At 58.9% G+C, this 57,671-nt stretch carries 48 protein-coding genes and 3 pseudogenes (1 of these 51 running past the window's edge); 37 read left to right on the top strand and 14 right to left on the bottom strand.

What is annotated here, in order from left to right; all coding sequences use genetic code 11:
- The 3 genes in view from ASC96_RS11675 to ASC96_RS11665 are tightly spaced (at most 60 nt apart) and all read right to left on the bottom strand, a layout consistent with a single transcriptional unit that may run on beyond the window.
- Positions 1-135: the 5' portion of a PotD/PotF family extracellular solute-binding protein gene (locus ASC96_RS11675; RefSeq protein WP_348270800.1), read on the bottom strand. The gene continues 954 nt to the left of window position 1, outside the view; 135 of the gene's 1,089 nt are visible here — the first part of the coding sequence; it begins with the start codon at positions 133-135; its stop codon lies off the left edge, out of view.
- Between the two features lie 60 nt (positions 136-195).
- On the bottom strand, positions 196-1,245 hold the full coding sequence (locus ASC96_RS11670) for an ABC transporter ATP-binding protein (RefSeq protein WP_060503219.1): 1,050 nt from the start codon (positions 1,243-1,245) through the stop codon (positions 196-198).
- Between the two features lie 40 nt (positions 1,246-1,285).
- Positions 1,286-2,059, bottom strand: a complete 774-nt coding sequence (locus ASC96_RS11665; RefSeq protein ID WP_060503218.1) for a glucose 1-dehydrogenase — start codon at positions 2,057-2,059, stop codon at positions 1,286-1,288.
- A gap of 547 nt (positions 2,060-2,606) precedes the next feature.
- Between ASC96_RS11665 and ASC96_RS11660 the strand changes: the two genes are divergently transcribed.
- From ASC96_RS11660 to ASC96_RS11625, 8 genes are all read left to right on the top strand, one after another.
- Positions 2,607-4,217: an arylsulfatase gene (locus ASC96_RS11660; protein WP_060503217.1), complete on the top strand. Its 1,611-nt coding sequence runs from the start codon at positions 2,607-2,609 to the stop codon at positions 4,215-4,217.
- 78 nt (positions 4,218-4,295) lie between these two features.
- Complete coding sequence (locus tag ASC96_RS11655; protein ID WP_060503216.1) at positions 4,296-5,273, top strand: MoxR family ATPase; 978 nt, start codon at positions 4,296-4,298, stop codon at positions 5,271-5,273.
- A gap of 9 nt (positions 5,274-5,282) precedes the next feature.
- Positions 5,283-6,233 (top strand): DUF58 domain-containing protein, encoded by a 951-nt coding sequence (locus ASC96_RS11650; RefSeq protein ID WP_060503215.1) that lies wholly within the window; start codon positions 5,283-5,285, stop codon positions 6,231-6,233.
- Complete coding sequence (locus ASC96_RS11645; protein WP_060503214.1) at positions 6,233-6,760, top strand: DUF4381 domain-containing protein; 528 nt, start codon at positions 6,233-6,235, stop codon at positions 6,758-6,760. Before ASC96_RS11650 ends, ASC96_RS11645 begins: the two co-directional genes overlap by 1 nt.
- Positions 6,747-7,736 carry a VWA domain-containing protein gene (locus ASC96_RS11640; protein WP_060503213.1) on the top strand — a complete coding sequence of 330 codons (990 nt, stop codon included), beginning with the start codon at positions 6,747-6,749 and terminating at the stop codon, positions 7,734-7,736. The genes ASC96_RS11645 and ASC96_RS11640 overlap by 14 nt, the downstream gene beginning before the upstream one ends.
- Positions 7,733-9,289, top strand: a complete 1,557-nt coding sequence (locus tag ASC96_RS11635) for a VWA domain-containing protein (RefSeq protein ID WP_060503212.1) — start codon at positions 7,733-7,735, stop codon at positions 9,287-9,289. The genes ASC96_RS11640 and ASC96_RS11635 overlap by 4 nt, the downstream gene beginning before the upstream one ends.
- Positions 9,286-10,605, top strand: a complete 1,320-nt coding sequence (locus ASC96_RS11630; protein WP_082512019.1) for a BatD family protein — start codon at positions 9,286-9,288, stop codon at positions 10,603-10,605. Before ASC96_RS11635 ends, ASC96_RS11630 begins: the two co-directional genes overlap by 4 nt.
- Before the next feature lie 93 nt (positions 10,606-10,698).
- Positions 10,699-11,004, top strand: a complete 306-nt coding sequence (locus ASC96_RS11625; protein ID WP_060503211.1) for a hypothetical protein — start codon at positions 10,699-10,701, stop codon at positions 11,002-11,004.
- 337 nt (positions 11,005-11,341) lie between these two features.
- On the opposite strand, the gene ASC96_RS11620 is transcribed toward ASC96_RS11625, so the two are convergent.
- Together ASC96_RS11620 and ASC96_RS11615 are read right to left on the bottom strand one after the other, a co-directional pair.
- Positions 11,342-12,883, bottom strand: coding sequence for a multicopper oxidase family protein (locus tag ASC96_RS11620; protein WP_060503210.1), 1,542 nt, complete (start codon positions 12,881-12,883; stop codon positions 11,342-11,344).
- A 158-nt stretch (positions 12,884-13,041) separates the two neighbouring features.
- Positions 13,042-13,236, bottom strand: a complete 195-nt coding sequence (locus ASC96_RS11615; RefSeq protein ID WP_060503209.1) for a heavy-metal-associated domain-containing protein — start codon at positions 13,234-13,236, stop codon at positions 13,042-13,044.
- A gap of 520 nt (positions 13,237-13,756) precedes the next feature.
- On the opposite strand from ASC96_RS11615, the gene ASC96_RS11610 reads away from it, so the two are divergent.
- Entirely contained in the window at positions 13,757-14,437 is a 681-nt protein-coding gene (locus ASC96_RS11610; RefSeq protein WP_060503208.1) for a hydrolase, read from the top strand.
- Positions 14,438-14,528: 91 nt separating this feature from the next.
- Entirely contained in the window at positions 14,529-16,223 is a 1,695-nt protein-coding gene (locus tag ASC96_RS11605) for an amidohydrolase (RefSeq protein ID WP_060503207.1), read from the top strand.
- Positions 16,224-16,449: 226 nt separating this feature from the next.
- On the opposite strand, the gene ASC96_RS11600 is transcribed toward ASC96_RS11605, so the two are convergent.
- Complete coding sequence (locus ASC96_RS11600; protein WP_060503206.1) at positions 16,450-17,868, bottom strand: XRE family transcriptional regulator; 1,419 nt, start codon at positions 17,866-17,868, stop codon at positions 16,450-16,452.
- Positions 17,869-17,993: 125 nt separating this feature from the next.
- Here ASC96_RS11600 and ASC96_RS11595 point away from each other — a divergent pair, with 125 nt between their 5' ends.
- The 11 genes and pseudogenes from ASC96_RS11595 (at position 17,994) to ASC96_RS11550 (ending at position 32,505) form a co-directional block, all read left to right on the top strand.
- Positions 17,994-19,526, top strand: coding sequence for an acyl-CoA carboxylase subunit beta (locus ASC96_RS11595; protein WP_060503336.1), 1,533 nt, complete (start codon positions 17,994-17,996; stop codon positions 19,524-19,526).
- Positions 19,527-19,601: 75 nt separating this feature from the next.
- Positions 19,602-21,605 (top strand): acetyl/propionyl/methylcrotonyl-CoA carboxylase subunit alpha, encoded by a 2,004-nt coding sequence (locus ASC96_RS11590; protein WP_060503205.1) that lies wholly within the window; start codon positions 19,602-19,604, stop codon positions 21,603-21,605.
- A gap of 948 nt (positions 21,606-22,553) precedes the next feature.
- A complete protein-coding gene (gene scpA / locus ASC96_RS11585) occupies positions 22,554-24,695 on the top strand; it encodes a methylmalonyl-CoA mutase (RefSeq protein WP_060503204.1) in 2,142 nt (713 codons plus the stop codon).
- A 65-nt stretch (positions 24,696-24,760) separates the two neighbouring features.
- Positions 24,761-24,952, top strand: a pseudogene (locus ASC96_RS11580) (acyl-CoA thioesterase); the annotation flags it as partial.
- A 1,011-nt stretch (positions 24,953-25,963) separates the two neighbouring features.
- On the top strand, positions 25,964-26,095 hold the full coding sequence (locus ASC96_RS34255) for a hypothetical protein (protein ID WP_280140010.1): 132 nt from the start codon (positions 25,964-25,966) through the stop codon (positions 26,093-26,095).
- Positions 26,096-26,098: 3 nt separating this feature from the next.
- On the top strand, positions 26,099-26,521 hold the full coding sequence (gene rnk / locus ASC96_RS11575) for a nucleoside diphosphate kinase regulator (RefSeq protein WP_060503203.1): 423 nt from the start codon (positions 26,099-26,101) through the stop codon (positions 26,519-26,521).
- Between the two features lie 222 nt (positions 26,522-26,743).
- Entirely contained in the window at positions 26,744-27,283 is a 540-nt protein-coding gene (locus tag ASC96_RS11570; protein WP_060503202.1) for a hypothetical protein, read from the top strand.
- Between the two features lie 222 nt (positions 27,284-27,505).
- Complete coding sequence (gdhA, locus tag ASC96_RS11565; protein WP_060503201.1) at positions 27,506-28,855, top strand: NADP-specific glutamate dehydrogenase; 1,350 nt, start codon at positions 27,506-27,508, stop codon at positions 28,853-28,855.
- Between the two features lie 340 nt (positions 28,856-29,195).
- Entirely contained in the window at positions 29,196-30,038 is an 843-nt protein-coding gene (locus tag ASC96_RS11560) for a hypothetical protein (protein WP_156397432.1), read from the top strand.
- Positions 30,039-30,128: 90 nt separating this feature from the next.
- Complete coding sequence (gene nspC, locus ASC96_RS11555) at positions 30,129-31,226, top strand: carboxynorspermidine decarboxylase (RefSeq protein WP_060503335.1); 1,098 nt, start codon at positions 30,129-30,131, stop codon at positions 31,224-31,226.
- Between the two features lie 37 nt (positions 31,227-31,263).
- Entirely contained in the window at positions 31,264-32,505 is a 1,242-nt protein-coding gene (locus tag ASC96_RS11550) for a saccharopine dehydrogenase family protein (RefSeq protein ID WP_060503199.1), read from the top strand.
- 237 nt (positions 32,506-32,742) lie between these two features.
- Here the strand turns inward: ASC96_RS11550 and ASC96_RS11545 are convergent, their stop codons facing one another.
- The gene (locus ASC96_RS11545; protein ID WP_156397430.1) at positions 32,743-33,378 is read right to left on the bottom strand and encodes a hypothetical protein; all 636 of its coding nucleotides are present in this window, start codon (positions 33,376-33,378) and stop codon (positions 32,743-32,745) included.
- Between the two features lie 340 nt (positions 33,379-33,718).
- A complete protein-coding gene (locus ASC96_RS11540) occupies positions 33,719-34,213 on the bottom strand; it encodes a hypothetical protein (protein ID WP_060503197.1) in 495 nt (164 codons plus the stop codon).
- Positions 34,214-34,262: 49 nt separating this feature from the next.
- Between ASC96_RS11540 and ASC96_RS11535 the strand changes: the two are divergent.
- The 11 genes and pseudogenes from ASC96_RS11535 to ASC96_RS11485 form a co-directional block, all read left to right on the top strand.
- Positions 34,263-34,544 (top strand): annotated as a pseudogene (locus ASC96_RS11535) (iron ABC transporter ATP-binding protein); the annotation flags it as partial.
- Between the two features lie 249 nt (positions 34,545-34,793).
- Complete coding sequence (locus tag ASC96_RS11530) at positions 34,794-35,381, top strand: ANTAR domain-containing response regulator (protein ID WP_060503196.1); 588 nt, start codon at positions 34,794-34,796, stop codon at positions 35,379-35,381.
- 47 nt (positions 35,382-35,428) lie between these two features.
- Positions 35,429-36,715: a CmpA/NrtA family ABC transporter substrate-binding protein gene (locus ASC96_RS11525; RefSeq protein ID WP_060503195.1), complete on the top strand. Its 1,287-nt coding sequence runs from the start codon at positions 35,429-35,431 to the stop codon at positions 36,713-36,715.
- Positions 36,716-37,076: 361 nt separating this feature from the next.
- A complete protein-coding gene (locus ASC96_RS11520) occupies positions 37,077-38,375 on the top strand; it encodes a CmpA/NrtA family ABC transporter substrate-binding protein (RefSeq protein WP_060503194.1) in 1,299 nt (432 codons plus the stop codon).
- Between the two features lie 62 nt (positions 38,376-38,437).
- The gene (ntrB, locus tag ASC96_RS11515; RefSeq protein WP_060503193.1) at positions 38,438-39,331 is read left to right on the top strand and encodes a nitrate ABC transporter permease; all 894 of its coding nucleotides are present in this window, start codon (positions 38,438-38,440) and stop codon (positions 39,329-39,331) included.
- Between the two features lie 11 nt (positions 39,332-39,342).
- Complete coding sequence (locus ASC96_RS11510) at positions 39,343-40,140, top strand: ABC transporter ATP-binding protein (RefSeq protein ID WP_060503192.1); 798 nt, start codon at positions 39,343-39,345, stop codon at positions 40,138-40,140.
- Positions 40,141-40,145: 5 nt separating this feature from the next.
- A complete protein-coding gene (nirB, locus tag ASC96_RS11505) occupies positions 40,146-42,596 on the top strand; it encodes a nitrite reductase large subunit NirB (protein ID WP_060503191.1) in 2,451 nt (816 codons plus the stop codon).
- Positions 42,596-42,931, top strand: coding sequence for a nitrite reductase small subunit NirD (gene nirD, locus ASC96_RS11500; RefSeq protein ID WP_060503190.1), 336 nt, complete (start codon positions 42,596-42,598; stop codon positions 42,929-42,931). Before nirB ends, nirD begins: the two co-directional genes overlap by 1 nt.
- Before the next feature lie 233 nt (positions 42,932-43,164).
- Positions 43,165-45,822: a nitrate reductase gene (locus tag ASC96_RS11495; RefSeq protein ID WP_060503189.1), complete on the top strand. Its 2,658-nt coding sequence runs from the start codon at positions 43,165-43,167 to the stop codon at positions 45,820-45,822.
- Positions 45,794-47,308, top strand: a complete 1,515-nt coding sequence (gene cysG / locus ASC96_RS11490) for a siroheme synthase CysG (RefSeq protein ID WP_060503188.1) — start codon at positions 45,794-45,796, stop codon at positions 47,306-47,308. The genes ASC96_RS11495 and cysG overlap by 29 nt, the downstream gene beginning before the upstream one ends.
- Positions 47,305-47,700: a hypothetical protein gene (locus tag ASC96_RS11485; RefSeq protein WP_060503187.1), complete on the top strand. Its 396-nt coding sequence runs from the start codon at positions 47,305-47,307 to the stop codon at positions 47,698-47,700. The genes cysG and ASC96_RS11485 overlap by 4 nt, the downstream gene beginning before the upstream one ends.
- A 141-nt stretch (positions 47,701-47,841) precedes the next feature.
- Here the strand turns inward: ASC96_RS11485 and ASC96_RS11480 are convergent, their stop codons facing one another.
- Positions 47,842-49,269, bottom strand: coding sequence for a mannose-1-phosphate guanylyltransferase/mannose-6-phosphate isomerase (locus ASC96_RS11480; RefSeq protein ID WP_060503186.1), 1,428 nt, complete (start codon positions 49,267-49,269; stop codon positions 47,842-47,844).
- Between the two features lie 123 nt (positions 49,270-49,392).
- Positions 49,393-50,817 (bottom strand): phosphomannomutase, encoded by a 1,425-nt coding sequence (locus ASC96_RS11475; RefSeq protein ID WP_060503185.1) that lies wholly within the window; start codon positions 50,815-50,817, stop codon positions 49,393-49,395.
- Between the two features lie 297 nt (positions 50,818-51,114).
- On the opposite strand from ASC96_RS11475, the gene ASC96_RS11470 reads away from it, so the two are divergent.
- The 5 genes and pseudogenes from ASC96_RS11470 to ASC96_RS11450 all read left to right on the top strand — a co-directional run.
- On the top strand, positions 51,115-51,942 hold the full coding sequence (locus tag ASC96_RS11470; protein ID WP_060503184.1) for a hypothetical protein: 828 nt from the start codon (positions 51,115-51,117) through the stop codon (positions 51,940-51,942).
- Between the two features lie 15 nt (positions 51,943-51,957).
- Positions 51,958-52,911 (top strand): glycosyltransferase, encoded by a 954-nt coding sequence (locus ASC96_RS11465; RefSeq protein ID WP_060503183.1) that lies wholly within the window; start codon positions 51,958-51,960, stop codon positions 52,909-52,911.
- 3 nt (positions 52,912-52,914) lie between these two features.
- Positions 52,915-53,868 carry a hypothetical protein gene (locus ASC96_RS11460; protein WP_060503182.1) on the top strand — a complete coding sequence of 318 codons (954 nt, stop codon included), beginning with the start codon at positions 52,915-52,917 and terminating at the stop codon, positions 53,866-53,868.
- A gap of 53 nt (positions 53,869-53,921) precedes the next feature.
- A complete protein-coding gene (locus ASC96_RS11455; RefSeq protein ID WP_060503181.1) occupies positions 53,922-54,485 on the top strand; it encodes a UPF0149 family protein in 564 nt (187 codons plus the stop codon).
- A 60-nt stretch (positions 54,486-54,545) separates the two neighbouring features.
- Positions 54,546-54,740, top strand: a pseudogene (locus ASC96_RS11450) (transposase domain-containing protein); the annotation flags it as partial.
- 30 nt (positions 54,741-54,770) lie between these two features.
- On the opposite strand, the gene ASC96_RS11445 reads toward ASC96_RS11450, so the two are convergent.
- The 4 genes from ASC96_RS11445 to ASC96_RS11430 all read right to left on the bottom strand — a co-directional run bounded on the left by ASC96_RS11445 (position 54,771) and on the right by ASC96_RS11430 (position 57,465).
- Positions 54,771-55,067 carry a hypothetical protein gene (locus ASC96_RS11445; RefSeq protein WP_060503179.1) on the bottom strand — a complete coding sequence of 99 codons (297 nt, stop codon included), beginning with the start codon at positions 55,065-55,067 and terminating at the stop codon, positions 54,771-54,773.
- Positions 55,067-56,689 (bottom strand): IS66 family transposase, encoded by a 1,623-nt coding sequence (locus ASC96_RS11440; RefSeq protein ID WP_060503178.1) that lies wholly within the window; start codon positions 56,687-56,689, stop codon positions 55,067-55,069. Before ASC96_RS11440 ends, ASC96_RS11445 begins: the two co-directional genes overlap by 1 nt.
- 63 nt (positions 56,690-56,752) lie before the next feature.
- On the bottom strand, positions 56,753-57,100 hold the full coding sequence (gene tnpB, locus ASC96_RS11435; protein ID WP_056533973.1) for an IS66 family insertion sequence element accessory protein TnpB: 348 nt from the start codon (positions 57,098-57,100) through the stop codon (positions 56,753-56,755).
- On the bottom strand, positions 57,097-57,465 hold the full coding sequence (locus tag ASC96_RS11430) for a transposase (protein ID WP_060503334.1): 369 nt from the start codon (positions 57,463-57,465) through the stop codon (positions 57,097-57,099). The genes tnpB and ASC96_RS11430 overlap by 4 nt, the downstream gene beginning before the upstream one ends.
- Between the last annotated feature and the right edge of the window lie 206 nt (positions 57,466-57,671).

Genomic DNA, 57,671 nt, shown 5'->3' with positions numbered 1-57,671 from the left:
GCCCCAGGCGCGAACGATCAACTCCTTCGGTTTTTCTGGCTCCTGCGCAAAAGCGCTGGACAAGCCCAGCGACGACAGGCTCGCAGCGCCGCCGATTGTGGCTGCGCCTTGCAGGAACCGGCGGCGGCGAAGCATCAAGGATGTCAGCTTATCTTCCCTCATAATCATTCTCCTCTGGTTGACCGGTTTTCCGGCTTACGGTTTGAATTCCAGGACATCGCTGGCGGCCCAGCCGAGATAAACGGCAGATCCGGCCTCCAGTTGGCTATGCGCAGACGGATCGTGATCGAAAACCCGCAGCAGCGCATCGCCAAGCGATGCGACCCGGACCTCGTAGACGACCCTCTCGCCCTCGAAAATGGCGTCCACGACCACCCCTTCGACAATCGTGTCGGTCCCCGCCAACCCGTCGCGGGTGGCAGCAATGCGGATTTTTTCCGCCCGGATTGCCCGGCGTTCGCCGCCCTGCGCATCGAGGAAATTCGTAACGCCGATAAAATTGGCAACAAAAGCATTCGACGGGCTCCGATAGGTCTCGGTCGGCCGCGCCTTCTGCTGGATTTCCCCACCGTCCATGACAATGATCTCGTCCGACACAACCAAGGCCTCCCGCTGGTCGTGTGTCACATTGATCGTGGTCACGCCGAGCTCGCGCTGGATGCGGCGGAACTCAAGCTGCATTTCCTCACGCAATTTGCGGTCGAGAGCTGCAAGCGGTTCATCGAGCAAAAGCAGGTCCGGTTCGAACACCAATGCGCGGGCAATCGCGACACGCTGCTGCTGGCCGCCCGACAGTTCGTGCACCCGGCGCGCGCCATAGCCGCCAAGACGCACCATATCCAGGTAGCGTTCGACCCGTGCGGGGATCTCGCGCGCATCACTGCGCCGCATTTTCAGAGGAAAGGCGACATTTTCCGCTGCAGTCATATGCGGAAACAAGGCGAGCTTCTGGAATACCATGCCGATTGATCGCCGATGCGGCGGCACAGCGCTGACGGCTGCGCCGTTAATGAAGATTTCGCCGCTTGTCGGACGCTGGAAACCCGCGATCAATCGCAGCAGCGTGGTCTTTCCTGAGCCGGAAGGCCCCAGAATCGTCAGGAACTTACCCGCCTCCAGATCGAACGACGCCGACCGGACGGCATGGACCCCGTCATAGACCATGTTCACCGCCTTGACGGATACGGCAACACTGGCCTCCTCCGATTTGGCTTTGATCGACGATCCGTTGAGTACAGCCGGCATTATGCTTTCCTTCAGCGGCGCTCCAGCCGCATGTAAAATGTCAGATCGAGGCAAGATAGCCGCCGTCGATCGGTATGCAGTGCCCGGTCACATAGCGCGAAGCGTCACTCGCAAGGAAGACGACGGCGCCCGCCACGTCTTCCATTTCGCCGAAACGGCGCTGCGGGATCTTTTCCAGCATCGCCTCCTGCCACGCTCCGTCCTGATAAAAGACATCGGTCATCGCCGTGCGAAAATAGCCGGGTGCAATGGCGTTAACGCGTATGCCCTGCTGCGCCCATTCGGCGGCCAGCGCATGTGTCATACCCATCAGACCGGCCTTGGACGAGCCGTAAGGCACTGCTGTGGGGACACCCACATAGGAGGTCAGCGAGCAGAGATTGACGATAGCGCCCCTTTGCCCGAGCGCAACCATGTTGCGCGCAGCTGCTTGCGCGCAAAAGAAAGCACCCTTCAGGTTTGTTGACACAATCCGCTCCCACAACGCCTCGTCAACGTCGAGCGCCGGACGGATTTCTTCATAACCGGCATTGTTGATGAGGATATCAAGCCCGCCCAACGCGTGCGCGGCAGCATCGATGACAGAAGAGCAGGAATCGACGTCGCGGACGTCGTGCGCATAGGCAAAAGAGCGCTTCCCCATATTGCTGATACGCGCTCTTGTCTCCTCAAGACCCTTGACGTCACGCGCCGTGACTGCGACATCCGCCCCGGCAGATGCGAGCGCCTGGGCTATTGCCTGCCCGAGACCACGGCTTGCACCCGTCACAAGTGCTTTTCGCCCAGTCAGATCGAAGAGTGCCGGTACATTCATCGGGCGTGCCACGGGTCCAATTGTTGTCTCTACCCCCTCATAGCATCACCTTTTTTGAAGGTTGTCTATACATATATGTACAAATAATAAGCTCATCCGGCGAGTGAGCAAAAAGCAGTCAATTTCAAATTGATTGAGCGGTACATCATCTTGTGGACACCCTGCCGAAATTGCATTTCAGACATTCCACCCTGGCTGTTGCCGCCAGTTTTTCTATTACAGCACGCAGATATGCGGCAGGCGTAGCGTTCAGCGACGCGGCGATGGCCCGCTAACCCTGCGAAAAAACGGGCGTTGTGCTGGCATCGGGGACACGTTCCAGGATGATCCAAATCGGGCCGACCGAGTGACGTAAACACACCATTCTGCGGGCTTGTTACATCCCGATTTCCACCTTGTTACCGTAACGTACTTCCGCCTACGCGGTTTTCCGGCAAACTCCCGAAGTCAAAGCGACATCCACGTCGGAGCAGATTCCGGCCTGCCCCGGCCAGAAGGAGAGCGTCATGTGCAATGACTTTGAACGCAGCATCAGGAGAACGCTGTCATGAGTAAACCCCTTTCGCGCCGACTGCTGAGCGCAACAGCCGCAGTGGCGATGACGCTGACGGCTGTACCGTTTACCACCTCCCCAGCGGTGGCCCAAGACGCCGCCAAGCCGAACATTCTCGTGATCTTCGGCGACGATATCGGCCAGACCAATATCAGCGCCTACTCCGACGGTCTCGTCGGATACATGACACCGAACATCGACCGCATTGCCAACGAAGGCTTGAAGTTCACGGACTACTACGCCGAAAACAGCTGCACCGCTGGCCGCTCGACATTCATCACGGGGCAATCGTGCCTGCGAACCGGCTTGTGCAAGGTCGGCGCGCCTGGAGCCCCCGTCGGGCTCCAGGCTGGCGACATCACCATAGCTCAGGCCCTCAAGCCGCTTGGGTACGCAACCGGCCAGTTCGGCAAGAACCATCTTGGCGACAAGGATGAATATCTGCCGACAAAACATGGTTTCGACGAATTCTACGGCAACCTTTACCACCTGAACGCCGAGGAAGAACCGGAAGCGCCCTATTGGCCGAAGGACGACCAGGAGTTTCTGAAGGCCTACTCTCCGCGCGGTGTCGTCAAGTCCACCGCTGATGGCAAGGTGGAAGACACCGGACCGCTGTCAAAAAAGCGGATGGAGACGATCGACGACGAAACGACAGCAGCGGCCATCGACTTCATCGACCGCCAGGCCAAAGCCAAAAAGCCGTTTTTCACCTGGATGAACACGACACGCATGCACGCTTTCACCCACGTTCGTGATTCCATGCGCGGACAGAGTGGCATGGTGGGCAACGAGTACGCGGATGGCATGGTCGAACACGACGGCGACGTCGGCAAGCTTCTGAACAAGCTTGACGAACTCGGCATCACCGACAACACCATCGTCATCTACACAACCGACAACGGCCCGAACCAATGGTCCTGGCCGGACGCCGCAACAACCCCCTTCCGCTCCGAAAAGGATACGAACTGGGAAGGCGCGTTCCGTGTCCCCGCCATGATTCGCTGGCCGGGCCACGTCAAGCCGGGCCAGGTCTCCAACCAGATGATCTCCGGCCTTGACTGGTTCCCGACGCTTGTCGCAGCTGCTGGGGATCCGGATGTCAAGAACCGCCTTCTGAACGGCTGGACGCCTGCGGGAAGCGAAACAAGCTTCAAGAACCATCTCGATGGCTACAACCAGATCGACTTTCTGACCGGAAAATCGGACAAGAGCGCTCGCTCGGAATTCTACTATTTCGATGACGATGGAAATCTGGTCGCGACCCGCTTTGACGACTGGAAAGTCGTGTTTCATGAGCAACCGGCTCCCGGTGGCTTCGCTGTATGGCAGACGCCTCTCGTCACGTGGCGCGTTCCGAAGCTGTTTAATCTGCGCATGGATCCGTATGAACGCGCCGATATTGTTTCCGACCAGTACAACGACTTTCTCGTCAGGAACGACTACCTTCTCGTGAAGGCGCAGTTGAAGGCTGCTGCATTCCTCCAGACATTCGTGAAGTATCCGCCGAGCCAACGTGGTGCGAGCTTCAATCTCGAGGGCGTTCGCGCGCAGGTGGACAAGGCGATTGACCAGTCCTTCAAGGATCGTGGCATCGAGAAATAGCGTCGGCCAACGCTCCTATGACAACAACCTTCGGACGCGCCCAGGCCGTGCGTCCGGTTCACGGGAACGGAGTTCGGCATGACGGCACGCGACGACATACTCGCCCTTGGCCAACGAATCGGCCAATCCATCATCGGCCAGGAGGAAATGGTGGAGCGCCTCTTGCTCGGCCTGCTCGCCAATGGCCATCTCCTTGTCGAAGGCCTTCCCGGCCTGGCAAAGACCAGGGCAATCAAAAGTCTGGCAAAGAACCTGAATGCGGAACTGTCGCGCGTTCAGTTCACGCCGGATCTGCTTCCGGCCGATATCACCGGCTCGGAAGTCTATTTCAGCGAAGGCGGCAAGGGCGAATTCAAGTTCCAGCAGGGACCAATTTTCGCCAACCTGATCCTCGCCGATGAAATCAACCGCGCACCCGCCAAGGTGCAGTCGGCACTTCTCGAAGCAATGGAGGAACGCCAGGTCACGGTCGGCGGCAAGAGCTATCCATTGCCGGAATTGTTCATGGTGATGGCCACCCAGAACCCGATCGAGCAGGAAGGCACCTATCCGCTGCCGGAAGCCCAGCTCGACCGTTTCCTGATGCATGTCGAGGTCGGCTATCCCGACGAAACCTCCGAGGCCGCCATCATGCGGCTGGTGCGCAGCGAAGAGAGCGCTGACGGGCGAAAAGCCAGGTCAACGGCAGCCGAACGGCTGGATCCGCAGGCAGTCTTCGATGCGCGCAAGGAAATCGGCGCGGTCACCGTGTCGGGCCCTATCGAGAAATATATCGTCGCTCTGGTCTTTGCGACACGCTATCCGGAGCGCTACGACAAGGATCTTGCCAAGCTTCTCCAAGTCGGCGTCAGCCCCCGCGGCGTCATCGGTCTCGACAAGGTATCGCGCTCTTACGCCTGGTTTAAAGGCCGTGATTACGTCACCCCGGATGATGTCAAAGCCGTCGTGCACGATGTCTTCCGCCACAGGCTCATCCTGTCCTATGAGGCGCACGCTTCGGATACGACACCCAACACGGTCATCGACCGCATCGTCGAACTCGTCGCGGTATCGTAAGGAGTGGCGATGCCCACGACTGAGAGCACGCAAGGCGTTCATGTCTCTACCGACCAGCTCGTGGCGTTGGAAGCGCGTGCCCGTGACTTGAGCTTCGTCCAGAAGTCCCGCAGCCACCAGCAGCTTTCGGGCCGCATGCAATCCTCGATGCGCGGCCGCGGGCTGACGTTTGAGGAATTGCGCGACTACCTGCCTGGTGATGACATTCGCTCCATCGACTGGCGGGTGACAGCGCGCACGAACAAGCCCGCCGTGCGCGTCTACAGTGAGGAGAAGGAGCGGCCGGCCCTCATCATCGTCGACCAGCGCATCAACATGCTCTTTGGCAGCCGGCGCTCGATGAAATCGGTGACCGCGGCCGAAGCGGCGATGCTTTGCGCGTGGCGCGTCCTTGGTTCCGGCGATCGGGTTGGGGGCTTCGTCTTCAACGATACCAGTATCGATGAAGTCCGGCCGCACCGCAGCCGCGAATCGGTGATTACGCTCGCGGCCAAAATCGCGGCTCAGAATGAGAGCCTCGACGCCGCATTCGCCGGAACGCCATCGCCCGCGGCGCTGGACACCGTGCTGCAACGCGCAGCAGGCGTCGCCCATCACGATCATCTTGTGATTGTCGTCAGTGATTTTGATGGCCACAGCACCACGACGCGGGATACCCTTCTCCGGTTGGCGAGCAGGAACGACGTCATCTGTATCCTGGTCTATGATCCTTTTCTCCTCGACCTTCCCACGTCAGGCGACATCGTGGTCAGTGGCGGCCGGCTGCAGGCAGAACTGTCGCTGAACCGTGCCGACATCAGGAAGGCGATCGATACGTTTGCCCGGGATCGTGGCAGGGAACTGCGTGACTGGCAGCGGCAACTTGGCCTGCCAATGCTCCCTGTCTCGGCGGCAGACCAAACCGCGCCGCAACTCCGCCGTCTCCTCGAGCAGGCCGCCTGGCGGCAGCGGAGGCGTTGATGGAACCCGACAAGGTGGCGCCTCTCGATCCGCTGACAAAGCTCGCTCTCAAGCAGCTGAAGGACATATCGGTTCCAGAGCCAGTGTCATGGATGCCGCAGACTTGGGGATGGGGGGTGGTCGCCTTTCTGTTGCTGTGCCTGATCGTGTTTCTCTCGCTTCAGGCACTTCGCCGCTACCGGGCGAACGCCTACCGCCGGCAGGCGCTTGCCGAACTGCGCGCCATCGAACTGCGCATCCGGGAACCCCAGACCCGCCACGACGCTGTCGACGAGCTTGCTGAACTTCTGAAGCGTGTCGCACTCGCCGCCTGGCGGCGCGAAGACGTCGCGGCTCTATCAGGAGCGGCCTGGGTCGATTTTCTTGAAAAGCATTCAGAGGCTGGCACAGCGCAATCCTTGCGGACGCTGCTCGATGCTTACGAATACCGCCATGATCCCGGTTCAGGCGGCATGCCCGACACCGTCTTCGATGACTACATTTCCTCGGCGAGGTCATGGATCGGGCGGCATCATGTATCAGCTTGACCTTCCCTGGCTCTTGGCTGTCATACCGTTGCCGTTCCTGGTGTGGCTGCTCCTTCCCGCCCATCGCGAGACGGCCGCATCGGTAAGGCTGCCATTCTTTCGCCAGGTCGCCGAGGCCGCTGGCATCGACCCCACGGAAGGTTCCGTGATCGCGCGGCGCAGTTGGACACAGCTGCTCTGCGAAACGCTCGTCTGGTGCCTGATGGTCGTGGCCCTCGCCCGCCCCCAGTTCGTCGAACCGCCGATCGAGAAGGTCGAACCACAGCGCGATCTGCTGCTGGCGCTGGACCTGTCACAGTCAATGGATACCAAGGATTTCCGTTCGCCTGACGGCAGCACTGAGGCCCGCGTCGATGCGGTCCGCAAGGTGGTTGCCGATTTCGTCACGAAGCGCCCTGGCGACCGCATCGGGCTGATCGCCTTCGGCGACGCGCCCTACCCGCTCGTGCCATTCACAATGGATCACAAGACGGTCCAGGCGGTGATTGCCGATACGCTTCCCGGAATTGCAGGCCCGCGGACGGCGCTCGGAGACGCCCTTGGGCTTGCCATCAAGATGTTCGAGAAGACGACCGTACCCGAAAAGGTTCTGATCGTTCTTACCGACGGCAATGACACGGCCAGCCGGATGCCCCCGGCGAAGGCCGCTGACATCGCCAAGCAGAAAAAGGTGGTCATTCACACGGTCGGCATCGGCGACCCGAAGGCGACCGGCGAAGACAAGCTCGACACCTCGATCTTGCAGAAGATCGCCACTGATACGGGCGGGCATTATTTCTTCGGACAGGACCGGACACAGCTCGCAACCATCTACGACACGCTCGATAAGATCACACCGCAGGACCAGAAGAACCTCTCCTGGCGGCCGCGCATCGAGCTGTTCCACTGGCCGCTTGGATTGGCGATCGTCATCCTTGCCGCATATTATCTTTTGGCCGGACTGGCAGGGCTCTTCAGAAGGAGGGCATCGGCGTGATTGAAGACTTTCACCTGTTGAGGCCGTGGTGGCTGCTGGCGCTTGCCCTCCCCGCAATCATCGTCTGGATATCGTCGCGCTCTGCCGATACACGCCGCCAATGGAAAGGCATGATCGAGCCGCATCTTCTGGACAGTCTTGTCATAGACAGTTCATCCGGGTCGCGCATGCGCCCGTCATGGCTGCTGGCCCTGGTACTGTCTTTGGCAATCCTGGCTGTATCCGGGCCGACTTGGGAGCGGGAGTTGCCCCCCTTCGTCGAGGACACTGCTCCACTCGTCATCGCCGTCGATCTTTCTCCAGCCATGGACGCGATCGATGTCAGCCCGTCGCGGCTGGAACGTGCCAAGCTGAAGATCAAGGACATCATCACCGGGCGCTCCGGTGCGCGCACCGCAGTCGTTGCGTACTCCAGATCCGCCCATCTGGTCCTGCCGCTCACCGAAGACGGGTCGCTGATCGAGACCTACACGGATGCCCTGGCGACACGGATCATGCCTATCGATGGCAAGGATACGGCCAAGGCTCTCGAGCTTGCCGAAACCACCCTTGCCTCGGAGGATGTGCCAGGCACGATCCTGTTTCTGACCGATGGGATCGAACAGAAGGCATTCGATGCCTTCAAGCTCAAGTCGAAGCAAGGGATCATTGTGCTGGGCATCGGCACGCCTGACGGAGGCCCTGTGAAAGGCGCGGATGGCAGTTTTTTGACCGATGCAGCCGGAGGGCGGGTCACTGCAAAGTTCGATGTCGAAGGCTTGAAGAACCTCCACGCGCTCACCGGCGCGGATGTCGCCACATTCACGGACGACGATACCGATGTTCGGTGGGTATCGCAAAGAATCCGCACCAACTTCGCCCAGAAACGGGCGGCCGAAGGAGATCACTGGCAGGACGCCGGATGGTGGCTGATCGGTCCATTGCTGCTTCTGTTCGCTCTGTCTTTCCGCAAGGGCTGGATCGTGCGGGTTGGCGTGGTTCTCCTTTCCGCCCACTTGTTACTGCCCTCGGATGCCCAGGCCGCCGACTTTGCCGGCATGTGGCTGACACCGGACCAGCAGGGACGGATGGCCTACGAGAAGGGCGATTTCGAAGGTGCAGCAGCGCATTTCGCCGACCCCATGTGGAAAGGAACATCTTTCTATCGCGCCGGAAAATATGCCGAGGCGATCGACGCCTTTGCCACCGTTGATAGCGCCGAGAGCTGGTACGATCAGGGAAATGCGCTGCTGCATCTCGGCAAGCTCGATGAGGCGGTCACCGCTTATAAGACCGCGCTGAAGAAGCGGCAGGGGTGGCCCGACGCCGCCGCAAACCTTGCCATTGCCGAAAGGCTGGTGAAAGTGAAGAAGGACGAAGAGCAGGAGCAGCAGGACGACCCGAACCTGCCGCCGGACAGTATCCAGTTCGACAACAAGGGGAAACAGGGCAAGGCAGGCAAGATCAACATCGCCGAGCAGACCTCGGAACTCTGGATGAAAAATATCGTCGTCAGTCCGGCCGACCTCATGGCGCGCAAGTTCGCCATCGAAGCCCAGGGAAAGAAGCCATGATGCTGCTCCGCGCCGTCGTCGCATTCTGGCTCGTGCTGGGCTCGGTGGCCTTTGCAGCCGAACCTTTCACGCGCGTTGCCATCGAAGTTAAGGGCAGCATCGTGCCAGGCCAGCAGGTTCGGATCACGGTCGACGTCTTCGTGCCGGATTTCTTCACGTCGCCACCAGAACTTCCACTGTTCGACCTGCCAAACGCGATGGTTTCTTTGGTCGATGAGCGCTCTCAGAACCTTATCGAGACGATCGACGGCGTGCAGTATGCCGGAATCCGGCGGACGTATGCTGTGGTTCCAGAGACCTCCGGAACGTTCACGCTGCCGCCTGCGGTGATCACCCTTGGCTATTCGCAGGACGGCAAGCCCATTCCAGGCCAGGCAGTTCTGCAGCCGCTGAGTTTCACAGTTGCCGATCCTCCCGACAGTTCCGCCGCCACGCCGGCGTTTCCCGCGCGCGGCGTGACGATAACCCAGTCTTTCGATCGCGATCCATCCAAGCTGAAGGTCGGCGACGCAGTGGTTCGAACGATGACCATCTTCGCCGAGAACACGCAGGCGATGATGATCCCGGCCATCCCAGCCGTTGCCGCCAACGGCCTGAAACAATATTCGAAATCGCCGCAGCTCGCCGACGGCGTGGAAACCGAGGACCGCAGGACGGGAAGCACCCGGACGGAAACCATAACCTATGTTGCCGGGACGGAGGGAACGTTCGAGATCCCCGCCATCTCCTATCCCTGGTTCAACGTCGATACGCGGGCCAGCGCAATGGCTACGCTTCAAGCGGCCACAATGAGGGTGGCAGCGCCCGCTTCGGCTCACACGGGGCTGGCGCCTCAGCTCGAGCAGGAAGTTGACACCAGTGCACACGCCTGGCTGACCAGGAAACATCTTCTGGCGGCAGCGGCGGCTGCCATCGGTTTAGCGGCGGCAGGCTATGTCCTCCTCCGCCTGTTGCCCTGGATAACAGAGAGACTGCGAACGCGCAGGAATGCACGCCGCAATTCCGAGCGCAGTGCGTTCGCGGACTTGATCGCGTCGATCGGATCCGAGGATCCCGGCATCATCTACCGTCATCTGGAAATCTGGACTCGCGCAGCAGGCTACAAATCGATCGCGGACTGGGTTTTGCAATGCGGCGACGACGATGCCGCGACGCAAATACGCAAGCTGGAGAGTGAACTCTTTGGTGCCGGTCGCAATCGCCCCGGTCTTGACCGGGCGGCACTGAGACACGCTATCGAGGCTTGGCGGAAAATTCCAAAACCGGGGGACACCAGGCATGCCGCCTCATTGCCCGGACTAAACCCGATCGCCTAAACTGGCGGAGGAAAGCTCGTGCAAGAAAGTTTGGGTTGACCGCTGTCGATAGCAAAGCGACACTCTGCTTGCAGCAAAGCTGGAGACAAAGCGATGGACGAACCAGGCAGGTGGCGCCCCATGGGCAGCGCACCGAAAGACGGTAGCCGTATCCTCATCACGGTCCGCCCGTCTGAACAGGGGCCGGCGGAAGTTGACCTGGCCTACTGGTCGAATGGCGATCAGTTCGGCGTAGAAGGTTGGCGCGCCTCGGATTCTTCGCCTGGCTGCGTCATTGAATATGCCGAGCCGGAGCTGAAGTGCTGGATGCCAATGCCGTCCGCCAATGGCAATCGCACATCCATGCCCTTGCCCTGGGAAGGCGACGACGCCCAGCGGTTCGACGGATCGGGAATCTAGCGAACCCGCTGCGGCGTATTGCACGCCCGGCAGCCCTGCTGTGAAAGCAAGACAGCGAACGGCAGTGAGGATCAGAAACGGGGGCAGAACAGACAAGGGGAAGACGTACATAACCGTTTTCCCGGCCTGCTTCCCCTGATGGGTGAAGCTCGGTATTTCCGATACGATCCGTTCTATGGCTGCTATCGCTTGCCCGAACGAGTATCCGGGAACTTGGCTGCCGCCGACATCGGCGAAGGGAAGCCCATGGGACCGGCACAGCGCTCGCAGTCCCTCAATGAAGAGGCCCACCGCGAACGGCGTCGCGGCGAGCCTTTGTTTCATTCGCTGAACCGTATCAGGCTCGAACGTCAATCGTACCCATCATGCCGAGCTGTTCGTGCTCAAGGATGTGGCAGTGATACATGCGTGGGCCTGGCATATCCTGACGCAGCAGTATCCTGACCGTCGCGCCTGCCACGATATTCGCGGTATCCTTCCAGGCGCGATAGGGTGGCGTGGTGATCTTCCCGTCCTTTTCATGCTCGACAATCTGAAACTGCGTCCCATGCACGTGGAACGGATGATCCATGTCCGCCTCGTTGACGATTTCCCACAGTTCGACCTGCCCGGCTTTCGAGACCTCATCGATGCGGTTCATGTCAAAGCTGGCGCCGTTGATCAGGAACTTCATCTCCATACCGCCGGAAGACATGGACTTGTTAGCGTGATCCATGCCCTGCATCGGCATGCCGCCATGATCCATTCCACCCATGGATTCCGTCAGAACAAAGCGCCGCGTGACAGCCGGTTTTCCAAGGGGCCCGATGGAACGTAGTTTTGCCGGTAACGGCGGCATCGCGGCCACCGCCTGTTCCGATACGTTTGCCGTCAGCAAAACCATCCCGGCTTCGTTCGGCTTGCCCGGCCCCATCCAACCACGCTCATAATCAAGCGTCGTGAGCCTGGCCGCTCCCGGCTTGTCGAAGGAAACGATCAGTTCAACGCGTTCAGCCGGCGTCAGCAACAGCTCATCGACGGCGACGGGCGATTCGATCAGGCCGCCGTCAGTGCCGATGACGGTCATGCTGGCATTCTCGAACCTGAGCCGCAGGAAACGGGCATTCGTCGCGTTGAAGAGGCGCAACCGGCGCTTTTCGCCCAGCGCAAAAGTCATAGCCGGATTCTTCTGCCCATTGACGAGGACGTGATCGCCAACCCGGCCGTTCATCAGATCGATCATCGTGCTTTCCGGCATCGTGCCGTCGGCGCCAATCCTCAGATCGGTCAGCATGAGGATCGTGTCGCCGTATTCCGGCGGGATTGGATCACTTTTCGGTTTGACGATAAAAATCCCGGCGAGACCACGATAAACCTGCTCGGCGGTCAACCCATGCGGATGGGGATGAAACCAGTAGGATGCGGCGCTGCCCTGCGGAAGATCAAACGCATAGATGCGCTCGCTCCCTGCGGCGACGGGATCACTCGGATTGCCGTCCTGGTCGGCCGGCACCGGCATGCCATGCCAATGGATGGTGGTCGGCTCAAATGGAATTCCGTTCCTGAAACTGACCTCGACTTTGTCTCCCTCATATGCCTCGATCACCGGATTGGCGCCGTTATAAAGGAGCACAGGCGTATCGAGTCCCTCGGCGAACCGGACAAAACCCGGTTCGGCCGCGAGTTCTGCTCTGAACATGCCAGGCGCGGCCGACTGGTTGGACAGACGCGGCAACGCCTTGAGTGGCTGTCCTTCCGGCAAAACGGGGTTGGCACCCGTCATGGGCATGGTGTGATTACCGTGACCGCCCATGCCGCCCATGTCATGCTTCATCTGGGCAGCCGCAGGTCCGGCAACGACGAGACCTGCAAGGCCCGTCAGAAAAGTCCGCCGATGCATTGATCGTCTTCCTCTCGGTCGTTTGACAGTCAGCGGCAACGCCGTTCAGCTCTGTCCTGAAACGGCTCACAAGAGCCGCTCTTGATTGCGGCATGCTCCGCTCGGCGCCCCATGCCCGGCATCTGTCATGTCGCGCCGTCGCATCGGATTTCTCCTGCTCAGTTCGCGGTTGCCGGATAGCCGGCATCTTCGAGAACCTTTTGAACAACCACCGTGCTCGCGGCCGTTTCGACCCGGACGGTTCGGGCCTCAGGATTGGTCTCGATCACCGCATTCGGGTCGACGGATTGGATCGCCTTGGTAACGGATTTGGCGCAACCGCCGCAGGTCATGTTTTCGATTATCAGTTCCATTGGAATTCTCCTTGCTTGGGTTTACGCCGCAGAAGATGGGGCTTCCAACCATGGGAAGGTCAAGGCATCCGAAATGAAAATCTGCTATCGGTCCTCACACGGTTGAAAGCCTTGTCTTCTGCGCCACCCGGATTTTTGGAGCGATGACAGGAAGCGGCGACCATCCGCGCCGGATGTCTCTCCCGGGCAGCGCCTGAGCATGATGGTCAGGCCGACGGGTCCCGATGGCCGCGCGAAGCAGTTTCACACCAGCTCTGGCCTTGGGGTGATCTCGAACCCCTCCTTTAGGACATCATCGAAAACCTGCACCGCTCTCTCGATCCACCATTGTCCTGAATTCAGGACAGTGATGCCCGATTTCGCCACCTACTGCCAAGGTCGATACCCGCGTACCTTTTCCTCAGCAGATTGCCAAACGGCAAATCCGCAAGACGCCTCGCCTTCGACCCATCCCATCTTTTGGGCTGGAGAGATCTCCGGTTCCGCTTCCAACCATGACTTCAAACAAGGAGACTTTGAAATGAGCACCCTAGCCAACTTCGACGGGCAGCGCCCGGTTATCGATGCCAATGACGCCGTCATGCTGCTGATCGACCACCAGAGCGGTCTTTTCCAGACCGTTGCCGACATGCCGATGCCGGTTCTGCGCAATCATGCGGCGGCACTTGCCAGGATGGCGACCTTGTCCAAGATGCCGGTGATCACCACGGCCTCCGTGCCGCAGGGACCCAACGGCCCGCTGATCCCGGAAATCCATGAAAATGCCCCGCATGCGCTTTACGTGGCCCGCAAGGGAGAGATCAATGCATGGGACAATCCGGACTTCGTCGCTGCCGTCAAGGCAACCGGCCGCAAGACCCTGATCATCGCTGGCACGATCACCAGCGTTTGCATGGCCTTCCCCGCGATCAGCGCCGCCTATGACGGGTACAAGGTGTTCGCCGTGGTAGATGCCTCCGGCACCTATTCGAAGATGGCGCAGGAGATCACGCTCGCCCGCGTCGTGCAGGCCGGTGTGGTGCCAATGGATACGGCGGCCGTCGCCTCCGAGCTGCAAAAGACCTGGCACCGCGACGATGCGCAGGAATGGGCTGGTATCTACACCAAGATCTTCCCGGCCTACCAGCTGCTGATCGAGAGCTATCTCAAGGCTCAAGACGTTGAAAAGAATCACGAACTGCTCGACTCGCAGCGCAGCTGATCGTCAAGGACAATGGCGGCGGGAACCCCGCCGCCCTTCGCCGCTGCCCTCGCCGCCAACCGGCGTTCGCCATTCAGGATATCCGAACATCATGAAACATTTGATTGAGAATACCATCCGCGCTTCGATCGGCTCGCTCCTGCTTGCCAGTCCCGCCTTTGCAAACGGACCGAATCTCATTCTCCACAACGCCGCCATCGTCACGATGGATCCTAACAAGCCGCAGGCAAGTGCCCTTGCGATTACGGGCGAACGCATCACCGCCATCGGTGACGAGGCAACTGTCAAGGCGCTGGGCACCGAACATACGCGCGTCATAGATCTTGAGGGAAAAACAATCATTCCCGGTCTCGTCGATACAGATATTCACGCCATCAGAGGTGGCCAGACCTACACATTCGAAACCTACTGGTATGACGAAACGAGCCTGACGGCGGCGCTGGAGACGCTTGGCGCAGCGGCGTCCGCACGTGCTCAAAATGAATGGGTCGCAGTCGTCGGCTCATGGCATCCCGAACAGTTCGAAGAAAAAAGAGCCCCGACCGTTGATGAGTTGACGCAAGCCGTCCCGGACCGTCCGGCCTATATCCAGTATCTCTATGATTACGCCCTTGTGAATGCCAAGGGTGTGGAAGCGTTGAAGCTTAACGATCAAGTCCCTGCCGTACCGCCGGGGATTACCGTCGAGCGTGGTCCCGCTGGCAAGGCGACAGGAAAGCTGCTCGGCCATATCGGATCCTACAACGCCCTCTTCGCTCACATTGCACCACAGGACGAGATGCGCAGGAAAGAGAGCCTGCAAGCATTCTTCACTGCACTTAACAGCGCCGGCGTGACCGGTTTCATCGACCCGTCTGCAGGGCCAGCCTCCAGTTACGACGCGCTCTTTGCCCTGGAGCGGGCGAACAAGCTCACCATCCGTGCCGGATATCGCATCCCGGCGATGTGGGCGGGTGCGGAAGCCCAATGGTTTCGCGATGTCGTGGCGTTTCGCCAGCCGCACTATGAGACCGGCCTGATCAGCTTTGTCGGCATCGGCGAATCCATCGTCGCCGCCATGAACGACGGTGTCCAGATGGGCCCTGGCTTTGCGCCCTCTGACAAAGCCAAGGAAGAGCTTCTGGCCGTCGCGCGGTTTGCTGCCGGACGGCATATTCCGCTGGAAATACATGCCTATACCGATGATGCGGCAAGCTCCATTCTCGAGGTTTTCGAGGAGGTCAACAAAACCCACCCGTTGCAGGACCTGCGTTGGTCGATTGCCCATTTAAACACAGGCTCCGAGCAAACATTGGAACGCATGAAGAGGCTCGGGCTTTCCTTCACCGTTCAGATGGGGCCCTACTTCGAAGGCCCGGCGATCCTTGAAGCCAACGGCGAAGATGTCGCCGCCAAATCACCGCCGACACGCGCTGCCCTTGACCGCAACATTCTCGTTGCCGGCGGTACGGACTCGACGCGGATCGGAGTTTTCGGAGTATGGCAGGCCATCGAGTATCACGTGACGGGACGGTCGCTCGGCGGGGCTATCCAGAAGCCGGCAAGCCAGCTTCTCTCCCGGGAAGAGGCCTTGCAGCTCTATACGAAGAATGCTGCATGGATCGGCTTTGCCGAACAGGATAGAGGCATGCTTGCAAAGGCCAAGCTTGCCGACCTCGTGGTGCTTGACAAGCCGTTCTTCAGCATCCCCGCCGATGAAATCGACTCTATCCGCTCGCTGTTGACCGTCGTCGGCGGCAAGGTCGTTTACGACCGGGTCTCTGGTTCGCCAGCGCTTGCGCAATAGGGTTCGGCGGTAATCGGTGATTGCGCCACTACGCGGCATGGCCGGCTCACTTGGCTGCATCCTCGATCGAACCGGCCCATCTACGACCGCCCGGGCCGGTGACGCATTCCGCATTCGCAGGACACTTTCAGGTGTTCAAACGTCCAGTGCGGGAAACAGACAGGAGCAAGCCTTCGCCACCAGAAAGTTACAGCTCGCCCACCTAAAAGCCGCCGGAGGACCAGCTTTAATTGTCGCCGATACTATAGGGAAGGACCGTGCGCACGTCGTGATCGACATGGAGTTTTCTCATGAGAGGTGGGACAGCGCGCTGAAAACACTGCGTCCTCTCGCAGATACGGCATGAAATCCCGATGGGATCAAAGCTCGAGCGATTTGAAAGATCAAGGTCGTCCGCATAAACGAAAGCAGAGGCGTAGGAGATTTCGCATCCAAACGCGATGGCGTATTGCGGCAATGAGCTATTGAAACCGCCCCCGCCCTTGGTGATCTGCGTCGCAAGACACAGATAGCGGACGCCGTCCGGCGTTTCCGCCAGTTGCCTGATGATACGGCCATGCGCCTCGAACGCTTGGTGGACATTCCACAACGGGCAGGCCGCCCCAAATCTGGCAAACTGGAGTTTTGTCGCGCTATGCCGCTTGGTAATGTTTCCCGCCCTGTCGACCCGCGCGAAGAAGACCGGGACGCCCTTCTCGCCCGGACGCTGTAATGTGCTGAGCCGGTGACAGACTTGCTCCAGACTCGCACCGAAACGCGACGCCAGAAGTTCGAGATCGTGGCGCAATTGGTTCGCAGCGGACTGGAACGCTCTGTAAGGCAACAGCAAGGCACCGGCAAAATAGTTGTGAAGGCCGATGCGACAGATGTCCGCCGCTTCCTTGGTCCGGAAGTTGCCGGTCTTAGCGACCTTGTCGACGGTTTCCGCGGCCTGCAGCTGCGCAATTTGCAGGGCCAGCTGGAAGTCGCGGCTAGTCGCCGGAATATATGCGTTGAGAGATAGAATCCGTGTCTTCGCATCAAAATAGCGCAGGATGTCCCGCCCAGGCTCGGCCCGGACGACTTTTACATTGTGCACCCTTTGAAGATAGTTGGTCAGGACCGCATGGCGGTCATCGTGCTCGAGCCCAAGCTCGCCTGCCAGCTCTTCCGCCTGCACATCCAGGTCATGAATGTAGTTGTCGACGAAATGAAAGAAGTCCCGGACCTCTTCGTATGGCGTCGCTTCCGCAGCGAGCGTCGATCGGCCCATGCTGTCATTGAGGCTCGCCAACTGCTCGCTGTTTCGCCGATACGCCTGGTGGGCCCGGACCAGGGCATGCGCCAGAGACGGGGCGTTCTGGGTGATGAGTTTAAGCTCCTGCAGATTTGGCGTATAGGATTCGAACAGGGGATCGGTCAGCGCTTCCGAAAGGGCCGACAACAACCGGTCCCCTTCGCCTGCCGAAAGTTCGCTCAAATCTATCTGAAACTTATCGACCAGGGCGACAAGCACAGCGGCCGAAACCGGCCTCTGATTGTTTTCGATCTGATTGAGATAGCTTGTTGAAATACCAATCCGGTCTGCAAATTGGCTCTGAGTGGCCTTGAGGCCTTCACGCAGGGACCGGATTTTCCGGCCGATAAAGAGCTTGCGCATCGCCATGTTTGCACTTTCGCAAATTTTAGTTTGCAAAATTCTATATTAAGCAATGCCGCCCGATCAACCATTTTCTCGAAAGGGCCAAACACGTATGAATGTTCATGTCGAAGCACGTGGATGGAGTGATAATGCGTTCAATACTTGACCAGCTTGGCGTTCGCCGCGCCGAGGCGCATCTTGGCGGCGGACAGAAGCGCATCGATGCGCAGCATGCCAAGGGCAAGCTGACGGCGCGCGAGCGCATCGAGGTGCTGCTCGACGAAGGCTCGTTTGAAGAATACGACATGTATGTCACCCACCGCGCCGTCGATTTCGGCATGGCCGAGCAGAAGGTGGCGGGCGATGGCGTCGTTACCGGCTGGGGCACGATCAACGGCCGCCAAACTTACGTCTTTTCCCAGGATTTCACCGTCCTTGGTGGCTCGCTGTCCGAGACCCACGCCCAGAAGATCTGCAAGATCATGGACATGGCGGTGCGCAACGGCGCGCCGGTGATTGGGCTGAACGATTCCGGCGGCGCCCGCATCCAGGAAGGCGTCGCCTCGCTTGCCGGTTATGCCGAAGTGTTCCGCCGCAATGCCGAAGCGTCCGGCGTCATCCCGCAGATTTCCGTCATCATGGGTCCCTGCGCCGGTGGTGCCGTTTATTCGCCGGCCATGACCGACTTCATCTTCATGGTGCGCGACTCATCCTACATGTTCGTCACCGGCCCGGATGTGGTGAAAACCGTCACCAACGAGATCGTCACCGCTGAAGAACTCGGCGGCGCCGGCACGCACACGAAAAAGTCCTCGGTCGCCGATGCGGCCTATGAAAACGATATCGAGACGCTGGAACAGGTCCGGCTGCTGTTTGATTTCCTGCCGCTGAACAACCGCGAAAAGCCGCCGGTCCGCCCCTTCCATGACGATCCGGCCCGCCTCGAAAACCGGCTGGATACGCTGATCCCGGACAGTTCGGCCAAGCCCTACGACATGAAGGAGCTCATTCACGCGATCGCCGACGAAGGCGATTTCTTCGAGCTTCAGGAGGCCTTTGCCAGGAACATCATCACCGGCTTCATCCGGCTGGAAGGCCAAACCGTCGGCGTCGTTGCCAACCAGCCGATGGTGCTGGCCGGGTGCCTGGATATCGACAGTTCGCGTAAAGCCGCCCGCTTCGTCCGCTTCTGCGATGCCTTCTCGATCCCGATCCTGACGCTGGTCGACGTGCCCGGTTTCCTGCCCGGCGTGGCGCAGGAATATGGCGGCGTCATCAAGCATGGCGCGAAGCTGCTGTTCGCCTATAGCCAGGCAACGGTGCCGATGGTGACCTTGATCACCCGCAAAGCCTATGGCGGCGCCTATGACGTCATGGCCTCGAAACATATCGGCGCCGACATCAACTATGCCTGGCCGACCGCCGAGATCGCCGTGATGGGCGCCAAGGGCGCGACCGAAATCCTCTACCGCTCCGAGCTTGGCGACGCCGACAAGATCGCCGCCCGGACGAAAGAATACGAGGAACGCTTCGCCAACCCCTTCGTCGCCGCCGAACGCGGCTTCATCGACGAAGTGATCATGCCCCACTCGTCGCGCCGCCGCATTGCCCGCGCCTTTGCTTCACTCAGGGGCAAACGCAAGGAACAACTATGGCGAAAACACGATACGATACCCCTATAGTGTTGGCGCAATCCATCCTCCAACCAAACCGGGGATGACGGAAACAAGAGCAAGATTGAATAGATCGAGAAGAAAATGATTTCGAAAATTCTCATTGCCAATCGCGGCGAGATTGCCTGCCGGGTGATCAAGACGGCGCGTAGGATGGGCATCAAGACAGTTGCGGTCTATTCGGACGCGGATGCCGGTGCGCTGCATGTCTCGATGGCCGACGAGGCCGTGCATATCGGGCCGTCGCCGTCGAACCAGTCCTATATCGTCATCGACAAGATCCTCGAGGCGATCAGGAAGACAGGCTCCGACGCGGTCCACCCCGGCTACGGTTTCCTCTCGGAGAACGCCGCCTTTGCACAGGCGCTGGAAAAGGCCGGCGTCGCCTTCGTCGGTCCGCCGGTTGGCGCCATCGAGGCGATGGGCGACAAGATCACGTCGAAGAAGTTGGCGGCTGAGGCCGGCGTTTCCACCGTACCCGGCCATATGGGCCTGATCGCCGATGCCGAAGAGGCGGTTAAGATTTCCGCCGCGATCGGTTATCCGGTGATGATCAAGGCATCGGCCGGCGGCGGCGGCAAGGGCATGCGGATCGCCTGGAACGATGCAGAAGCCCGCGAAGGATTCCAGTCCTCGAAGAACGAGGCGAAGGCATCGTTCGGCGACGACCGCATCTTCATCGAAAAGTTCGTCACCCAGCCGCGTCATATCGAAATCCAGGTGCTCGGCGACAAGCATGGCACCGTGCTTTACCTCGGCGAGCGCGAATGCTCGATCCAACGGCGAAACCAGAAGGTTATCGAGGAAGCCCCGTCACCGTTCCTCGACGCGGCCACGCGCCGCGCCATGGGCGAGCAAGCCGTGGCATTGTCCAAGGCGGTCGGCTATCATTCGGCCGGAACCGTCGAGTTCATCGTCGATGGCGACCGCAACTTCTACTTCCTCGAAATGAACACCCGCCTGCAGGTCGAGCATCCCGTCACCGAACTGATCACCGGCATCGATCTGGTCGAGCAGATGATCCGTGTCGCCTCCGGCGAAAAGCTGTCCTTGGGCCAGGATGATATCAGGCTCAACGGCTGGGCGATCGAAAGCCGGCTTTACGCGGAAGACCCTTACCGCAACTTCCTGCCGTCGATCGGCCGCCTCTCCCGCTACCGGCCGCCGGCTGAAGGCATGGCGGCCGATGGCACCGTTGTGCGTAACGATACCGGCGTCTTCGAAGGCGGCGAGATCTCGATGTATTACGACCCGATGGTCGCCAAGCTCTGCACCTGGGCTCCTGATCGCCTGACCGCCATTGACGCGATGAGCGCCGCACTCGACAATTTCGAGGTCGAGGGCATCGGCCATAACCTGCCGTTCCTCTCGGCCGTCATGCAGCACGAACGGTTCCGCTCCGGCAAGATTACCACCGCCTTCATTGCCGAGGAATTTCCGGACGGCTTCCATGGTGTCGAGCCGGATGTGGCGTCCGCGCAGAAACTGGCCGCCGTCGCGACGCTGGTGCATCAGGCCGTGCAGGATCGCGCCGTGCAGATTTCCGGCACCATCGGCAATCACCGCCGGGTGATCGGCAAGGACTGGGCCGTCACGTTTGCCGGGCAGGAGCATACTGTGACGCTCGATGCGTCCGCCGATGGCGCTTACGCCCGGCTGGCCGATGGCAGCTCCCTCACCGCTGCCGGTGACTGGACGCCCGGCCGCAGCCACGCCAATTTCAATATCGATGGCACCGTGATGGGCGTGAAGATTGATCTTGTTGGCACCGGCATTCGTCTGCGCTGGCGCGGCATCGATATCACCGCTCATGTGCGCAGCCCGCGTGTTGCCGGGCTGGCGCGGCTGATGCCGAAGAAGCTGCCGCCGGATACATCGAAAATGCTGCTCTGCCCGATGCCCGGCGTTATCACTGCCGTCACGGTTGTTGCGGGCGAGACCGTGGAAGCCGGCCAGGCGCTGGCAACGGTCGAAGCCATGAAGATGGAGAATATCCTGCGCGCCGAGCGGCGGGGTATCGTCAAGCGTGTGGCCGTTTCGGCAGGCGCCAGTCTCGCCGTTGACGAGCTGATCATGGAGTTCGAATAATGGCCGCGCCGGCAATATGCGTTGCTGGGTCGAAGGCGGCGGCATGCTCCCTCTTCTCCCCAAACGGGGAGAAGGTGGCCCGAAGGGCCGGATGAGGGGGAGCCACAAACTCCGAACCTACCCTGCCGCCCCTGAATTATGTTGGCGGCCGGGCATATAAATTCCCGTCACCGTGAACGAAAACAACGGCTTAGAGAAATCGAATGGTCTTTCATCCCCGCCAAGAGCCTCCGTGTCATCCTGTGTCCATCCCGCCATCGGATACGCTGCCAGGCGTGGCAGTCAGGCGGGACCGGCGCCTGATGCAAGGGGATGACGCAAATCCTGGCATCGGGGGTCTGCGGAAAATGGTCTCCCTCCGGCGACACGGGAGAAGCGGACAGGTTACGGATCGACCCTCCTGCTTCCGATGCCCGAAAGAGCGCGCCGGGCGTGCCTGCGCGGCACACAGGGTGGCAAACGGAATGGTTTCGCCGGATGCATCAAAAGTCCGTCTGATTTCTCTTCTATGTCTCGGATTTAACCCGAGGACGAGGACATCGGAGGCACCGGCGGCGGCCGGGTGGAGCGTTGCCGATAAATTGGTTCGGCCGGGCTCTATCGGGTCACACGAACACCATTCCAGCGAGCCACCTCAGAGAGACCCAAGTCGCAGGCATAAACCGCTGAACGGGGTGCTGAAAGGTGCCATCTCTTCTACTCTCTCGCGGCAGCTTCCAGCGCCCCGTCCGAGTGTCGTTGCAGCAGCCCCACGGCGCGGATCGCGCGCGTGGCTAACGGCAGTTGAGGCAAGCTTCTACCTCCCCCTTGAGGGGGGAGGCCGCCGCAAAGCGGCGGGTGGGGGTGATGGTCAGGGACGTTTGAAGCGTCACCCCACCCCGGCACTGCGTGCCGCCCCTCCCCCTCAAGGGGAGGGTGTACGTTCGATCGATGCAAGGAGACTTTCCCATGTCCGATAACAAAACTCTCGCCGACTGGGCAGCCCTTGCCGAACGCGAGCTCAAAGCCTCGCCCGACAGCCTTACCTGGCAGACGCCCGAAGGCATCGCGGTCAAGCCGCTCTATACCGAGGCTGATCTGGAAGCCGCCGGTCATCTCGGTTCGCTGCCCGGCCTTGCGCCGTTCACCCGCGGCCCGCGCGCCACCATGTATGCGGGGCGCCCCTGGACGATCCGGCAATATGCCGGCTTCTCCACCGCCGAAGCCTCGAACGCGTTCTACCGCAAGGCGCTGGCGAGCGGCCAACAAGGTGTCTCCGTCGCCTTCGATCTCGCCACCCATCGTGGTTACGATTCCGACCATCCACGTGTCGTCGGCGATGTCGGCAAGGCCGGCGTGGCGATCGATTCCGTCGAGGACATGAAGATCCTGTTCGACGGTATTCCGCTGGAAAAGATCTCGGTGTCGATGACCATGAATGGCGCCGTCATCCCGATCCTGGCCTCGTTCATCGTTGCCGGCGAAGAACAGGGCGTACCGCGCGCGCAGCTGTCCGGCACGATCCAGAACGACATCCTCAAGGAGTTCATGGTCCGTAACACCTATATCTATCCGCCGGAACCCTCGATGCGGATCGTTGCCGATATCATCGACTACACGGCCCGCGAAATGCCGAAGTTCAACTCCATCTCGATCTCCGGCTATCACATGCAGGAGGCAGGGGCGACGCTGGTGCAGGAGTTGGCCTTCACGCTCGCCGACGGCCGCGAATATGTCCGCGCCGCCATCGCCAAGGGATTGAGCGTCGACGAATTCGCCGGCCGCCTGTCTTTCTTCTTTGCCATCGGCATGAATTTCTTCATGGAAGCCGCGAAGCTCCGCGCCGCCCGCCTGCTCTGGACCCGCATCATGGAAGGCTTCCATCCGAAGAAGCAGTCCTCGCTGATGCTGCGAACCCATTGCCAGACATCCGGCGTGTCGTTGCAGGAGCAGGATCCCTACAACAACATCATCCGCACCGCCTTTGAGGCGATGTCGGCGGTGCTCGGCGGCACCCAGTCGCTGCACACCAATTCGTTCGACGAGGCGATCGCGCTGCCGACGGAATTCTCCTCGCGCATTGCCCGCAACACCCAGTTGATCCTCCAGCACGAGACCGGCGTCACCAAGGTCGTCGATCCCCTGGCCGGCTCCTATTATGTCGAGAGCCTGACCGCCGAGTTGGCCGATAAGGCCTGGGCATTGATGGAAGAGGTGGAAGCACTCGGCGGCATGACAAAAGCCGTCGCCGATGGCCTGCCCAAGCGGCTGATCGAGGAAGCCGCCACCCGGCGCCAGGCCGCCGTCGACAAGGGCGAAGAGGTGATCGTCGGGGTCAACAAATACCGGCTGGAGGCCGAGGACGACCTCGACATTCTCGACATCGACAATGCCGCCGTTCGCACCGCCCAGATCGGCCGCATCGAGGAAACGCGCAGACGGCGCGATACGGCTGAAGTAAATGCGGCGCTTGCGGCGCTGACGGCCGTTGCTCGCACCAGCGAAGGTAATATTCTCGAAGCCGCCGTCACGGCCGCCCGCGCCCGCGCCACCGTCGGCGAAATCTCCGATGCGATGCGTGCCGTGTTCGGCGATCACAGCGCCGTGCCGAACGTGGTCAGCGATATCTACGGCAATGCCTACAAGGACGAGCCGGAACTGGCGACGCTGTCTGCCCGGCTTTCCGGCTTCTCCAAATCGACCGGCCGCAAGCCGAAAATCATGGTGGCCAAGCTCGGCCAGGACGGCCATGACCGTGGCGCCAAGATCATCGCCTCGGCGTTTGGCGATATCGGTTTCGAGGTGCTCGCTGGTCCCTTGTTCCAGACGCCGGAGGAAGCGGCCGATATGGCAGTCGCGGCAAGGGTGCATGTCGTCGGCATGTCGTCGCTCGCCGCCGGCCACAAGACACTGGCGCCGCAACTGATCGAAGCGCTGAAGGCCAAGGGTGCGGCGGATATCGTCGTCGTCGTCGGCGGCGTCGTGCCCCGCCAGGATTACCAGTTCCTGCTCGACCACGGCGTCGCCGCCGTTTTTGGCCCGGGAACAAACGTCATGGAAGCCGGCCGCGCTGTCATCGACTTGCTCGAAGGCAAATTGCGCAACGCCTGAGGCGACCCGCAGAAAAAGCCAATACGAACCGCTTCCTTTCATCGTGACGATCGGAGAACGAACACGTGCCGCCATCGACAAGACCGAACGGGGAACTGACCCTGCGCACATTAGCCATGCCGGGTGATGCCAATGCGGCTGGCGACATTTTCGGCGGATGGGTTATGGCTCAGACGGACTTGTCCTGTGGCATAAGGGCGGCCGAGCGTGTCTGGGGCCGTGTGGTAACGGCGGCGGCCAAGCAAATGGCTTTCTCGAATCTCACCAATATCGGCATCAAATTTGCCAATCCGCAAACTCACGATGACTTTACAAATGAAAGAAGAGCTGACAAGCGCGTTGTTCTCTGGATTGCGGATGTGATCAGGCGCATGGTTTTCCAGCTTCACATCACCGTTTAAGCGTATGGAGGAATAGAGCCTCACGCGCCTTCTTATCCATGGAGGTTAGGACGTATAGCGCCGGCTGTCGAAGTCTTCGACCACTTTGGCGCTCCAGCGCAGCGCTGCCGGCTTACGAACGTCGGTGTCCTTTGATGGCGGCCAATTTCCGCAACGCTCCTATTACGGGAAGTGAGAAAGCACGTTTGGCCATCGTTGACCTGTTTGTGTGTAGACGGCTGGTTGCCGCGAACCTTAAGCACGCCAAGACGGCGAAGAGATAGACGCGACTGAGGCAGAACGGAACTCCTGTTCAGTACTAAATGTCTGCACAATTCTCCGCCCGATTAAGAATGGCCGATTTTCTCGAACAGGAAAAAACGGCTCACCGGAAGGTTCTAGATATGGACGTTCTCGATGTTACGAGCAGCCCTTTGCGCTCCAGGGCCGGGGGATTGGCATCGCGCAAAGCGAGGTCCACCGCCTCCAAGTTCCGGCCGGCATGCCCAGTTCTGGTAGCGACACTTCCAGAACCGCCGCCCGAAGCAGATCCGTGAAAGTAATTGATGCATCCCGAACGCCCAAAATGCGTGAGAGATCGTCAGACAAATCTTTGTCCGTTTGGGTCAAATCGTGGACTTTATCCAACGGCGATCGGCAGCACCGTTCTCCGAATGGGGAGTGTGACATTCGATGTGTTCCATCGATTAGCAACAATGAAGTGAACCCGGCGAGTTCTGCCTCACTTGACAATCCGCCGAAATAAGCCAACCTGTCGCGATGAAACCGACGCACGCCCATATGTTGCTCATCCTTTCCCATCGGGGTTGCCCGATCGCAGGACTGTAGCCCCCGGCCCGGCCTGAACGCCCCGAGCGCGGGGGCGGCGTGACCATCAAAAACTCCACAAATCTATTGTTCCAGACCGGGTTCGAACGGCTGGGCGCAAATCATTCAGGCAATCCGCTGGTGCGCGATGCGTTAACCGTGCGGCTGCTCAGGGTGGTGTCAGGAACCTAAAAAATGACAACCAATGAATTCAATCCTCGTCAGAACAAACCGGTGATCGTCGTTAGCGACGTCGATGAGGCACGATTGAGTGGCCTTGCGGCCACCGTAGCCAACCGGATGCCGGATCTCTCGGACGACCTGCTCACCGAATTGGAGAGAGCAAGGGTCATCCCGCATCATTCGATGCCGGAAAAAGTTGTTCGCATGGGCTCAACCCTGGAATACGCCGCTGACGACAACCAAAGGCGACAGGTGACCTTGGTTTATCCGGGTGATGCCGACATTGCCCAGGGTAAAATCTCAATTCTCACTCCGATCGGGACTGCCTTGATCGGACTGTCGGAAGGACAATCAATTGATTGGGCGGCCCGTGATGGGCGACGCCATCGCCTGACCGTGATCACCGTCTCCAACGTGGTCGAGGCGACAACCTAGCAAGGCAGTCTCACCATGGCTGCACAGTCCCACATCCGGCACTGGCGGATGAGATCGATGACAGGTTCGAGCGACCACGACCGCGGCGCTTTCCGACCGAGTGGGTGCCTTATCGCAGGGGCCTGACCCCTGGCTCAAAAATGGGCCAGGGGAGACATTCACCATGTCTGATCAACGTTTGGCGCGGGTGCCATCTTGGCTCGATTCCGCGGGAGATTTCCCATGTCCAGAGAGTATTTTTCCCAATTGACCACAAAAGACGTTTTTATCTTGACGACAATTCTGGAGCGATACGACAATCAAGCAGATGCTTTCGCGACGCTTCTTCGCGAGAAACTCAACCACGCGACGGTCTATTTCCGCGACGATATTCCCGGCGATGTCGTGACATTGAACAGCCGCGTCACCTATCGGCTAAACGGGCAAATTAAAGGCCCCCATCTGGTGGTCCAATGCCAAGGCGAGGACTTGCCGGACTATGCCCTGTCGATCCATACCCTCTGCGGGCTCAGCCTTCTGGGCCTGGCAGAGGGGGAGAAGACCGCGATCGAAGACAATGGCAAACGGCAAACCATCTTTATTGAGGCGGTAGAGTTTCAACCTGAGGCAAACTTAAGGCTGCGCGAGCAGGACGCTGCTTTCTCCCGCACCCAGCGCCAGGCCGTTGATCCATCGCCGCAGGTGCTGAAGTTTCAACCGAAGCAAAAACCCGCAATTGCGCGGCGCCCAGACGACGACGACCCGGGTCCGTTTGCGGCCTGAATGCGGACGCCGCCCCTCCCCGTTGAGCGGGCGGCGAACCGTGAGGGCGAGCTTCACGCAGCCTGACAGATAGGCAATTGGCCTTCCCAAGATGAACGCCGGCCTCGGTTTTGTGCATTTGCACTGCCTCTGGGCACATTTCTCTGGAGTTGCTCAAAACATACGCTATCAACGCTAGGTCGCTCACTTTTTGGGCATCCTTGACGTTATTGGAGAAAATGATTGGTCCGCGTAGACGAAAAACTTGAGCCGATTCTCAACGAGGTTATCCGCCGCAACGCCGGTGAACTCGAATTTCATCAGGCAGTCCGCGAAGTGCTGGAAAGCCTGGGCCGCGTGGTGGCCAAACATCCCAAATACATGGACAATGCGCTGATCGAGCGGATTTGCGAGCCCGAGCGCCAAATCATCTTTCGCGTCCCATGGGTTGATGACAAAGGTCAGGTGCAGATCAATCGCGGTTTTCGCGTCCAGTTCAACTCCGCGTTAGGTCCCTACAAGGGCGGCATACGGTTCCACCCGTCGGTCAATGTCGGAATCATCAAGTTTCTCGGTTTCGAACAGACCTTCAAGAATGCGCTCACCGGCATGCCGATCGGTGGCGGCAAAGGTGGTTCCGATTTCAATCCCCGTGGCCGTTCAGACGGCGAGATCATGCGGTTTTGCCAGTCGTTCATGACCGAACTTTATCGCCATATCGGTGAATATACGGACGTTCCAGCTGGTGATATCGGCGTCGGTGGACGTGAAATCGGCTACATGTTCGGCCAGTACAAGCGCCTGACCAACCGGTACGAAGCCGGCGTGCTCACCGGCAAGGCTCTGTTTTATGGCGGCTCGCGCGCTCGCAAGGAAGCGACGGGTTACGGCGCCACGTATTTCGTCGAAAGAATGCTGGCAACAAAGGGCCACGCTTTCGAAGGCAAGCGGGCGGTCGTTTCCGGGTCCGGCAACGTGGCTATCTACACCATGGAAAAAATCATGGAATTCGGCGGCAAGATCATGGCCTGCTCGGATTCGGGCGGATACATCGTTGACGAGAATGGTCTGGACCTTGAACTGATCAAGGAGATAAAGGAGACCCGCCGGGCGCGTATATCCGAGTATGCGCGATTGAAGGGCACCGGTACTCATTATATCGAGAATGGCTCCATCTGGGATGTGCCTTGCGACATCGCCATGCCCTCTGCAACGCAGAACGAGCTGACCGGCAAGGACGCAAAGACACTGGTGAAGAATGGCGTTATCGCCGTCGGCGAAGGCGCCAATATGCCATCGACACCGGACGCCGTGCGCATCTTCCAGGAGGCCGGGGTGTTGTTTGCGCCGGGCAAGGCCGCAAATGCCGGTGGCGTTGCGACTTCCGCACTGGAAATGCAGCAGAATGCCTCGCGCGACAGCTGGACATTCGAGCAGACCGAGAAACGCCTGGCGACCATCATGCGTGACATCCATGACCGATGCGCGGAAACCGCCACGGAATATGGTGCCGCAGGCGATTATGTGCTCGGCGCCAACATCGCTGGATTTGTCCGAGTTGCCGAAGCGATGGACGCACTCGGCGTGATTTGACGAACGTTTTTGGGTGACTTTCCGTTCGCGAGAACCATCGTCACCCAAAAACATCGACCGAACATCAGGGATGTTAAACGCCAAAATTCCTGGCGCGGGCTCCCATGAAACGAAACTTGACTTCCTGGCTTCGGCATCTACGATAAGGCCATGATGCCACTCAACCATCATCCGAGACGGGAGCCTCTACGTCTCAAAGCGGGAATTTAGCCCGGACGGGGTAGCCTCGTTCGGGTATCGCTTTTTCGTATCGCATGCTCCGGCATGTTGACCACATGAGTGCGGCTGATTGGAATGTCGTTCTGACATCACAGCCGATTGAAGGCAAAGAAGCCCGAAATTGCAGGTTCACATGGGATGCTCTCACGAAGGTGCTAGCTGGCACGCTGGCGTGCTCAGCCAATCGCAAATTTCCGAAGCTTTGGAGGAAGACGTTGAGACGCTGAGCGAGCTCCTGGCATATCCGGCTTTCAACCAGTTCGCCCGCCAGGAACACGAAGGCAGCACCCGTTGCCTTACCCTTTCCGCCGCAATGAGAGCAAATCTTGCGATCGCTCATGCGCTTTGGAGACAGGCGAAACTATCGAGCGACGTCGCTGCCCAGGTCGTGTCCAGCTGCCCGCAAATTGGCGCCTCTGTCGCAGCGATCACCGATTTCGAGCACAATCAAAGTCCTGGGCTTGCTTCGCATTATCATGAGAGACCTGATCCCTTCCGGCTTTTCGATCCCGTTGCCGACGAGATGTTGCCCTTGCAGGTGACGGATGAGTATCTGGACCTTGTCGATGACCGGTTTCTTTTGTGGCGCAGGCCTGAAGTCGAGCCGGTGGTGACTGCGGCAAATCTCCACGCGCGTTCACGACGAGTTGCCAGCGACCCGCATGACTGTGTTGCCCGTCAAGAACTCCTGCAGCAATTGGCGGGACTAAATCGATCTGTATGTCACGATCGCGTCTGGCTTGGACGGGTTGCCGACGGGACTTTTCTGCCACAAGCGCACGACAACGGTAAAGATGATCGCTTACCGAGCTCTGTTTTCGAAAGGCCCTCTTCCGCGGCCTCGACACTGGAGATGAATTACAGGACCAAGATATCTGTCAATATCTCCCTGGCTGCACGCATCATGAAACGGCGAGCGCTTGGACTCAGGGTGCGCAGTGCGAATGCGCCGCGGCCCTGGTGATTTTCCTCAATATGCTTCGAAACCAGGGCATCACAACTCGGCCCCGTGTTTTCGTTCCCCTGCCCTTTTGACCTCAAAGCCGGAATGCCCATGATTAAAACACCATACTATCTGATCGACGCCTCAAAGCTCATCCGCAATCTGGAGAAGATTGCCTATGTAAGAGAACAATCCGGCGCCAAGGCACTGTTGGCGCTAAAGTGCTTTGCGACGTGGTCGGCCTTCGACGTTATGTCCGGCTACATGGATGGAACGACCTCGTCGTCCCTGTTCGAGACCCGCCTCGGTCACGAGCAGTTCGGTGGAGAGACACATGCCTACAGTGTCGCCTATGACGACAACGAGATAGACGACGTCATCGCGCATGCCGACAAGATCATCTTCAACTCGATCTCCCAGCTTGACCGTTATGCCGCAAAGGCGACCGGCATACCCCGCGGCCTGCGTCTCAATCCGCAGGTCAGTTCGTCCAGCTTCGATCTTGCAGACCCAGCCCGGCCGTTCAGCCGGCTGGGCGAATGGGATACCGGCAAGGTCGAGACGGTCATGGACAAGATCAGCGGGTTCATGATCCACAACAACTGCGAAAACAAGGATTTTGCGCTGTTCGACAGTTTGCTGGCGCAGATCGAAGAGAAGTTCGGCTCGCTGCTCGGCCGCGTCGATTGGGTCAGCCTTGGCGGCGGCATCCATTTTACCGGAGACGATTACCCGATCGATGCCTTCTGCGCCCGCCTGAAGGCATTTTCGGACCGCCACGGCGTGCAGGTCTATCTGGAGCCCGGCGAAGCCTCGATCACCGGCAGCACGACGCTCGAGGTGACCGTGCTCGATACGCTTTACAACGGCAAGCATCTCGCAATCGTCGACAGCTCGATCGAGGCGCATATGCTCGATCTGCTGATCTATCGTGAAAGCGCCAAGGTCTCGCCGAATGAAGGCCCGCACAGCTACCTGATCTGCGGCAAGTCGTGCCTTGCCGGTGATATTTTCGGCGAATTCCGCTTTCCGGCCGAATTGAAGGTTGGTGATCGCATCTCCTTCCAGGATGCCGCCGGTTACACCATGGTCAAGAAAAACTGGTTCAACGGCGTCAAAATGCCGGCGATCGCCATCAAGGACCTCGACGGAAACGTCAGGACGGTCCGCGAATTCACTTACGCGGACTACAAGCAAAGCCTCTCCTGAGGCCATTCAACACACTACCAAGGAGATATCCCCGGAAATGAAAAAGAACGTTCTCATCATCGGCGCCGGAGGCGTGGCTCAGGTTGCGGCACACAAGTGCGCACAGAACAGCGATGTATTGGGAGACATTCACATTGCATCCCGCACGGTGGAGAAATGCCGCAAGATCGTCGAATCCATCCATGAGAAAAAGAGCCTGAAGACGGTTGTGAAACTCGAAGCGCATGCGCTCGACGCCATGGATGTGGAAGCAACGAAGGCTCTCATCATCAGCACCGGATCCAAGATCGTCATCAATGTCGGCTCAGCCTTCGTCAACATGTCGGTGCTGCGCGCCTGCATCGACACGGGCGCGGCCTATCTCGATACGGCGATCCACGAAGATCCCAGCAAGATCTGCGAGACGCCGCCGTGGTATGGAAATTATGAATGGAAGCGGGCGGCAGAATGCGAGGAGAAGGGCATTACCGCCATTCTCGGCATCGGCTTTGATCCCGGCGTCGTCAACGCCTATGCGAGGCTCGCAAAGGACGAGTATTTCGACACGATCACCGATATCGATATCATTGATATCAATGCCGGCAGCCATGGCCGATATTTCGCCACCAATTTCGACCCGGAGATCAACTTCCGCGAATTCACCGGAACGGTCTACTCCTGGCAGAAAGGGGCCTGGCAGACGAACAAGATGTTCGAGGTCGGTCAGGAATTCGAACTGCCTGTCGTGGGCAAGCAGAAGGCCTACTTGACCGGTCATGACGAAGTCCACTCGCTCTCAAAGAACATGGATGGCGCGGATGTACGGTTCTGGATGGGTTTCGGCGATCACTACATCAACGTGTTTACCGTGCTGAACAGCCTTGGGCTACTCTCGGAACAACCGGTGAAGACCGCGGAGGGACTTGAGGTCGTGCCGCTCAAGGTCGTCAAGGCGGTGCTGCCCGACCCGACGTCCCTCGCCCCGGATTATTCCGGCAAGACCTGCATCGGCGATCTCGTCAAGGGCATGAAGGATGGGACGGAGCGCGAGGTGCTCATCTACAACGTCGCGGACCACGGGCAAGCCTTCGAGGAAGTTGGCTCGCAGGGCATTTCCTACACGGCGGGCATCCCGCCAGTCGCTGCCGCAATGCTGGTCGCCACCGGAGAGTGGGATGTCAGAAGAATGGCAAACGTCGAGGAACTGCGCCCTCGGCCGCTGCTTGAACTCCTGCACGGCATGGGGCTCCCGACACGCATACGCGACGAGAGCGGTGATCACGCTTTAGCGCCGCTTTAAAGGCGGCAAAGGCGCTCGATTGCCTTAAAGAGAATGACGGGAAGATCACTGGTCTCCGACCGGTGATCTGCGTGATAACCGCAGGCGAGCTGGCCTGGCTGGTGGAGCGCTTCAAGATGTCGCAGCGGCTGGTACAGGACACGTTTGTATGAAGCAACTGGAAAGATAGAAGGGCATCCGTGCCTGCGGCTCGCTATCCGGCGCAGCCGCTTTTGGTCAGAAGGCCACCCGCTTCACTCACTTCCATTCATGCGACTTTGCTGTGTGGTATGGCCGTTGGGCTACGAATGCGCCCGGCTCATCGGCTATCGACGTAAATTCCAATGCATCGGCTTCGTCATTGAACCCGACAAAGACCATCAGCATCGAGCGGGCGACTGCCTGACCTTTTTTTCGATAGGAAAAATTGACGGCGCAGTGCGGATACTGCGCATCCACCGTTCGGCTCTCGGCGCCCTTCCCGGTTGCGACCAGATCGGTCAAAGCCGCAAATTGGCCAAGCGCGAAAAACCGGTCGATTGCTGAAAACGCAGCCGCCTGTGAAATCTGTTGGTTCTGGCCAGTCGCTGCAGAGCGACCATAATACAAGCTGTCCGTCTGGCCTTTTCGTCGCTTTGTTTCGTAGACGACGAGGCTACCGGCTGCAACCAGTTCCAGTCGCACATCGAAGGTTTGGAAGCGTTCGGACCTGCGATCCAATTCGGCAAAAAGCACCCTCAGGTCCCCGATGTAGTCAGCATATCGTGCAACGCTCATGGAAATTCCGTCCAGTATATGTGGTGGCAGTTGCGGCTCTTTAACATCGGACCATGGAAGAGGACACTGCCTTTCGCCGCAATCGCGCCCGGGCGCTTCCTGTCCCGCGCTGATCAACAGGAGCTGAGCACGACACTTGTCCGTGCGAATTGTTGACGAGGAGTGATATCCCGCGAGCGTCCCACATGGTGCGCGTCGCTGCGCTGGGGGCCTGCCCTCTTGGGCATGACCGCATCAGGTGGGGACGCCGCAACGGATGAAGCTATAGATTTGGCGCGATTGACAGGTATTCTACATGTCTCCAGCCTCAGGGGCTGCGTAGCAAAACGATGTGAAACTGCAGATATCCTCGCGCTAAAACTCGGAATGCCCGTATCCACAGATGTTTTGCCTCACGCACCACGGCTTCAAACCGGTGGTCGGCTCTGTCTCCAGCGTCGGGATCAAGACGGCCGTTTCACGCGGGCATCCCAAAGTATGGCCACCTCTTCGCAAATGACGTCGAAGGACGTGGCCCGTGCTTGCGCAAGCTCATCAACGCTGCGGCGGCGGTCGTGATGATGGTTGTTTCAGCCACCGCGTCGCGGGCCGCCCCGCTCCAGACCGCTTCCCAATACTCTCGGCTGGAAAATCCTGACGGCGTTTGTATAGGGGGCATGGCGCGCATCGGAATGATGGTATCGGCGGGTTCACCGTCTATCAGCCGGAAGAGCGTTGTGGAGCGGAAGGGGGTGAATTCGGCAAAGTCCCGGTTGCTGCCGATAATGGAAATGTTGGACATGTCGAGAAGCTTCGCCGTTTCCCTGTGAAGCTCACGATGCGATTGCTTGGCGACGCCGAGCAGGCTTAGGCTTGCCCCCAGCGGATTGAGCAGATGGACGACGGTGTTCAGCGGCAGCCGCATCTCAAGCAGAGGATAGAGGCCGACCAGTCTCTTGATCTGGCCGGACATGGCAGTCAGCGGCAGGTAAGCGATGCCTCCGCTTCGCACTGCGCTGTTCGATGAACCGCTGAACAATCTCGACATGAAGCACGCCGTCACGATGATGAAGCTGTTGCAAAGAGCGGCAGCCGAACTCGGCAAGACCATCGTCATCGTCTTGCACGACATCAACTTCGCCTCCTGTTACTCCGACTATATCGTCGCCATGCGCAATGGCAAGGTCGCCTTCCAGGGGGCCCCGGACAACATCGTCCGGCCGGACGTGTTGCAAGCGGTCTACGACACCGCCTTCGAGGTGCACGAACTCCAGGGAAACCGCATCGTCACCTACCTCGTCTGAGCGTTCGGACCCGGCAGCCTGTGTTGGCACATTCTGTGTGATGAAAAGGGGCAGCATGCACCAAACTCTGTTCGCCGAGGTCTTCACCGCAGATTGGCACGAATTGGCTGTTCTCTCTTGCGAAGGACCGCAAGTAGTGTGCCGTGAATCCGTCAATGAATTCGCCTAAATATTAGCCGCAAAATCTTATGCTGATATTTTAGGCTAGCGCACATTGCGCAATGTGCTGCACTGCGGCATAAATATCCGATGACCTATTTGGATCTCACCATTCTTGTGATCGACGAGAACACAATTCGCGCCTCGATCATTGAGGAAGGATTGCGCGAGGCCGGACATTCCAGGGTTACGGTCGTTCATGAGGTCAACGGTATCGCGCGCGTGATCGAGACATTGCAGCCGGATGTAATCTTCATCGATCTTGAAAACCCGAACCGCGACATGATGGAGCACCTGTTCCAGCTGACGCGCACCGTTGGCCGGCCGATTGCCATGTTCGTCGATCGATCGGATACAGCCTCCATCGAGGCGGCCGTCGATGCGGGCGTGTCGGCCTATATCGTCGACGGGCTGAAGAAGGAACGGGTCAAGCCCATTCTCGACATGGCCGTCAGCCGCTTCAACGCTTTCAGCCGGTTGCAGCGGGAGCTCGCGGACGCAAAGTCAGCACTCGAGGAGCGCAAGATCGTTGAGCGCGCCAAGGGCATCCTGATGAGGATGCGTAGCCTTTCCGAGGAACAGGCGTTTGCGCTGCTGCGCCAGACCGCGATGAATGAAAAGAAGAAGATCGCTGACATTGCCCAGAGCGTCGTCACGGCTGCCGGGTTGCTGATGTGATGCCCGCGCCAGCTGGACATCGTCCGGCGGAAGAAATTGGAGTGAACATGATCACCAGGCTCACAGACTTCGGCGGCGACAGCGGCCTTGCCGCGCCGGCGCGCCTGAGCCGCGAAGGCCCGCGCACTCTCCGCGCCGGCTTCATTCCGCTCGTTGACGCTTCCGTGCTGATTGCAGCGTCAGAATTCGGTTTTGCGCAGAAGGAAGGGATCGCTCTTGATCTCGTGAAGGACGTCTCCTGGGCCAATGTCCGCGACCGGCTCGCCTTCCGGCCGTTTGACATCGCCCACATGCTGTCCCCCATGCCGGTTGCCTCCATGCTGGGACTGGGCTCCAACCCTTCACCGACGATTACGGCGTTTTCGCTCGGGCGCGGCGGCAATGCCATTACCCTGTCGACGCAACTTTATGCCCGTATGCGGCAAGAAGCACCCTTGAGCGAAACGGCCAGCGCGCTCGAAAATGCGCAGGCGCTGGCAAAGGTCATTCTCGCGATGAAAGCGCGCAGCGAGCCGCTGCCGACATTGGGCGTCACCTATCCATTCTCCTCGCACAATTACGAATTCCGCTATTGGCTGGCAGCAGGCGGCATCGATCCAGATCACGACGTCAAACTCGTCGTTGTGCCACCACCGATGACATCCGATGCGCTGGCTGCCGGCGCCATCGACGGGTTCTGCGTTGGCGCGCCCTGGAACATGGTCGCCTCCGAGCGCGGCGTCGGACGCATCGTCGCCGCCAAGCAGGATATCTGGCCATCCGCACCGGAAAAAGTCATCGGCATGCGGCCGGAATGGGCTGAAAGCAATCCCGAGATGGTATCCCGATTGATCGTGGCACTCGATGCAGCGGCACGCTGGTGCGACCAGCCGGACAATCACGACGCCCTGTCTGAGGCCTTGGCCGATAGCCGTTATATCGCCGCCCCGGTTGACACCATCCGGCGCGTGCTGGCAGGTGAGTTCAACCTTGATGATCAGGGCAATCACCGCATTATCGACGGCTATTTCCAGTTCCATGCCAACTTTGCCAACTATCCGCGCCCGAGCCAGGCGCTGTGGATTTACAGCCAGATGATCCGCTGGGGTCAGGCAGGCCTTTCCTCCAAGGGAATGACAGCTGCAACTGCGGCCTATCGGCCGGATATCTACCGCTTGGCGCTTGGAACGAATGCCACACCGCCGATGGAGGAGGATATCCGCGTCGAGGGTACCTCCGATGGAGACCATTTCGTAGACGGGCAGGTTTTCGACCCGAACCAGATCGCCAACTATCTCGCCAAGTTTCCGGTCAAGAGCAACATGATTGGCGCGGGTTCAGACGAAGAAATCTAACCTTTCTCTTTCTGCACTGCACAAAATTTCCACTTAGCTTTTGGTCGCATTACAGCAAACGCTAATTTTTTTTGCACAGGCCTAAGATGTCGAAGATTTGGGCACTCCCATAGAAGTCACGAAAATCCTTTAAATTTCAATAGCATAATTTCCGCCAACGAAACTGGCACGGGCTTTGCTTGATATAAATCGTTGCGGTCAACGGCGATCGCAACAAGCCGAAGCCAAACAGGCCTTCGCAAAGACATCGACGTCGCAAGGGTTTTGCAGTCCGGGATTCCTCCTTCCCGAAGACGCAAGTCTCCGAGCGGCGTTTTTTATTGCCCAAAATCCGACCGGCCACTCTTAAGGGAACCTGTTCATGAAGACGACTTTGAGCAACGGCATCACCCGTCGCAGCCTTCTCAAGACGACCGCCACCGCAGCACTGTTCACTGCGGCCAAAACGGCGTTTCCGTCCGGTGCCTTCGCCGCCACGGCTGGCCCGGAAGTGACCGGTGTCAAACTCGGCTACATCGCGCTGACAGATTCGGCGGCGCTCATCGTCGCCAAGGAAAGGGGCTTTTTCGAAAAGCACGGGCTTCCCGATGTCGAGGTCGCCAAGCAGGCCTCCTGGGGCGCGACCCGCGACAATCTGGTGCTCGGCGGCGAAGCCAACGGTATCGACGGCGCGCATATCCTCTCGCCGATGCCCTACCTCATGCACACCGGCAAGGTGACGCAAAACAACGTTCCTGTGCCTATGGCGATCCTTGCCCGCCTGAACTGCGACAGTCAGGCGATCTCCGTCGCCAGGGAATATGCCGATACGGGCGTCCAGCTCGACGCCTCCAAGCTGAAGGCGGCTTTTGAAAAGAAGAAGGCCGATGGCGGCGAAGTGAAGGTCGCGATGACCTTCCCCGGCGGCACCCACGATCTCTGGATCCGCTATTGGCTCGCCGCCGGCGGCATCGATCCGGACAAGGACGTCTCCACCATCGTTGTGCCGCCGCCGCAGATGGTCGCGAACATGAAGGTCGGTAACATGGATGCCTTCTGTGTCGGCGAACCCTGGAACGAACAGCTGGTCAACCAGGGCATCGGCTTCACTGCCGCGTCCACCGGCGAACTCTGGAAAGGTCACCCGGAAAAGGCACTTGGCATGCGAGCCGACTGGGTGGAGAAAAACCCGAATGCCGCCAAGGCGCTGATGATGGCCGTGATGGAAGCCCAGCAATGGTGCGAAAACATGGACAACAAGGAGGAAATGGCTGCGATCGTCGGTAAGCGCCAATGGTTCAACGTCCCAGTGAAAGACATCATCGGCCGGCTGAAGGGCGACATCAATTACGGCAATGGCCGCGTTGTAACCGGCACCGACCTCTACATGAAGTTCTGGGCCAATGCCGCCTCCTACCCGTTCAAGAGCCACGACACCTGGTTCATCGCTGAGAACATCCGCTGGGGCAAACTGGCCCCCGACACGGACATCAAGGCATTGGTCGATCAGGTGAACCGTGAGGATATCTGGCGCGCTGCGGCGGCCGATCTCGGCATCGCCGCCGCGGGCATTCCGGCTACCACATCGCGCGGCAAGGAAATCTTCTTCGACGGCAAGGTCTTCGACCCGGAAAATCCCTCTGCTTATCTCGATAGCCTGTCGATCAAGGCTTCGTCCTGACCCAAACAATTCCGGCGCATGACGGTTGCACCGGATTCCACTTTACCTTCAGGAGATACTCCATGCCCGCACTCGCCCGCACGGAAAAAATCGCACCGGCTGTATTGCCCAAGACAAGCGCAAGGGTCGTCACCCTGCCCGGCCGGCCCATGGCAAAATTCAACACCAGAAAGGTTGCGCTTGCCGTGGCTCGCAATGCCGTGCCGCCGCTGATCGTGCTGGCCGCCATTCTGATCATCTGGCAGGTTCTCTGTTCCGAAGCCGGAGCAACGCTGCCACCGCCATCGCAGGTCTGGCAGGAAAGTTACGATCTGATTGCCTACCCGTTCTTCAACTACGGATCGCAGGATATCGGGCTTGGCTGGCGGGTGCTGATCTCGCTGCAGCGCGTCGCCTACGGCTTTGGACTTGCTGCTGTCACCGGGATTCTCGTCGGCGCCTTGATCGGCCAGTCGATCTGGGCGATGCGCGGGCTTGATCCGATCTTCCAGATCCTGCGCACCGTGCCGCCACTCGCTTGGCTACCCCTGTCGCTGGCTGCGTTCCAGGACTCGAACCCGTCTGCCATCTTTGTGATCTTCATCACCTCGATATGGCCGGTGATTATCAACACCGCCGTCGGCGTTCGCAATATCCCGCAGGACTATCGCAACGTCGCCAAGGTGCTGTGCCTCAACCAGTTCGAGTTCTTCTTCAAGATCATGCTGCCATCTGCTGCACCCTACATCTTCACGGGCCTGCGCATCGGCATCGGCCTGTCATGGCTTGCCATCGTTGCGGCCGAAATGCTCACCGGCGGCGTCGGTATCGGCTTCTTCATCTGGGATGCGTGGAACTCCTCGCGCCTGCCCGACATCATTGTCGCGCTCGCCTATATCGGCGTCGTCGGCTTCATCCTCGACAAGCTGGTTTCCGCAGCCGGCTCCATCATTACCCGCGGCGCGTCCGCAAACTGAGGGTCTGGATCATGAGCGCCTATCTGAAACTCGACCATATCGACAAGTATTTCGACCGGGCGGGAAGCCGCGCCGAAGTGCTGAAAGGCATCAACCTGACGATCGCAAAAGGTGAATTCGTTTCGATCATCGGCCATTCCGGCTGCGGCAAGTCAACCCTTCTCAACCTGATCGCTGGACTGACGCCGGTCTCCTCCGGCGCGGTGCTTTTGGAAAACCGGGAGGTCAATGCACCCGGCCCGGAACGGGCCGTCGTCTTCCAGAACCACAGCCTGCTGCCGTGGTTGACGGTCTATGAAAACGTCAATCTCGCCGTCTCCAAGGTTTTCGGCAGAACGAAGAGCAAGGCGGAACGGCATGACTGGGTGATGGCCAATCTCGACCTCGTGCAAATGGCACATGCGAAAGACAAGCGGCCATCGGAGATTTCCGGCGGCATGAAACAGCGGGTCGGCATTGCCCGGGCACTCGCCATGGAGCCGAAGATACTGCTTCTGGACGAACCTTTCGGCGCGCTTGACGCCCTGACGCGGGCGCATCTGCAGGACGCGGTGATGGAAATCCACCTTCGCCTTGGCAACACAATGCTGATGATCACCCACGACGTTGACGAAGCCGTTCTCCTCTCCGACCGGATCGTCATGATGACCAACGGCCCCGCGGCATCTATCGGCGAAGTGCTCGACGTTCCGATCGCCCGCCCGCGCAACCGCATCGAGCTCGCCTCGGACCGGACCTATCTCAAATGCCGCGAGGCCGTGCTCAAATTCCTTTACGAGCGTCACCGCTTCGTCGAAGCCGCGGAGTAACCGGCATGACCCAGAAACTCATCATCATCGGCAACGGCATGGCACCCGGGCGCATGCTGGAGCACTTGTTTGAACAGGCACCCGGCCTGTACAGCGTCACCATCTTCAACGCCGAACCCCGCGTCAACTACGACCGCATCATGCTCTCGCCGGTGCTATCCGGCGAAAAAACCTACGAGCAGATCGTCATTCATGGCGACGGCTGGTATATCGAAAACGGCATCACCCTCTACAAAGGCCACAAGATCGTCGCCATCGATCGCGCCCGGAAAACGGTGACTTCCGATCACGGCGTGACGGAAAGCTACGACAAGCTGGTCATAGCCACCGGCTCCGTTCCCTTCATCATTCCGGTACCCGGCAAGGACCTGCCCGGCGTGATCACCTATCGCGATCTCGACGATGTGCAAGCCATGTTGCTCGCGGCCCAATCGCGCGAAAAGGCCATCGTTATCGGCGGCGGTCTGCTCGGGCTCGAGGCGGCGGCAGGTCTTGCCTCGCGTGGCATGGATGTGACCGTGCTCCATGTCATGCCGACGCTGATGGAACGCCAGCTCGATCCAGCCGCCGGTTACCTCTTGCAAAAGGCCGTCGAGGAACGCGGCATCAAGGTCATCACCAAGGCCAACACAAAGGCCATTATTGGCAATGGCAGGGTCGAGGGCATCGAGCTCGACAACGGCACTATCATCCCGGCGACGCTCGTCGTCATGGCGGTCGGCATTCGGCCAAGCGCAGGTCTCGCCAAGGAAGCCGGCCTCGCCGTCAATCGCGGCATCGTCGTCGATGCCGGCATGCAGACCTCGGATGGCGATATCCTGTCGCTGGGCGAATGCGCTGAAGTGGATGGCATGGTCTACGGTCTTGTCGCGCCGCTCTACGAAATGGCCCGTATCGCCGCTTCGCATCTCGCTGGCGATCGTTCGCCCGCCTTCGTCCATTCCGACACGCCGACGAAGCTAAAGGTGACAGGTATCAACCTCTTCTCACTCGGCGACTTCGCCGAAGGTGACGACCGCGAGGAAATCGTGCTGCGCGACGCGACGGCGGGTGTCTACAAGCGGCTGGTGCTGAAGGATAATCGCATCATCGGTACCGTGCTCTACGGTGAAACCGCTGATGGAGCCTGGTTCAATGACCTGAAGAAGAAAGCCACCGATATTTCCGATATGCGCGAAACGCTCATTTTCGGCCAGGCCTACCAGGGAGGGTCGCCACTGGACCCTATGGCGGCCGTTGCAGCCTTGCCGGATGATGCGGAAATCTGCGGCTGCAACGGCGTCTGCAAGGGCAAGATCACCGGGACGATAACGTCAAAGGGACTGACCTCGCTCGACGATGTGCGGGCTCATACGAAGGCATCCGCCTCCTGCGGCTCCTGTACCGGCCTTGTCGAACAGCTGATGACCATCACGCTCGGCGACGCCTACAATCCGGCCGCCGTTCAGCCCATGTGCAAATGCACGGAGCTCGGTCACGACGATGTGCGCCGTCTGATCAAGGCCAAAGGTTTGAAGACCATTCCCGCCGTCATGCAGGAACTGGAGTGGAAGACCTCCTGCGGCTGCGCCAAATGCCGCCCAGCCCTCAACTACTACCTCGTCTGCGATTGGCCGGACGAATATGCCGACGACTACCAGTCACGCTTCATCAACGAGCGCGTCCACGCCAATATCCAGAAGGACGGCACCTATTCGGTGGTGCCACGCATGTGGGGCGGCGTCACCAATTCCGGCGAATTGCGGGCGATCGCCGATGTCGTCGACAAATTTGAAATCCCGATGGTCAAGGTTACCGGTGGCCAGCGCATCGACCTGCTTGGTATCGAGAAAGAAGACCTGCCCGCCGTCTGGGCCGATCTCGGCAAGGCTGGCTTCATTTCCGGCCAAGCTTATGCAAAGGGCCTACGCACAGTCAAAACCTGTGTCGGTTCCGACTGGTGCCGCTTCGGCACGCAGGATTCGACAGGACTTGGTATCCGCATCGAAAAATTCATGTGGGGCTCGTGGACCCCGGCCAAGCTGAAGCTTGCCGTCTCCGGCTGTCCGCGAAATTGCGCCGAGGCAACCTGCAAGGATATCGGCGTGATCTGCGTCGATTCCGGCTTTGAAATCCATTTTGCAGGGGCCGCCGGCCTCGACATCAAGGGCACAGAGGTTCTGGGCCTGGTGAAAACCGAGGACGAAGCCTTGCAGTACATCGTCGCGCTGACGCAGATGTATCGCGAGCAGGGCCGCTATCTCGAGCGCATCTACAAATGGGCCAAGCGCATCGGGCTCGACGAAATCCGCCGCCAGATCATGGGCGATGCGGACAAGCGCCAGGCCTATTACGAGCGCTTCGTTTTCTCCCAGAATTTCGCCCAGATCGATCCCTGGTCGGAGCGCGTCTCCGGCAAGGACAAGCACGAGTTCCGGCCCATGGCGACGGTCGGTTATCCGGAGGCAGCGGAGTGATGGATATGAACTGGGTTGATATCGGTAACATCAACGACATCCCGCTGCGCGGCGCGCGATGCGTGAAAACCCCTCAAGGCAAGATCGCCGTGTTTCGCACGGCGGAGAACGAGGCCTATGCCATCGAGGACCACTGCCCTCACAAAGGTGGACCACTCAGCCAAGGTATCGTGCATGGAACGGCCGTCACCTGCCCGCTGCACAACTGGGTCATCTCGCTGGAAACCGGCAAAGCGCTGGGTGCCGACCAAGGTGAGGTGCGAACAATAAAGGTGCGCAACGACAACGGCGCACTCTCCATCGCGCTCGAAAGCCTGATGATGGCGGCGGAGTAGGTACATGGAGCAAGAAACACCCCCCTCTGTCGCCTCGCAACATCTCTCCCCCACAGGGCGAGATTGGACAGCACATACCGCCGCCCTGTGTGACAAGTTGGCAGCTCTCCTAGCCCAACTTACCACTGGAGGACACGGCCGGCGCGGCGAGCGGCCAATCTCGCCCTGTGGGGGAGAGGTCTCAGCTGGGCTGACAGAGGGTGGTGAAAGCTTCGGGCGGAGGAGATGTCCCTGTGCCAACTGAAACCAAGACCACCTGCCCCTATTGCGGCGTCGGCTGCGGCGTCATCGCCAAGATCGACGATGATGGCACCGTCAGTGTCAAGGGCGACCCTGATCATCCTGCAAACTTCGGCCGTCTGTGTTCCAAGGGCTCGGCTCTTTCGGAAACCATCGATCTCGACGGCCGAATTCTTCATCCGCACATTGGTGGAGAACGCGCAAGCTGGGATCAAGCGCTCGACCTCGTCGCCTCCCGTTTTTCCCAAGCTATCGCTGAACATGGTCCTGACTCCGTCGCCTTCTACGTCTCAGGCCAGTTGCTAACGGAGGACTACTACGTCGCCAACAAGCTGATGAAAGGCTTTATCGGCTCGGCCAATATCGATACCAATTCGCGGCTATGCATGTCCTCTTCCGTTGCCGGGCACAAACGCGCCTTCGGCAATGATACCGTGCCGGGTATTTATGAAGACATCGAGCTTGCCGATCTGGTCATCCTGACCGGCTCCAATCTCGCCTGGTGCCATCCCGTCATCTACCAGCGGCTCGCCGCTGCCAAGGCAGCCCGACCCAGCATGAAAGTCGTGGTCATCGACCCGCGACGCACCATGACGGCCGATATTGCCGACTTGCATCTGGCGATCCGGCCGGATGGCGACGTGGCGCTGTTCATGGGCCTTCTTGCCCATCTCGCAGGCACCGCCGCGATCGATCAGAATTATATCGGCACACACACAACCGGATTTGCAGAAGCTTTTGCCAGCGCATCGGCCCTTGTCATAGCCGACCTGATGGAACTGACAGGCCTGCCTTCCATGCAGTTGCGACAGTTCTTTCGGCTTTTTGAGGAAACCGGTAAAGTCGTCACCTGCTACAGCCAGGGGGTCAACCAGTCCGCCTCCGGTACGGATAAGGTCAACGCCATCATCAACTGTCATCTGGCAACCGGCCGGATCGGCCGGCCGGGTATGGGTCCCTTCTCGCTGACCGGCCAGCCAAACGCAATGGGCGGGCGCGAGGTCGGTGGTCTTGCCAACATGCTCGCTGCCCATATGGCGATCGAAAGCCCGCAGGACTGCGACCGGGTCCAGCGTTTTTGGCAATCGCCCGATATCGCCCGAAAACCAGGGCTTAAGGCCGTCGATATGTTTCGTGCGGTGGCAGACGGCCAGATCAAGGCCCTGTGGATCATGGCAACCAATCCGGTTGTCTCCATGCCCGATGCGGATGCAGTGGCCGCCGCGATCGCAGCCTGTCCCTTCGTTGTCGTGTCGGACGTCCTTCGGAAAACCGACACGACGCAATATGCCCACGTTCTCCTGCCCTCGCTTGGCTGGGGCGAAAAGGACGGGACGGTCACCAATTCCGAGCGCCGCATTTCCCGCCAGCGCGCCTTTCTCAGCCAACCCGGCGAAGCGAAGGCAGACTGGTGGCAGATGGCGGAAGTCGCACGCCGCATGGGGTTTACCGGCGCCTTTTCCTTTCCCGCCACAGCCGATGTCTTTGCCGAACATGCGGCCCTCTCGGCTTTCGACAACGGCGGCAGCCGCGATTTCGATATCGGCGCATACAGCCAGATCAGCGCCGCCGATTACAATGGGTTGGAACCGTTTCAGTGGCCCCAGCCTGAAGGCGCGCAGACACGGACCACCCGCTTCTTCGCCGATGGCGGCTTCTACCATGCCGATCGCAAGGCACGTTTCATTGCCGTCAGCGCTCCCGCATCGGACCGGACCAATGCGGACTTCCCGCTGACGCTCAATACGGGGCGCATCCGCGACCAATGGCACACGATGACGCGGACGGGTAAAAGCGCCCGCCTTTCAGCCCACATCGCCGAGCCCTTTGCCGAAATCCACCCGCGCGACGCGATGGATATCGGTGTCGCGAGCGCAGCTCTCGTCGAGATCGAGAGCATTTACGGCAAGGCCGTGGTGCGCGCGCTGGTCACCGAACGGCAGGCGCGCGGCAGCCTGTTCGTGCCGATGCACTGGAACGGCCAGTTCGCCGCCAAAGCCCGTATCGACTCGGCCGTCGCGCCGCTGACCGACGCAATCTCCGGGCAACCGGCCTCCAAAAATGTTGCTGTCAGAGCCCGGCCGCTCACAGTGGAAAGCTACGGCTTTGCGGTCTCCTTCACCAAACCTGAAAACCTCGACACCGTTTACTGGGCTCTGGCCAAGGCCGAGGGGGGCTGGCGCCTGGAGCTGGCCTTTGATGCTCCACCTGAAAACTGGACCGATTGGTGCCGTTTGCATTTCGGCATTCCCAGCCATATCGAACCACTCGGTTATGCGGATGCGCAATCCGGCGACCTGCGCCTCGCCTTCTTTGATGGCGGCCAGTTGCTCGCAGCCTTCTTTCTCGCCCCCCAGCCGGTCGCCGTTGCCCGCAACTGGGCGATCGAACAATTGACTATCCGGCATACCGAACTTGCAAAACGCTTCGCGGTTATCGCTGGACGCCCGGGCGCCGGGCGCATGGATCCAGGCGCCACCGTCTGCTCCTGCTTCGGCGTTGGCGTCAACCAGATCGTCGCGGCGGTGCGCGGTGGTTGCCGAAGCGTCGAGGCTGTCGGCAAGGAATTGAATGCCGGAACCAATTGCGGCTCATGCCGCGCGGAAATCAGGGGGATCATCGATGGATGTCTTGCAGCTGCTGCCGAATGAAAAAACCTCTCGTACCGCTCCTGCCCGCATGGCACCTCTCGCCACGCTCCCGGTCTTCTGGTCGCTTTCAGGAAAACGCGCCGTTGTAGCCGGAGGGACGGACGCCGCCGCCTGGAAAGCCGAACTGCTGGCGGCCTGTGGCAGCGAAGTGCATGTCTATGCCACGGACCTGAGCGAAACCTTTTCCAAGCTCCTCCATGAAGGACCACAATTCGGGGAAGGCTGCTTCGTCCATCATCCCCATGACTGGCATGCCGGGTCCTTCGAACATGCAGCCCTCGCCATCGCAGACTGCGCTGACGACGAGGCAGCAGCAGCTTTCTTCGCCGCCGCGAAGAAAGCCGGCGTTCCCGTCAACGTCATCGACAAACCTCGATATTGCCAATTCCAGTTCGGATCGATCGTCAACCGCTCGCCTGTTGTCGTGGCGATCTCCACGGATGGGGCGGCACCCATCCTCGCCCAGGCGATCCGCCGGCGGATCGAGACGCTGTTGCCACCGTCGCTGAAGTCATGGGGTGCGCTGGCTCATTCGATCCGGGACCAGATCAATGCGACAATAGGAACTGCGGCCGCCCGTCGCACCTTCTGGGAGGCTTTCGTCGATCGTGCTTTCGGCGGGGATTCCAAAGCGAGCAGCAAGGCAGATCTGCTCGCCGATGCCGGACGCATCCTTGCGGCGGCGCAATCCTCATCCGTTGGCCGCGTGACGCTCGTCGGCGCAGGTCCGGGCGATGCTGGGCTGTTGACGCTGAAGGCAGTGCGGGCCTTGCAGGCCGCCGATGTCATTCTCTTCGATGACCTGGTTTCTGATGAGGTGCTGGAGCTTGCCCGCCGCGAAGCAAAGCGCATGCTGGTCGGCAAGCGCGGCGGCCGCACTAGCTGCAAACAGGAGGACATAAACGCGACGATGGTCCAGCTTGCAAAGGCCGGAAAACATGTGGTGCGATTGAAGTCGGGCGATCCGATGATTTTTGGCCGCGCTGGAGAGGAAATCGCCTGCCTGCAACAACAGGGCATACAGGTCGATACTGTGCCCGGCATCACCTCTGCCAGCGCCATGGCTGCGGGTCTTGGCGTGTCGCTGACCCATCGCGATCACGCTCAGGCCGTCCGTTTCATCACTGGTCACTCGCGGCAGGGGTCACTGCCTGTGGACATCGACTGGCACGATCTCGCACAGTCCGCGACCACGACGATCTTCTACATGGGTGGCCGCACTGCAGACCAGATCCGCACGCGCCTGCTGGAAGCCGGAATGGATGCTGACATGCCTGTTGCAATCGTCAGTGCAGTGACCCGTAGCAATGAGACGCGATGGATCGGACGCTTGGACGATCTGGCGTCCGCTGTTGCCGGGATCGGCGTGGATAACCCGATCCTGATTGGAGTTGGCCATGTTTTTTCGCAAACGGCATACGCAGCAAAGACGACGGCCGTGCCGCAACGATCGGTGAGTTTTCAACCCGTGAGGGCGAGCGTATGATCCCGCTGGATATCGTTGCCCCCCTCTTGCTGAGCCTGGCCATTGCCCTGAGCTGGCAAGGGTTTCGCCCGATCTTTGCAGTCTCGACCGACGAAGCTGTTCTGCGCTCTCCGGCGACCATGCTGGCAAGTTCGATTTGGCTTGGATCGTTCGGTCTGGCCTTCAGTGGCGGATCGATCGGGGCAGGAGGATTGGTCGTGTCGTTCGGTCTTCTTTTGTCAATTATTCTTGAAAAATCATCCGTCCGCGTCCCACATGCTGTACTGGTAAGTTTCGCTACAATCTTTCTCATGTCTCATCTTTGCACCAAGGCACTTCCGCTGGAGCTAGCTCGATCGAATGGCAGCAATGCAGTGAACATCACTGGAATCGGTATCAAAGGAGAATACTGACCGCCATAAAGGCGAAGACCGAGCTATTTTATGACGATGTTCCGACGTAACAAAGCATCCCAACCCCTTGTTCAGATTGAGAGATCTCGTATCAAACTACTAAGGGTGTCTGATTAATAGATGTGTTAGTCGCGGCCGTAATTATTCGCGACCGAACTCGTCGACGATGCGGATGATGTCGTCCTCGCCCAGATAGGAGCCAGTCTGCACTTCGATTACCTCGAGCAGGATCTTTCCTGGGTTCGCAAGCCGGTGCACCTCGCCCTGAGGGATATAGACGGACTGGTTTTCGCCCAAAGTCTTCACCTGATCGCCAATCGTAACTTCCGCAGAGCCCTTGACGCAAATCCAGTGCTCCGAGCGGTGATGGTGCTTCTGCAGCGACAGTTTTTTGCCGGGCGTGACGAACAGCCGCTTCACCTGGAAGCGGTCACCGTTCAATATCGATGTGTAACCGCCCCATGGGCGGTAGGAAGTTGGGTGCGTCTCAGTGAGGCTCGCGGTCGATTTATCAGCGGCGAGTTGCTTAACCAGTTTGCCAACATTTTGGCTTTCGTCCAAACGCCCCACATAGATGGCGTCCTCGCTGGCGATGACGGCAACACCTTCCAGGCCCTGCACGGCAAGATGACCGTGGCGCGACATCACAAGCGAGTTCTGCGTGTTGATGAGTGTCGCATTGCCAGACGTGACATTGCCGGCCGCGTCCCGGGCGCCGAGCTTCCAGACCGCGTCCCAACTGCCCATATCCGACCAAATGAAAGAAGCTGGCACGACAGCCGCGTTGCTCGTCTTTTCCATCAGCGCATAGTCGATTGAAATATCCGGGCTGGTCGCAAAAGCGTCTACGTTAAGCCGTATGAAGTCGAGATCGCTGGCAGCCTGGGCGACAGCCTGCTTCGCGGCGAGTTCGACATCTGGCGCGTAAAGGGCGAGTTCCTGCAGCACCTGTGCCGCCTTGAACATGAATATGCCGGAGTTCCAGACGAAACCACCAGTGGAAAGCATCTTTTCAGCCGCGGGCTGCGCCGGCTTCTCGATGAAGCGCTTTACCGTGCATGCGCCGGTAGAAAGCTTGTCACCGATCTCAATATAGCCATATCCGGTGGCGGGTTCGCTTGGGGTAATGCCGAAGGTGACGAGCTTGCCGGATGCGGCCGTCTTTTGGGCAGTCAGGATCGCGTCGGTGTAGTCGGCGTCGGCTACGATATCGTGGTCGGACGCGAGTACCAGGATAAGGGTGTCGTCACCAAACTTCTGAGCGACGAAGGCGGCGGCGGCGGCAACCGCAGCGGCAGTGTTGCGCGCGATCGGCTCTAGTAGAATGGCCGACAGGGCAATGCCGATTCCGCGGGCTTGCTCTGCGGCCAAAAAGCGGAAGTCGTCATTGGTGATGATTATAGGCGCATCGTAGATAGCTGGATCCGAGACACGGGCCAGCGTCGCCTGAAACAGCGTGCGGTCGCCGACGAATTCAATAAACTGCTTTGGTGCCGTGGCCCGCGACAATGGCCACAGTCGGGTGCCTTTACCGCCCGCCATGATCACGGGAATAATTTTGGTGCGCATGAAATACGTCTCCGGTTTATTGCGGCCGGTCAACTAAGTTGAATCGTCGACGGCCAATGGTCAAAATTCGTTACTCAAATTTTTTAGGTTGGCTTTCAGTTCTTCTTAAGAACCACGTTGTCGTCAGACCCTGGTTCCTACCGCCCAGTCGCGAATCAGGTCAAGTCCGAGACGCAGAAGAGCCCTCGCTTCGCCTTCCCCTCCCGCTTCGACATAGCAGCGCATTTCCGGTGCGTTGCCTGAGGGACGCAGGTGTACAATCAGGCGGTCGTCGAGCGTTACGCGTAGGCCGTCGATGTTGCACTTCCCAGTAATGACGCCGAGGGGTGCAAGGAAGGCTGCGAGATTGTCGTCCGATCCATTCAAATGCGCCATCAGCGACGCACTCGTTTCGACGGGGAAGTTTTCCAGTCGATCAGCGGCGGCAAAGGCAAGGCCGAAGCTGGCGGCTATCATCGATAGCGGTTCCCCACGTTGGGCACGCAGATACAACGCCGCGAGGGTGGGTAAAAAACTGTCACGCGTCGGCAGTGGTGCCAAATTGCCGGCGGCAACGGCGAAGTCCGAAGCGGTCAGCGTGCCACCATTGGCCTCAAAGCCAACCACACTTCGATGACCTGCGGCCACCGCCTCCTGCATGGCGGCAATCACGAAGGGCGAGCCCACTTTGGTGCGAATTACCGAGAAGGAACCAGTTCGTTCAATACGAGAATTCGAGGTAACTGGTGTGACGAGGGCATCCGCGCCCAGAAATTGGGCCGCGATCAGTCCGATTAGATCACCGCGTAGCGGTTCGCCCGTTTCGTCGGTGACTAGTGGCCGGTCACCATCACCATCGGCGGAAACGATCGCATCGAGTCCGTACTCTTTTGCCCAACCTTTTAGAAGACTGACGGTCTCCGGCGAAACCGCTTCCGTATCGACCGGAATGAAATGTCCGGAGCGGCCGAGCGCCACGACGTCAGCGCCATAAGCTTCAAGGACGCTGACGAAAAGATCGCGCGCCACGGTAGAATGTTGGTAGACACCGATTTTTAGCCCCTTCAGCGAAGCGGCGGGCAGGAGGCCCTTGTTTCTGGCCCTAAACAGTGCCTCGGCTTGCGCGGACCGATCCGCGGCTTTGCCGGGGTCAAAACCGATCTCTGCCTTGTCCAGTTCAGCAGCGATCGCGGTAATGCCAGCCTCATCGTTCTTGTCGATTTCGCCATCTGGCCGATAGAACTTGATGCCATTTCGGTCGTCGGGGATATGCGAGCCGGTAACCATCAAACACGCCGCATTCAGCGATAGGCCGTAAAGTGCCAAAGCCGGAGTCGGTATCGCGCCGCAATCGACCGGCGACAGACCAGCACGCACAAGGGCACCGATGCAGGTGGCAGAAATGCCAGGGCTCGATGAGCGGAAGTCGCGCCCAACAAGGACCGTACTGCCTGGCTTTGCCACACCTATCCCAATCAAATGTCGCGCAAAAGCCTCTGCATAAAGAGCAGACGCGCGGCCCTCGAGATCAACAACAAGACCACGAAGGCCGCTCGTTCCAAATTTCATAATATGCTCGCAATAAACCACCGCAGCTAATTATCTATTTTTGAATAGAAATAAAGCTGGAATTTTGGCGACTTTCATTGAGTGCGCTCATGTTGCAGCAAAACACAGGTGATCGTCGTCATTAGCACCTGTCGGTGGAGACATTACCATGATTGGCCCGCGAAGTGATCGAGACCGAGCTCGTATTTCATTTTCTGATGCGCCTCTTGCCCATTGCGTTTTCATGCGATGCTAAACGGGGCTTGCGTCGTCCCAGTGTTCTGCCCTAATCCACACGACAACTGGAATGGAGGCATTATGGCGCACAGCCTGAAACTGGCAGAGCTTGGCACTCATTTTTACAAAGAGCATTTCGGCCATCAGTTCGTTGCAGCAGATAAAGAATCGGCAGACACAGATTGGATTCTGTTTCAAGACCAATTTTACGACACTGGCCCGTTGCCTTTAGCCGGCAAGTCGGTTGCTATTGTCGGCAACGGACTGGTCACAGGACAGGGACATTTTATCGACAGTCACGATGCAGTAGTGCGGATCAATTTCCCTTACCTATGGAGGCGTGACCCAATCGAAGATGGGGTGAAAATCACGCATTGGGTAGGGCTTGGGAAGAACGAAGTCTTTTCGCCTGATAAGTTTCACAACCCGGAAACAGGTTTAAATCTTATCAGCTTGAACGATCATCTGCTCCAAGCAGAGAGTTTTCACTGTATTTCTCACCATCACGTCCAGTCTGGGTTTTGGGCTGACGTGCAAAGGCTGGGGTTAGCGAACAAACTCCACGTGCACTTTGCCGCCCCTCTGGTCTTTGAGCTGATTGAGCCGACGCCGTTCGGGCGAGATAGATACATACTCGAATGGATCACCAGCCGGCGCTATCTCGATACCGGTTATGGTGGCTGGTATGGATGGGACACCCTGTTCTCTGGCGTTCGTATCGCCCTTCTGGCTGCGCTGTCCAAGCCGAAATCGATCAATATTTTCGGAATGAACTTCTATACTGATGGCTATCGCCAACCTTGGGACATGCATGAATTGGACATCAATAAGGAGGTGCTCTACAAAGTAGGCCACATCTGCCGAGAAATCGGAATCTCTTTTGAAATTCTACAGAACGCATGCTCATAAAAGAAAGCGGACACGATGCGTGTTTTTTCACAGGCTTTTCACACATCCTACCAGTACAGCTTGGCCGCTGCCTTTCCCGAAATCGAATGGTACTTCGTTAACGGGCAATGGAGTACAAACCGGCCCAAACCCCCAAACGTCCATGACCACTCCGATCGGGATTTCCACCAATACGACATTTTCCTAGCCCACGGGCCGGACCAATATGATGATATTCGTACGACGTTGAAGCAGCACGGCATTTCACCGCGCCGCCTCATCTACATTTCGCACTGGTCCTACAATCCTGAAGCTTGGTGGCACCAGGCACGCAGCAAGCCGCTTGGAAAATTTCGTCACGAGGTAGCGGATAGCCCAATCGTAGCTGTGTCCCACTTCATGATCCAGGACTTTGGCTTCTATTCCCATGTCGCCTGCGAAGCTATTCCGCATTATGTTCCGTCTCATTTCTTCGACGATGTTGAGTGGAACGGGTCAAATGGCCATTTCATCAATATAGTGAACGACTTCTTCGCTCCTTTGCGGGGAACCGGCGTCGATTTTTGGAGGAGCCTAGGCGACATCCCCAAAAAGCTTTACGGCGGCGGCAATGGTGATGAGGGCGTTGGCTCTCTCGGGAGTGTTTCCGACTTTAAGGCAGCCGTTTCCGAGGCAAAGGCTTACTTATGGACTGGCGAAAAGGTCGCGATGTCCTTTGCGCCACTGGAAGCTATGGCCTGTGGCTGTCCAGTAATTGCACCAGACAACATGGATTGGTCGAAGCTATTCACAGACGGCCATGACGTTCTGCTTTTTGAGCAAGGCAACAAGGACAGTCTTAAGGCCGCCATCGACAAATTCGATGCGTCCTTTGATCTGAGGCGCTCGCTTTCGGAAAACGGGAAGAAGACCGTTCGGCAGAAATTCGGCCTTGCCCAGTTCCGAGCCAAGTGGGCTAGAGCCCTCGACGGCGCCATGGCCGACTGGTGATTAATGGCCAATGTAGATTTTCATTTCCTGCCAGGCGAAGGTGATACGCTGGTCATCACATTCAACGAAATGTGGAACCACTATAAAGGCCAGCGGTTCTGGGCAGAGCGTCCATTAATCAAGGCCGGCCTACCGGCCTTTGGGATAACGTCTGACGGTCCCCACTGGTACCCTCTGCATGAAACAATCCGCGCTCTTCGGGAGCCGGTGAAGGCGGCGCGCAACTACAAGCACGTAGTTCTTTACGGCTACAGCATGGGCGCCTATGCCGCGCTCAAATATAGTTGGTTATTTGGCGACCCTACCGTCTTGGCCTTCTCCCCTCAATTCTCTATCAACCCCAACGATGTTGGACCGAATGATGTTCGCTACAACGACTTCTATAACCCCGCTGAACGCGTAATAAGGATCGAGCCCGCCGACATAAACGGCGGAGGCTATATTTTCTACGATCCCACCTATCCGGTCGATGCGGCCCACGTAGACAACATTGTCGCACCACAAAAGCGCATTCCGTTGCAAAACTGCGGTCACGAGACCATTCATTGTGTAAGATCGGCATCCAGGCTGAGGGATTTGATACTCGCAGCAGCTACGCGTGATGACGAAGCTGTAAGGCGTCTGATCCGAGGCGCTCGTAGACAAAACCCATATTACGCAAAGTATCTTCTGACTAAGCTGTTGGCTAAGAATAAAAATGTATGGGCGGCTTCGGCGGCCGTATCGCTCGATAAGTCTATCAGCAACGATGCCGAGACATTAGCAATAGCGGCTGATGCGTTCAAACGTGTTGGAAATATGGCGTTGGCCGCCGATCTATACCGCAGAGCCTTCGCTATAAGCGAGGAGCAGAAATACACGGCTTGGGCACTTGAAGTTGAGGCAATGGTGCCCAAACCACCGAAACCAGCTTCCGGTAAGGGTTTCATCACCAGCCTCAAATCGCTCTGGAATTAGTTCGAGTAGCTGGAGACCTCAAATTACCGCTGAATTGTTGATCGACGACAAACATGATAGTTAACAATCGGCAGACGACGGAACGACCAAAGCTCGATGACGAGGCGTTCGAAGCCTTTATCAGGGGACGTCGTCCGGTATCGCCTATCTGGTCCATGAGCGGTCTCGATGGCTACCTCACGGCCCTCATCATCGGCCCAAAGCTCATCGACCCACGCAAATGGATCCCGGAACTGACTGGTCCGGATGCCCTGAACCTACCGATGGAAACGACCGAGCATCAAGCCGTGCAGACGATTGTCGCAGAGTATAACCGCATCTCGGCAGGCCTTTCCGAAACACCGAGAGACCACCGGCCCAGGTTCACCAGGATCGATGGTCAGACCTTTGATATCTTCGATTGGGATATCTCCTTTTTGTTAGGAACAGAGTACGCGCCCAAGCTTTGGCGGCCCGTCCTGCGAGGCCATGCCGTCACTGGCGATATCATCGCGCCTATCCGCAAGCTCGGCGAGGCGAAACGCAAAGCGACCTGCCAGGATGCTGCTGATGTCGCCGAAGCACTCGTCAACATCCGAACCTACTTTATGCCGAAGCGGGCAAAGCAGAAATACTGACCGAGCGCCAGAAACCTATTCCGTCAATCACAAAAGCCGTGGGCCATTCGTAGCGCTCACGCCGGATCAGATCGTGGTGCCGATCGCGCCGCATTCATGGCGACGCTGATCATGAGCGCCAAGCTCAACGACATCGATCCGCAGGCTTGGCTTGCCGACGCCCTCGCCAACATTGCGGACAAGCCGATCAGCAGGCTGGAGCAATTGCTACCGTGGAACTGGACACCCAAGACGCTGAGTACTCAGGCGGCCTGACCTGCGGCCTTCGCCGTAACCGCCCGATTGCTACCGCGCGGATTTGGCTTTGATGCGAGCGACGAGCAGCTCGTTGTCAACAAAGCTGTCGAGGAAGTCGTTCCATTCTTGGGGTGAGCGGCGGGCGTCTTTGAGCATCTGCTCCAACTCGTCCATGCCGTCGTCTGTCAGTGCGGTGACGGATTCGTCGTCTCCGGTATAGACGGAGATGATGCTGCCGTAGCTCAGATTATCATCGTTGGAGACGATTGCCTGAAGAAGCTCCGGGTCCTCTTTTAGAATTTCGGCGACAAATTTGATCGTACGGACGTAGGTAACTGTTGCCATCAGGCTGCCTCGGCAGAGATTGTGACGAACGGCGACCAGTTCCACGGCAGCAGCTCGTCTAACCGATTGATCTTGTGATCGTGGATGCGATTAAGCACGTCGGTCAAGTATGCCTGTGGATCAAGACCATTCAATTTGGCCGTCTCGATGATTGTCATGGCCCGCGCCAAAGTCTCCGCCCCGGTGTCGGCTCCCGCGAACAGCCAGTTGCGTCTTCCAACGCCTATTGGACGCAGAGCCCGTTCGGCAGCATTGTTGTCGATCGCGACACGACCGTCTTCCATGAATAGGCAGAGCGAAGACCATCGGCTCAAACCGTAGCGGAAAGCTGCCGCCAGATCGCCTTTGCCGGGAATGCGCGTCAGTTGAGCTTCAGCCCAGTGACGGAATGCTTCAACCTTGGGCTTGCTCTGCATCTGACGCGCGGCAAGCCGGATCTCAGGAGGCTGGCCGTTGATGCCTCGCTCGATGTCGTAAAGCGCTCCGATACGATCGAGCGCCTCTCGCGCGATCTCGGACTTGTTCGATGTCCAGATATCGTGGAAGTCGCGTCGCCAGTGGGCCCAGCAGGCCGCCTCCTTGAAGCGAGGAAGGCCATCCGCTCCAGGTGAGTATAGCTTGCCGTATCCTTTGTAGCCGTCAGCCTGAAGGATGCCGCCTGATTGCTTAAGGTGGCGGTGGACGTGCTCTTCTTTCCAGTCCGGAGCAAAATAGTAGACTGCACCAGGCGCAGAACTGCCTGCCCATGGTCGTTGATCGCGGACATATGTCCAGATCCTGCCCTTCTTCACCCCTTTGCCCATCCCCTTGTCTCGGAGCGAGCGATCCAGCACCCGGATCGGGGTGTCGTCGGCATGAAGGAGGTCACTTGCCATGACCGCCGTTTCGATCCTCTCGATAAGAGGCTGCAGCACCTGCATGGCACGACCACACCAATCGACCATCGTGCTGTCGGGAATGTCGGCACCCATGCGGGCGAAGATCTCGTTCAGACGGTACAGTGGCAAATGGTCATCGAACTTCGACACCAGAATGTACGCCAAGAGGCCAGCGCCCGCCATGCTGCCAGCGATCGGGCGGCTCGGAGCAGGCACCTGCACCATCTTCTCGCAGCAACGGCAGGACTTCTTCAATCGAGCGACCTCGATCACCTTCATCTGCGCTGCAATCATGTCGAGGATTTCGCTTGTGTCCTCACCGACAAGACGCAGCTCACCTCCGCATTCCGGGCAGCAGGAGCCAGGATCGAGTTCCCGGCGTTCGCGAACTGCCTTGTCCGAGACGCGTGGGCGCCGGCGCATGATCTTCTCAGGCGTATCCGCCAAGGCTACAATAGACGCTTCCTCATCGGGCTCATCTATCGGGGCAGTATTGCTCTCAGCGGCGGCGATCAACAGATCCTCAAGCGCCAGTTCCAACTGCTCGATTTCACGCTCGATCTTTTCGGACGACTTGCCGAAGACCTGTTTCTTCAGCTTGGCGATACGCAGCCGCAGGGTTTGAATCAACTGGTCGTGCGCTTGCAACGTCGCCGACATCTTCGCGTTTTCCGCCTGCAACGCGATTATCATTGCCTTGAGAAAGGATGGATCATCAGGAAGATTTGTCGTTGCGATTGACATGATCCTGACTACCACAAGTCAGGAGAAATTGCGATAAAAACGAGTGGTTTCAGAGGGATAAAATCACCCGACACGCGCCGGCGGCGCGCCCCAATCAGGACGACGCCAATCGATCCCTTCCCACAACATCGCCAGTTGAGCCGACGTCAGTCGCGCTGTGCCGTCGGACGCTGAAGGCCACGGGAACCGACCTTTCTGCAAAATCTTGTAATACAGGCAGAAGCCTTGGCCATCAAAATACAGTAGCTTCAAACGGTCGCCACGTTTGCCGCGAAAGGCAAATACCGCGCCGCCCGTCGGCTTCTGGCGCAAGACATCCTGCGCAAGCGCAGCCAGGCCTTCAATTCCTTTGCGCATGTCCGTGATCCCGCATGCAAGATAGACCCGAACGCCGGTCCCAGGCCCGATCATGCTGCTTCCACCGCCCGGATGATCTGCGTCAGGGCAGCCGTATCGAACGCACTGCCGAAGCGAAGGGTGCGGCCGCAGCTCAATCGTAGTTCGACCATCCCGGAGCACCTTTCCGGGTCATCAGCAAGATCCATCCGTACCGCTTTCACGTCGACGGGGATGAACAATGTATTCGACGACGCCGAGAGAAGCCCCTTCTTCTTCAGCTCGCTACGCCAAGCGTAAATCTGCTGCCGCGTAATATCGTGCCGATGGGCAACCTCTGTGATGGTCGCTCCACCATCCCCAACCGACATGACAATCGCGAGCTTATCATCGTCGCGCCATCGGCGCCGCCGCTCTTGCCCAAGAATTTCAACGCGCATCGCAATCCCCGCATAAGACACGTCGCTAACGACGTCGTTAAACACGTGTCTTAGGCCATTAAGGCCTTATGCGGCAGACGGTGCCAATCGGGCGGTTACCCTTCGCCGGCTTGCAATTACCCACATTTGAGTGTCGCTGCCATTTCGGTTCCGAGGCGAATGTCGGTCAGCCGGCTGAGGCCGCGCCAGACGACCGTATTTCCCGG

This window comes from Rhizobium sp. Root1204 (assembly GCF_001424965.1).
Taxonomy (GTDB): Bacteria; Pseudomonadota; Alphaproteobacteria; order Rhizobiales; family Rhizobiaceae; genus Pararhizobium.
The sequence above is the reverse complement of the archived record's forward strand: the minus strand, read 5'-3'. Positions and strand labels throughout refer to the sequence as shown.

What these genes read in the sequence shown, in the direction of transcription:
- ASC96_RS11670 (WP_060503219.1), bottom strand. Translation starts at nt 1,245, where the DNA reads ATGCCGGCTGTACTCAACGGATCGTCGATCAAAGCCAAATCGGAGGAG.
- ASC96_RS11665 (WP_060503218.1), bottom strand. Translation starts at nt 2,059, where the DNA reads ATGAATGTACCGGCACTCTTCGATCTGACTGGGCGAAAAGCACTTGTG.
- ASC96_RS11660 (WP_060503217.1), top strand. Translation starts at nt 2,607, where the DNA reads ATGAGTAAACCCCTTTCGCGCCGACTGCTGAGCGCAACAGCCGCAGTG.
- ASC96_RS11655 (WP_060503216.1), top strand. Translation starts at nt 4,296, where the DNA reads ATGACGGCACGCGACGACATACTCGCCCTTGGCCAACGAATCGGCCAA.
- ASC96_RS11650 (WP_060503215.1), top strand. Translation starts at nt 5,283, where the DNA reads ATGCCCACGACTGAGAGCACGCAAGGCGTTCATGTCTCTACCGACCAG.
- ASC96_RS11645 (WP_060503214.1), top strand. Translation starts at nt 6,233, where the DNA reads ATGGAACCCGACAAGGTGGCGCCTCTCGATCCGCTGACAAAGCTCGCT.
- ASC96_RS11640 (WP_060503213.1), top strand. Translation starts at nt 6,747, where the DNA reads ATGTATCAGCTTGACCTTCCCTGGCTCTTGGCTGTCATACCGTTGCCG.
- ASC96_RS11630 (WP_082512019.1), top strand. Translation starts at nt 9,286, where the DNA reads ATGATGCTGCTCCGCGCCGTCGTCGCATTCTGGCTCGTGCTGGGCTCG.
- ASC96_RS11625 (WP_060503211.1), top strand. Translation starts at nt 10,699, where the DNA reads ATGGACGAACCAGGCAGGTGGCGCCCCATGGGCAGCGCACCGAAAGAC.
- ASC96_RS11620 (WP_060503210.1), bottom strand. Translation starts at nt 12,883, where the DNA reads ATGCATCGGCGGACTTTTCTGACGGGCCTTGCAGGTCTCGTCGTTGCC.
- ASC96_RS11615 (WP_060503209.1), bottom strand. Translation starts at nt 13,236, where the DNA reads ATGGAACTGATAATCGAAAACATGACCTGCGGCGGTTGCGCCAAATCC.
- ASC96_RS11610 (WP_060503208.1), top strand. Translation starts at nt 13,757, where the DNA reads ATGAGCACCCTAGCCAACTTCGACGGGCAGCGCCCGGTTATCGATGCC.
- ASC96_RS11605 (WP_060503207.1), top strand. Translation starts at nt 14,529, where the DNA reads ATGAAACATTTGATTGAGAATACCATCCGCGCTTCGATCGGCTCGCTC.
- ASC96_RS11600 (WP_060503206.1), bottom strand. Translation starts at nt 17,868, where the DNA reads ATGGCGATGCGCAAGCTCTTTATCGGCCGGAAAATCCGGTCCCTGCGT.
- ASC96_RS11595 (WP_060503336.1), top strand. Translation starts at nt 17,994, where the DNA reads ATGCGTTCAATACTTGACCAGCTTGGCGTTCGCCGCGCCGAGGCGCAT.
- ASC96_RS11590 (WP_060503205.1), top strand. Translation starts at nt 19,602, where the DNA reads ATGATTTCGAAAATTCTCATTGCCAATCGCGGCGAGATTGCCTGCCGG.
- scpA (WP_060503204.1), top strand. Translation starts at nt 22,554, where the DNA reads ATGTCCGATAACAAAACTCTCGCCGACTGGGCAGCCCTTGCCGAACGC.
- rnk (WP_060503203.1), top strand. Translation starts at nt 26,099, where the DNA reads ATGACAACCAATGAATTCAATCCTCGTCAGAACAAACCGGTGATCGTC.
- ASC96_RS11570 (WP_060503202.1), top strand. Translation starts at nt 26,744, where the DNA reads ATGTCCAGAGAGTATTTTTCCCAATTGACCACAAAAGACGTTTTTATC.
- nspC (WP_060503335.1), top strand. Translation starts at nt 30,129, where the DNA reads ATGATTAAAACACCATACTATCTGATCGACGCCTCAAAGCTCATCCGC.
- ASC96_RS11550 (WP_060503199.1), top strand. Translation starts at nt 31,264, where the DNA reads ATGAAAAAGAACGTTCTCATCATCGGCGCCGGAGGCGTGGCTCAGGTT.
- ASC96_RS11540 (WP_060503197.1), bottom strand. Translation starts at nt 34,213, where the DNA reads ATGTCCGGCCAGATCAAGAGACTGGTCGGCCTCTATCCTCTGCTTGAG.
- ASC96_RS11530 (WP_060503196.1), top strand. Translation starts at nt 34,794, where the DNA reads ATGACCTATTTGGATCTCACCATTCTTGTGATCGACGAGAACACAATT.
- ASC96_RS11525 (WP_060503195.1), top strand. Translation starts at nt 35,429, where the DNA reads ATGATCACCAGGCTCACAGACTTCGGCGGCGACAGCGGCCTTGCCGCG.
- ASC96_RS11520 (WP_060503194.1), top strand. Translation starts at nt 37,077, where the DNA reads ATGAAGACGACTTTGAGCAACGGCATCACCCGTCGCAGCCTTCTCAAG.
- ntrB (WP_060503193.1), top strand. Translation starts at nt 38,438, where the DNA reads ATGCCCGCACTCGCCCGCACGGAAAAAATCGCACCGGCTGTATTGCCC.
- ASC96_RS11510 (WP_060503192.1), top strand. Translation starts at nt 39,343, where the DNA reads ATGAGCGCCTATCTGAAACTCGACCATATCGACAAGTATTTCGACCGG.
- nirB (WP_060503191.1), top strand. Translation starts at nt 40,146, where the DNA reads ATGACCCAGAAACTCATCATCATCGGCAACGGCATGGCACCCGGGCGC.
- nirD (WP_060503190.1), top strand. Translation starts at nt 42,596, where the DNA reads ATGGATATGAACTGGGTTGATATCGGTAACATCAACGACATCCCGCTG.
- cysG (WP_060503188.1), top strand. Translation starts at nt 45,794, where the DNA reads ATGGATGTCTTGCAGCTGCTGCCGAATGAAAAAACCTCTCGTACCGCT.
- ASC96_RS11485 (WP_060503187.1), top strand. Translation starts at nt 47,305, where the DNA reads ATGATCCCGCTGGATATCGTTGCCCCCCTCTTGCTGAGCCTGGCCATT.
- ASC96_RS11480 (WP_060503186.1), bottom strand. Translation starts at nt 49,269, where the DNA reads ATGCGCACCAAAATTATTCCCGTGATCATGGCGGGCGGTAAAGGCACC.
- ASC96_RS11475 (WP_060503185.1), bottom strand. Translation starts at nt 50,817, where the DNA reads ATGAAATTTGGAACGAGCGGCCTTCGTGGTCTTGTTGTTGATCTCGAG.
- ASC96_RS11470 (WP_060503184.1), top strand. Translation starts at nt 51,115, where the DNA reads ATGGCGCACAGCCTGAAACTGGCAGAGCTTGGCACTCATTTTTACAAA.
- ASC96_RS11465 (WP_060503183.1), top strand. Translation starts at nt 51,958, where the DNA reads ATGCGTGTTTTTTCACAGGCTTTTCACACATCCTACCAGTACAGCTTG.
- ASC96_RS11460 (WP_060503182.1), top strand. Translation starts at nt 52,915, where the DNA reads ATGGCCAATGTAGATTTTCATTTCCTGCCAGGCGAAGGTGATACGCTG.
- ASC96_RS11455 (WP_060503181.1), top strand. Translation starts at nt 53,922, where the DNA reads ATGATAGTTAACAATCGGCAGACGACGGAACGACCAAAGCTCGATGAC.
- ASC96_RS11445 (WP_060503179.1), bottom strand. Translation starts at nt 55,067, where the DNA reads ATGGCAACAGTTACCTACGTCCGTACGATCAAATTTGTCGCCGAAATT.
- ASC96_RS11440 (WP_060503178.1), bottom strand. Translation starts at nt 56,689, where the DNA reads ATGTCAATCGCAACGACAAATCTTCCTGATGATCCATCCTTTCTCAAG.
- tnpB (WP_056533973.1), bottom strand. Translation starts at nt 57,100, where the DNA reads ATGATCGGGCCTGGGACCGGCGTTCGGGTCTATCTTGCATGCGGGATC.
- ASC96_RS11430 (WP_060503334.1), bottom strand. Translation starts at nt 57,465, where the DNA reads ATGCGCGTTGAAATTCTTGGGCAAGAGCGGCGGCGCCGATGGCGCGAC.